Annotated in this window: 49 protein-coding genes (2 of these 49 cut by a window edge); 25 read left to right on the top strand and 24 right to left on the bottom strand. The window is 35.7% G+C overall.

Features of this window, described 5'->3' with window-relative positions; genetic code table 11:
• Positions 1 to 501, bottom strand: the beginning of a protein-coding gene (gene proS, locus JO950_RS02110; protein ID WP_202700849.1) for a proline--tRNA ligase. The gene continues 978 nt to the left of window position 1, outside the view; the window shows 501 of its 1,479 coding nt (coding positions 1-501); its start codon is at positions 499 to 501; its stop codon lies beyond the left edge, outside the window.
• A gap of 101 nt (positions 502 to 602) precedes the next feature.
• Here proS and JO950_RS02115 point away from each other — a divergent pair, with 101 nt between their 5' ends.
• From JO950_RS02115 to JO950_RS02135, 5 genes are all read left to right on the top strand, one after another.
• Positions 603 to 1,631: a hypothetical protein gene (locus JO950_RS02115; RefSeq protein ID WP_202700850.1), complete on the top strand. Its 1,029-nt coding sequence runs from the start codon at positions 603 to 605 to the stop codon at positions 1,629 to 1,631.
• A 44-nt stretch (positions 1,632 to 1,675) separates the two neighbouring features.
• A complete protein-coding gene (locus JO950_RS02120; RefSeq protein ID WP_202700851.1) occupies positions 1,676 to 3,265 on the top strand; it encodes an OmpP1/FadL family transporter in 1,590 nt (529 codons plus the stop codon).
• A 215-nt stretch (positions 3,266 to 3,480) separates the two neighbouring features.
• Positions 3,481 to 4,794 (top strand): 30S ribosomal protein S12 methylthiotransferase RimO, encoded by a 1,314-nt coding sequence (gene rimO / locus JO950_RS02125; protein ID WP_017495207.1) that lies wholly within the window; start codon positions 3,481 to 3,483, stop codon positions 4,792 to 4,794.
• 43 nt (positions 4,795 to 4,837) lie between these two features.
• Positions 4,838 to 5,401, top strand: coding sequence for a hypothetical protein (locus tag JO950_RS02130; RefSeq protein WP_202700852.1), 564 nt, complete (start codon positions 4,838 to 4,840; stop codon positions 5,399 to 5,401).
• A 36-nt stretch (positions 5,402 to 5,437) separates the two neighbouring features.
• Positions 5,438 to 6,343 (top strand): N-acetylmuramoyl-L-alanine amidase, encoded by a 906-nt coding sequence (locus JO950_RS02135; protein WP_202700853.1) that lies wholly within the window; start codon positions 5,438 to 5,440, stop codon positions 6,341 to 6,343.
• Between the two features lie 332 nt (positions 6,344 to 6,675).
• On the opposite strand, the gene JO950_RS02140 is transcribed toward JO950_RS02135, so the two are convergent.
• The gene (locus JO950_RS02140) at positions 6,676 to 7,749 is read right to left on the bottom strand and encodes an outer membrane beta-barrel protein (protein ID WP_202700854.1); all 1,074 of its coding nucleotides are present in this window, start codon (positions 7,747 to 7,749) and stop codon (positions 6,676 to 6,678) included.
• A gap of 878 nt (positions 7,750 to 8,627) precedes the next feature.
• Positions 8,628 to 9,584 carry an L-glyceraldehyde 3-phosphate reductase gene (gene mgrA, locus JO950_RS02145; RefSeq protein ID WP_202700855.1) on the bottom strand — a complete coding sequence of 319 codons (957 nt, stop codon included), beginning with the start codon at positions 9,582 to 9,584 and terminating at the stop codon, positions 8,628 to 8,630.
• A 104-nt stretch (positions 9,585 to 9,688) separates the two neighbouring features.
• Here mgrA and JO950_RS02150 point away from each other — a divergent pair, with 104 nt between their 5' ends.
• Together JO950_RS02150 and JO950_RS02155 are read left to right on the top strand one after the other, a co-directional pair.
• On the top strand, positions 9,689 to 9,919 hold the full coding sequence (locus JO950_RS02150; protein WP_017495201.1) for a DUF433 domain-containing protein: 231 nt from the start codon (positions 9,689 to 9,691) through the stop codon (positions 9,917 to 9,919).
• Positions 9,919 to 10,254 carry a DUF5615 family PIN-like protein gene (locus JO950_RS02155; RefSeq protein ID WP_202700856.1) on the top strand — a complete coding sequence of 112 codons (336 nt, stop codon included), beginning with the start codon at positions 9,919 to 9,921 and terminating at the stop codon, positions 10,252 to 10,254. Before JO950_RS02150 ends, JO950_RS02155 begins: the two co-directional genes overlap by 1 nt.
• Positions 10,255 to 10,353: 99 nt before the next feature.
• Here the strand turns inward: JO950_RS02155 and JO950_RS02160 are convergent, their stop codons facing one another.
• Positions 10,354 to 11,736, bottom strand: coding sequence for a sialate O-acetylesterase (locus tag JO950_RS02160; RefSeq protein ID WP_202700857.1), 1,383 nt, complete (start codon positions 11,734 to 11,736; stop codon positions 10,354 to 10,356).
• A 250-nt stretch (positions 11,737 to 11,986) separates the two neighbouring features.
• Entirely contained in the window at positions 11,987 to 12,403 is a 417-nt protein-coding gene (locus tag JO950_RS02165; protein ID WP_017495198.1) for a DUF1573 domain-containing protein, read from the bottom strand.
• A gap of 151 nt (positions 12,404 to 12,554) precedes the next feature.
• On the opposite strand from JO950_RS02165, the gene JO950_RS02170 reads away from it, so the two are divergent.
• Genes JO950_RS02170 through JO950_RS02180 form a run of 3 tightly spaced genes read left to right on the top strand, consistent with a single transcriptional unit; the run spans position 12,555 to position 15,316 of the window.
• Positions 12,555 to 13,817 carry a sensor histidine kinase KdpD gene (locus JO950_RS02170; RefSeq protein WP_202700858.1) on the top strand — a complete coding sequence of 421 codons (1,263 nt, stop codon included), beginning with the start codon at positions 12,555 to 12,557 and terminating at the stop codon, positions 13,815 to 13,817.
• On the top strand, positions 13,814 to 14,497 hold the full coding sequence (locus JO950_RS02175) for a response regulator transcription factor (RefSeq protein ID WP_202700859.1): 684 nt from the start codon (positions 13,814 to 13,816) through the stop codon (positions 14,495 to 14,497). The genes JO950_RS02170 and JO950_RS02175 overlap by 4 nt, the downstream gene beginning before the upstream one ends.
• A gap of 54 nt (positions 14,498 to 14,551) precedes the next feature.
• Positions 14,552 to 15,316 (top strand): MBL fold metallo-hydrolase, encoded by a 765-nt coding sequence (locus JO950_RS02180; RefSeq protein ID WP_202700860.1) that lies wholly within the window; start codon positions 14,552 to 14,554, stop codon positions 15,314 to 15,316.
• Between the two features lie 24 nt (positions 15,317 to 15,340).
• Here the strand turns inward: JO950_RS02180 and JO950_RS02185 are convergent, their stop codons facing one another.
• Complete coding sequence (locus JO950_RS02185; RefSeq protein WP_202700861.1) at positions 15,341 to 17,575, bottom strand: radical SAM protein; 2,235 nt, start codon at positions 17,573 to 17,575, stop codon at positions 15,341 to 15,343.
• A gap of 255 nt (positions 17,576 to 17,830) precedes the next feature.
• Between JO950_RS02185 and JO950_RS02190 the strand changes: the two genes are divergently transcribed.
• Positions 17,831 to 24,310: a T9SS type B sorting domain-containing protein gene (locus JO950_RS02190; protein WP_202700862.1), complete on the top strand. Its 6,480-nt coding sequence runs from the start codon at positions 17,831 to 17,833 to the stop codon at positions 24,308 to 24,310.
• A 55-nt stretch (positions 24,311 to 24,365) separates the two neighbouring features.
• Here JO950_RS02190 and JO950_RS02195 read toward each other — a convergent pair whose 3' ends face one another.
• A complete protein-coding gene (locus JO950_RS02195) occupies positions 24,366 to 25,643 on the bottom strand; it encodes an MFS transporter (protein WP_202700863.1) in 1,278 nt (425 codons plus the stop codon).
• A 343-nt stretch (positions 25,644 to 25,986) separates the two neighbouring features.
• On the opposite strand from JO950_RS02195, the gene bshC reads away from it, so the two are divergent.
• From bshC to JO950_RS02210, 3 genes are all read left to right on the top strand, one after another.
• Positions 25,987 to 27,576 (top strand): bacillithiol biosynthesis cysteine-adding enzyme BshC, encoded by a 1,590-nt coding sequence (gene bshC, locus JO950_RS02200; RefSeq protein ID WP_202700864.1) that lies wholly within the window; start codon positions 25,987 to 25,989, stop codon positions 27,574 to 27,576.
• A gap of 110 nt (positions 27,577 to 27,686) precedes the next feature.
• Positions 27,687 to 28,958 carry an acyltransferase family protein gene (locus JO950_RS02205; protein ID WP_202700865.1) on the top strand — a complete coding sequence of 424 codons (1,272 nt, stop codon included), beginning with the start codon at positions 27,687 to 27,689 and terminating at the stop codon, positions 28,956 to 28,958.
• A gap of 210 nt (positions 28,959 to 29,168) precedes the next feature.
• Positions 29,169 to 29,588, top strand: coding sequence for a nucleoside-diphosphate kinase (locus JO950_RS02210; RefSeq protein WP_017495185.1), 420 nt, complete (start codon positions 29,169 to 29,171; stop codon positions 29,586 to 29,588).
• Positions 29,589 to 29,757: 169 nt separating this feature from the next.
• Here the strand turns inward: JO950_RS02210 and JO950_RS02215 are convergent, their stop codons facing one another.
• Complete coding sequence (locus JO950_RS02215) at positions 29,758 to 30,054, bottom strand: DUF721 domain-containing protein (RefSeq protein ID WP_017495184.1); 297 nt, start codon at positions 30,052 to 30,054, stop codon at positions 29,758 to 29,760.
• Positions 30,035 to 30,475, bottom strand: a complete 441-nt coding sequence (locus tag JO950_RS02220) for a hypothetical protein (protein ID WP_202700866.1) — start codon at positions 30,473 to 30,475, stop codon at positions 30,035 to 30,037. The genes JO950_RS02215 and JO950_RS02220 overlap by 20 nt, the downstream gene beginning before the upstream one ends.
• A 263-nt stretch (positions 30,476 to 30,738) precedes the next feature.
• Between JO950_RS02220 and JO950_RS02225 the strand changes: the two genes are divergently transcribed.
• Entirely contained in the window at positions 30,739 to 31,809 is a 1,071-nt protein-coding gene (locus tag JO950_RS02225; RefSeq protein ID WP_202700867.1) for a serine hydrolase, read from the top strand.
• Between the two features lie 271 nt (positions 31,810 to 32,080).
• On the opposite strand, the gene ftsY is transcribed toward JO950_RS02225, so the two are convergent.
• The 10 genes from ftsY to JO950_RS02275 all read right to left on the bottom strand — a co-directional run bounded on the left by ftsY (position 32,081) and on the right by JO950_RS02275 (position 39,896).
• Positions 32,081 to 33,034, bottom strand: a complete 954-nt coding sequence (gene ftsY, locus JO950_RS02230; RefSeq protein ID WP_017495180.1) for a signal recognition particle-docking protein FtsY — start codon at positions 33,032 to 33,034, stop codon at positions 32,081 to 32,083.
• A 168-nt stretch (positions 33,035 to 33,202) separates the two neighbouring features.
• Positions 33,203 to 33,355 carry a DUF4295 domain-containing protein gene (locus tag JO950_RS02235; RefSeq protein ID WP_008468081.1) on the bottom strand — a complete coding sequence of 51 codons (153 nt, stop codon included), beginning with the start codon at positions 33,353 to 33,355 and terminating at the stop codon, positions 33,203 to 33,205.
• Between the two features lie 50 nt (positions 33,356 to 33,405).
• Positions 33,406 to 33,588 carry a 50S ribosomal protein L33 gene (gene rpmG / locus JO950_RS02240; protein WP_017495179.1) on the bottom strand — a complete coding sequence of 61 codons (183 nt, stop codon included), beginning with the start codon at positions 33,586 to 33,588 and terminating at the stop codon, positions 33,406 to 33,408.
• Between the two features lie 27 nt (positions 33,589 to 33,615).
• Positions 33,616 to 33,852, bottom strand: a complete 237-nt coding sequence (gene rpmB / locus JO950_RS02245) for a 50S ribosomal protein L28 (RefSeq protein ID WP_008468080.1) — start codon at positions 33,850 to 33,852, stop codon at positions 33,616 to 33,618.
• 71 nt (positions 33,853 to 33,923) lie between these two features.
• A complete protein-coding gene (locus tag JO950_RS02250; RefSeq protein WP_202700868.1) occupies positions 33,924 to 35,177 on the bottom strand; it encodes a CinA family nicotinamide mononucleotide deamidase-related protein in 1,254 nt (417 codons plus the stop codon).
• 123 nt (positions 35,178 to 35,300) lie between these two features.
• Complete coding sequence (locus tag JO950_RS02255; protein WP_140505522.1) at positions 35,301 to 35,645, bottom strand: Hpt domain-containing protein; 345 nt, start codon at positions 35,643 to 35,645, stop codon at positions 35,301 to 35,303.
• Positions 35,645 to 36,256 (bottom strand): fumarylacetoacetate hydrolase family protein, encoded by a 612-nt coding sequence (locus JO950_RS02260; RefSeq protein WP_202700869.1) that lies wholly within the window; start codon positions 36,254 to 36,256, stop codon positions 35,645 to 35,647. The genes JO950_RS02255 and JO950_RS02260 overlap by 1 nt, the downstream gene beginning before the upstream one ends.
• A gap of 90 nt (positions 36,257 to 36,346) precedes the next feature.
• Positions 36,347 to 37,117 carry a 3'-5' exonuclease gene (locus tag JO950_RS02265; protein WP_202700870.1) on the bottom strand — a complete coding sequence of 257 codons (771 nt, stop codon included), beginning with the start codon at positions 37,115 to 37,117 and terminating at the stop codon, positions 36,347 to 36,349.
• 217 nt (positions 37,118 to 37,334) lie between these two features.
• On the bottom strand, positions 37,335 to 38,648 hold the full coding sequence (locus JO950_RS02270; RefSeq protein WP_202700871.1) for a dihydrolipoamide acetyltransferase family protein: 1,314 nt from the start codon (positions 38,646 to 38,648) through the stop codon (positions 37,335 to 37,337).
• Positions 38,649 to 38,732: 84 nt separating this feature from the next.
• Entirely contained in the window at positions 38,733 to 39,896 is a 1,164-nt protein-coding gene (locus JO950_RS02275; RefSeq protein ID WP_202700872.1) for a glycosyltransferase family 2 protein, read from the bottom strand.
• Between JO950_RS02275 and JO950_RS22425 the strand changes: the two genes are divergently transcribed.
• From JO950_RS22425 to JO950_RS02285, 3 genes are all read left to right on the top strand, one after another.
• Positions 39,895 to 40,017: a hypothetical protein gene (locus JO950_RS22425; RefSeq protein WP_255567602.1), complete on the top strand. Its 123-nt coding sequence runs from the start codon at positions 39,895 to 39,897 to the stop codon at positions 40,015 to 40,017. The genes JO950_RS02275 and JO950_RS22425 overlap by 2 nt on opposite strands.
• Before the next feature lie 98 nt (positions 40,018 to 40,115).
• The gene (locus JO950_RS02280) at positions 40,116 to 40,697 is read left to right on the top strand and encodes a hypothetical protein (protein WP_202700873.1); all 582 of its coding nucleotides are present in this window, start codon (positions 40,116 to 40,118) and stop codon (positions 40,695 to 40,697) included.
• 12 nt (positions 40,698 to 40,709) lie between these two features.
• Entirely contained in the window at positions 40,710 to 41,099 is a 390-nt protein-coding gene (locus tag JO950_RS02285) for a hypothetical protein (RefSeq protein WP_202700874.1), read from the top strand.
• 92 nt (positions 41,100 to 41,191) lie between these two features.
• Here the strand turns inward: JO950_RS02285 and JO950_RS02290 are convergent, their stop codons facing one another.
• Positions 41,192 to 42,376: a DUF5009 domain-containing protein gene (locus tag JO950_RS02290; protein ID WP_202700875.1), complete on the bottom strand. Its 1,185-nt coding sequence runs from the start codon at positions 42,374 to 42,376 to the stop codon at positions 41,192 to 41,194.
• Between the two features lie 115 nt (positions 42,377 to 42,491).
• On the opposite strand from JO950_RS02290, the gene JO950_RS02295 reads away from it, so the two are divergent.
• Entirely contained in the window at positions 42,492 to 43,229 is a 738-nt protein-coding gene (locus tag JO950_RS02295) for a tyrosine-protein phosphatase (protein ID WP_202700876.1), read from the top strand.
• A gap of 6 nt (positions 43,230 to 43,235) precedes the next feature.
• Here JO950_RS02295 and JO950_RS02300 read toward each other — a convergent pair whose 3' ends face one another.
• A complete protein-coding gene (locus tag JO950_RS02300) occupies positions 43,236 to 44,654 on the bottom strand; it encodes an undecaprenyl-phosphate glucose phosphotransferase (protein ID WP_202700877.1) in 1,419 nt (472 codons plus the stop codon).
• Between the two features lie 160 nt (positions 44,655 to 44,814).
• Between JO950_RS02300 and JO950_RS02305 the strand changes: the two genes are divergently transcribed.
• Positions 44,815 to 45,780 carry a T9SS C-terminal target domain-containing protein gene (locus tag JO950_RS02305; protein WP_202700878.1) on the top strand — a complete coding sequence of 322 codons (966 nt, stop codon included), beginning with the start codon at positions 44,815 to 44,817 and terminating at the stop codon, positions 45,778 to 45,780.
• Positions 45,781 to 45,842: 62 nt separating this feature from the next.
• On the opposite strand, the gene JO950_RS02310 is transcribed toward JO950_RS02305, so the two are convergent.
• Positions 45,843 to 46,832, bottom strand: a complete 990-nt coding sequence (locus JO950_RS02310) for a PorP/SprF family type IX secretion system membrane protein (RefSeq protein ID WP_202700879.1) — start codon at positions 46,830 to 46,832, stop codon at positions 45,843 to 45,845.
• Positions 46,833 to 46,840: 8 nt separating this feature from the next.
• Complete coding sequence (locus JO950_RS02315; RefSeq protein WP_237732261.1) at positions 46,841 to 51,181, bottom strand: PKD domain-containing protein; 4,341 nt, start codon at positions 51,179 to 51,181, stop codon at positions 46,841 to 46,843.
• Positions 51,182 to 51,701: 520 nt separating this feature from the next.
• Between JO950_RS02315 and JO950_RS02320 the strand changes: the two genes are divergently transcribed.
• The 4 genes from JO950_RS02320 (at position 51,702) to JO950_RS02335 (ending at position 56,036) form a co-directional block, all read left to right on the top strand.
• Positions 51,702 to 53,564: an ABC-F family ATP-binding cassette domain-containing protein gene (locus JO950_RS02320; RefSeq protein ID WP_017495162.1), complete on the top strand. Its 1,863-nt coding sequence runs from the start codon at positions 51,702 to 51,704 to the stop codon at positions 53,562 to 53,564.
• Positions 53,565 to 53,722: 158 nt separating this feature from the next.
• A complete protein-coding gene (locus tag JO950_RS02325) occupies positions 53,723 to 54,181 on the top strand; it encodes an FKBP-type peptidyl-prolyl cis-trans isomerase (protein WP_202700880.1) in 459 nt (152 codons plus the stop codon).
• A 158-nt stretch (positions 54,182 to 54,339) separates the two neighbouring features.
• Entirely contained in the window at positions 54,340 to 55,131 is a 792-nt protein-coding gene (locus JO950_RS02330) for an O-methyltransferase (protein WP_202700881.1), read from the top strand.
• Between the two features lie 50 nt (positions 55,132 to 55,181).
• Positions 55,182 to 56,036: an alpha/beta fold hydrolase gene (locus JO950_RS02335; RefSeq protein WP_202700882.1), complete on the top strand. Its 855-nt coding sequence runs from the start codon at positions 55,182 to 55,184 to the stop codon at positions 56,034 to 56,036.
• 75 nt (positions 56,037 to 56,111) lie between these two features.
• Here JO950_RS02335 and JO950_RS02340 read toward each other — a convergent pair whose 3' ends face one another.
• On the bottom strand, positions 56,112 to 56,771 hold the full coding sequence (locus tag JO950_RS02340) for a DUF6565 domain-containing protein (protein WP_202700883.1): 660 nt from the start codon (positions 56,769 to 56,771) through the stop codon (positions 56,112 to 56,114).
• Between the two features lie 302 nt (positions 56,772 to 57,073).
• Between JO950_RS02340 and JO950_RS02345 the strand changes: the two genes are divergently transcribed.
• Positions 57,074 to 57,671, top strand: partial view of an ABC transporter ATP-binding protein gene (locus JO950_RS02345; protein ID WP_017495157.1) — the 5' portion only. The gene runs 107 nt beyond the window's last position; only the first 598 of its 705 coding nucleotides appear in the window; the start codon lies at positions 57,074 to 57,076; its stop codon lies beyond the right edge, outside the window.

Genomic DNA, 57,671 nt, shown 5'->3' on the forward strand with positions numbered 1-57,671 from the left:
AGCAGTTCTTAAAAACAAACGTGTACGCATTTCCCAACGCACCACATTTGCCCATTGATTAATTAACAAAGGTAAATCTCTGTAAGACTGCACCCAGCCTTTATAAGTAGACCAAATAATAGCCTCACTTGTTGGACGAACAATAAGCTCCTCCTCCAATTTAGCATTTGGGTCTACAATAAGCTTTCCGGGTTTATCCGGATCATTCTTTAATCTATAATGCGTTACAACAGCGCACTCTTTTGCAAATCCTTCTGCATTTTTCTCTTCCACTTCAAACATGCTCTTAGGCACAAATAAAGGAAAATATGCATTCTGATGTCCTGTTTCTTTAAACATTCGATCCAATTCCGCCTGCATTTTTTCCCAGATAGCGTATCCGTAAGGTTTAATAACCATACATCCTCTAACTCCTGAATTTTCAGCTAGATCCGCTTTTACAACCAGCTCGTTATACCATTTTGAATAATCTTCTGATCTTGTAGTGAGGTTCTTACTCATATCGAATAGTTTGGCACAAATTTTGTTTTAATAATTTTAACTAAATAGTTTGACAAAACTAACTATTTTTGTAATGTGCAACAATAAAAAACACCACAGATATGAAAACTTCTATTTCTTTCCGCCAAAACTCAAGTCATTTTTACTTAATTGGATTATTGAGTTTTCTATTAGCATCGTGTGGTTCTTACCAAAACACTTCCTACCATGACAACGATGGAATTTACGGAGGTTCACCAAGAACGTATGCTCAAGCAAATACCACAAATAATCAATATAAAGATTACTTTAGATCCTTACAAGACGACAATCAGCCAACGGAAATTTTTACAGATGTTGACAGCTATGGCAATTATGCTGTAAATGACAGCACAAAAACCGTAAGCAACTACCCTGCCTGGGGAAGCGCAACCACTGATGTTTCTGTAAATGTATATTCTAACCCTTCATGGTCGTTAGGATTTGGCTTTGGCTACGGATACCCTTACTATGGTTGGGGTTACGGAGGATACTGGGACAACTATTGGGGATACCCTGGCTACTGGGGAGGCGGATGGGGATATCCAGGATGGGGATACCCGGGATGGGGTTACCCTGGTTATTGGGGATCTGGTCACCGATATGGATACAACAACTACTCTTATAACTATGGAAGAAGAGGTTCTGCCGCTTATTATGGAGGAAGAAACTATTCTTCTGGAAGCTATGCCACAAACAGAAGCTACAACACCAACAGAACTTACAACTCTAACAGAGACTACACCAGTACTAACCGCAGCTATAACAGCAATAGAACCTACAGCACAAACAGAAGTGATTTCTCTGATTCAAGAAGAAATGCGTCTACAAACGGAAGAACCTACAACAACTCCTCACCAAACTTTACAAACAGAGGAAACTCAACTCAATACAATAGTACTGATTACAGCAACAGAAGATCATCAAGTAACTACAACACTAACAGAAGTTACAACTACAACAATAACAATTCTGCACCAACAAGAAGCTACTCTCCTAGCCCATCCCGTTCTATGAATAGCAGCGGTGGCGGTGGAGGAAGATCATATAGCGGCGGCGGTGGCGGCGGTGGAGGAAGATCATACAGTGGCGGAGGAGGCGGAAGAAGATAATCGCCTCTTTCGTTAATCACAAAATCAAACTAAAAACTATCCAAATGAAAAAAATATTATTCCTACTTATTACAGGACTAACTGCCAGCGTCTCACATTCTCAGGAAGTATCAGATGCTGTACGTTATGCACAAGACAATTTAACCGGAACTGCAAGATTCAGAGCCATGAGTGGTGCTTTTGGAGCCGTTGGAGGAGATTTCTCCGCTATTTCCGTAAACCCTGCAGGATCGGCAATATTCTCTAATAATCAGGTTGGAGTAAGTTTTAGCAATCAAAACATCAAAAACAACTCCAACTATTTTGAAACAGGAATTAGCGAAAGCAAAAATTCTTTTACACTCAATCAGGCAGGCGCTGTTTTTGTTTTTCACGATCACAACCCAAACAACAACTGGAAAAAAATTACGATTGGAGCCTCTTACGAAAACACCAATAATTTTGACAACAGAATTGTTTCAGTAGGAACAAACCCAACAAATTCTATTGACGGTTATTTTTTATCTTATGCCAATAACGGAAACGGAGGCGCACCAGTGCCACAAGAATTTGTAAACCTGGCAAATAACGAATCAATCAGTGACCTTTATCGCTATTTAGGTTCGAACTTACCAAATGGTCAATACCGAAATTTATCCGGATTCTCTGCACAACAAGCCATGCTAGGCTACCAGGGATTCGTCATAAACGCTTCTGACCCGAATAACCCGAACAGCACTTACACCACAAATGTACCTGCAGGAAATACCCCGGGGAAAGGAAATTATTACCAAGAAAATGAAATTTTCACGACTGGCTACAATAGTAAATTGAGTTTCAACATTGCAACTTCTTACAAAGACAGACTTTATTTAGGTGCTAATCTAAATGTACATATCACAGATTACAGAAGATCTAGTAGTTTCTACGAAGACAATGATAACCCAACACAAGCAACCCCAACGATATCAAGTTTACGCTTCAACAACAACCTTTATACCTACGGAAATGGCTTCTCTTTTCAACTTGGAGCCATCGCCAAAGTCACTAAAGAATTCCGACTTGGACTAGCTTACGAATCCAACACTTGGTACGAACTTTACGATGAACTTTCACAAAGTTTATACACAACATTACAAGCAACCGGTGGACAACCTATTAATAAAGCAGTTAATCCTGATGTCGTAAATATTTACGAACGCTACACCTTACAAACACCAGGAAAAACCACTTTTAGTGCCGCTTATGTATTTGGAAAATCTGGATTAATCAGTATTGATTATGCAATTAAAGACTATAGCAATACCAAATACAAACCTGGCCGTGATTTTACAGGAATCAACAATCAACTAAGTAATCAACTGACCAATGCTGGTGAATTAAGAATAGGCGCCGAATACAAAATAAAACAATTGAGTTTACGTGGGGGATATCGTTTTGAAGAGAGTCCATACAAAGACGGAACTACGATTGGAGACTTAAGCAGTTACTCAGGTGGTTTAGGTTATAATTTTGGAGGCACTAAAGTAGATTTAGCCTATTCTTATTTAGAAAGAAAATCGAATCAGGGATTTTTTGCAACCGGATTCACAAACGGAGCAAACGTTACCTCGAAACTAAACAACGTTACGCTTACTTTATTATTTGAATTGTAATTAAAAATAAATAGAATGAATTAAAATCTCCGTCAGGCTCTTACTTGACGGATTTTTTTTGCCCAGATAGAAGCGACATCCTTTTGTGTCCACCGCTGCGAACACAAAAGATATAGTAAACAGCAGGATAAGCTTCATAAAAATCACCTAAAAGAAAAGGAAACAAGCGGTGTTTGAATAAAAAAGTGTAATTTTGCACTCCAATTTATAAAAGTATGAGAACCAAGTCTTTAAAAAAGAACAAAATTAACGTAATCACTCTTGGGTGTTCGAAAAATGTATATGACAGTGAAGTGCTAATGGGACAACTTCGCGCTAATGGCAAAGAAGTACAACATGAGGCACCTGCTAAGGAAGAAGGAAACATTATTGTGATCAACACTTGCGGTTTTATTGACAACGCCAAAGCAGAGTCGGTAAACATGATTTTGGAATATGCTGATAAAAAAGACAAAGGATTAGTAGATAAAGTTTTCGTTACCGGATGTTTGTCTGAACGTTACAGACCGGATTTAGAAAAGGAAATCCCAAATGTCGATCAATATTTTGGTACAACTGAATTGCCTCAGCTGCTTAAAGCTCTTGGTGCTGACTATAAACACGAGCTACTGGGAGAGCGTTTGACTACAACTCCAAAGAATTATGCTTATTTAAAAATTGCGGAAGGCTGCGACAGACCTTGCAGTTTTTGTGCCATTCCGTTAATGAGAGGTTCGCATGTTTCGCAACCGATCGAAAAACTAGTTAAAGAGGCTCAAGGTTTAGCCAAAAATGGTGTAAAAGAATTAATTCTAATTGCTCAGGATTTAACGTATTACGGCCTAGATCTTTATAAAAAACGAAATCTTGCCGAACTTCTGGAAGCATTAGCCAATGTTGAAGGTATCGAATGGATTCGTCTTCATTATGCTTACCCAACAGGTTTCCCAATGGATGTTTTAGAATTAATGAAACGTGAGCCAAAAATCTGTAATTACATCGATATTCCGCTGCAACATATTTCTGATTCCATTTTAAAATCGATGCGTCGTGGTACTACTCAGGCGAAAACGACACAATTATTAAAAGATTTCCGTGCAGCAGTTCCGGGAATGGCGATCAGAACGACTTTAATTGTTGGATATCCGGGCGAAACTCAGGAAGATTTTGAGATTCTGAAAGATTTTGTTCAGGAAATGAAATTTGACAGAATGGGATGTTTTGCCTATTCTCACGAAGAAAACACACATGCTTATTTATTGGAAGATAATGTTCCGGACGATGTAAAACAGGCCCGTGCGAACGAGATCATGGAATTACAATCGCAAATTTCATGGGACTTAAATCAGGAAAAAGTAGGACAGGTTTTCAAATGTATTATTGATCGAAAAGAAGGGGCTCATTTTGTAGGACGAACTGAATTTGACAGTCCGGATGTTGATAACGAAGTTTTGATTGACGCTTCTAAGCATTATGTAAAAACAGGAGAATTTGTTAATATAAGGATAATAGAAGCGACAGAATTTGATTTATACGGAGAACCTGCTTAAATTTACGCTAAACAAGTATCAATTTTAGATAAAATACACTTTTATGAAACCAATACAATCTTTATTTATTTTGTTTTTCACCTTATTGTGTTTTAACTCTGTTTCAGCTCAATACGGAAATGGATACAATAACGGTTACGGTGGTGGCGGTTATGGTAATGGCTACGGAAGAGGAGGCGGAATGGGAATGGACAGAAGCATGATGGGTGGACCACAACCCAATACCAGTAAACCAAAAGAGGTACCTGTAGAGGAAACTGTCGGTAAAATTGTAGAACAAATGAAACCTGAAGTAAATCTCGACGAACTGCAAGTTATCGCTATTTCAAATGTTTTAGTAGACAGTATGAGAGAACAAGGGATTTTACTAAAAAATGAGAGCAGTAGCCAGGATCAAAAGATCGAACAAATTAAAGCATTAAGAGAAAGCACCACAAAAAAGATTACCGCTTTCTTAAATCCAGATCAGATCCCCAAGTACACTGCATTTATGGATAATTTTAAAGAGATCAAAAAGACCTCTAAATCAAAAAAGAAAAAAGATTCAAAAGATAGAGATTCAAAAGAAGTAAAAGAAGACTCTGAAACGATCAAAACTCAGGATTAGTTTTTTTCAACCTCACCTCAAAATACAAATACCACCATGGCAAAAAAACTTTTTTTTTACCTGATCTTAGCAATTATTATTACTTCTTGCTCTACAAATCCATATAAAAACACTGAAAAAGTTTACGATCAGCAGCTTAAAACTTTAGAAGGCCAAATTACCAGTAAAGAAGCTCAGCCAATTCCTGTAGTACCACGTATCGTTATTGATACGACTTATGCACAGCAGCTTGGCATTATAAAAGATACTTTATCAAAAACCGGCTCTACTTCTTTATTAAACGGCATACAGACAGAATGGATCGGAACAGTAAACTTTAACTTAAGAAAACCAAGTTTTATTATTATTCACCATACGGCTCAGGATTCACTTCAACAGACGATTAATACTTTTACCAAAACAAGAACTCAGGTAAGTGCTCACTATATCATATCTGAAAACGGAAAAGTAGTTCAAATGCTGAACGATTACTTGAGAGCATGGCATGCAGGAGCATCTACCTGGGGGAAAAATACAGATTTAAATTCTTCTTCTATCGGAGTAGAGCTTGACAACAACGGTTTTAAACCTTTTACCGAGGCTCAGATCAGCAGTTTAGTGGCGCTATTAACGAAACTAAAGAAAGATTACAATATTCCAACTCAAAACATATTAGGACATTCTGATATTGCTCCGGGAAGGAAACAGGACCCAAGTGCCTTATTCCCTTGGAAAACTCTGGCCGAAAAAGGATTTGGAATCTGGTCAGACGAAATTCTCGAGGAAGCTCCTTTTGATTTTAAGATTGAACAGGCGCTAAGGATTATTGGATACAATACCAAGAATCTTTCAGCAGCTATTATGGCATTCAAATTACATTACATTCAAACTGATGTAACACCAACTTTGGATCGAAAAACAATAGATACCATTTATTCGATTTATAAAAAACAGCTTCAGTAATTTACACCTGAAGGTTAACCGCAATGAACGCTAAGATTTAAGGCAAGATTCGTAAAGTTTTTTCTCATTTTATATCATTTCGACCGAAGGAAGAAATCGCACGCGGGATTCGACAAAGATTGGCAACATTCTGTGTCGAGTTTCTAATGCGATTTCTCCCTTCGGTCGAAATGACAAGCTTTTTGGTTATTTAATCTCAAAAGTATAAGCAAAACTCACACACAGAAAGCTTACCCATAACTCACATCTCCTCTAAAAAAATAAAAAAGCTGCCAAAACACAAGTATGTTTCGACAGCTCCAAAAAAAAAAAAAAAATATCAATCTTTATCTCTAGAAAGAGTATGTTGTAGCTATCAATCCGTAGAATGATCCTCCGGTTGGGGCAGCATCTTTATCTAAAAAAATATCCTCAGAGGCAGCGTCGTATCTTAACTCCGGAATAATAGTCAATTTCCCTACTTTATAATTCAAAGAAACGGTGTTTGCAAAAACATTTGATCCTGTTAATGTTCCTAAACTTGCCGCTGCTTTTTTTGCATCGAAATACTCCATTCTATAGGCCAGACTCAAATTTGGTTTGAAAGTATAATTGGCATACCCTACCAAAGCAAACCAATCACCATCGAGCGCACTGTCAATATCATTATTCGTTTTAGCGTACGTGGCATTAAACCCTAAAGAAAAGACATCCGTTATTGTTTTAGACGCTACAAAATCAATCTGTGTTTTATTTTCATCAGAAACCGGATTAGTACTTCCCGAAGTAAAATTCAAATAAGCACTACCGGTCTCTCCTATATACCCTACTTGTGCTATGTATGTTTTTTGACTTGAACCTGCATCCATTGCTGATTTAAAGTCGGTCGGATTGGTAATACCAAGCATAGCTGTGAACTTACCTGATGTGTATTGTGCTTTCAGACCTGTATTGAAAAACGGACCATAAGAAAAAGCATAAGACATGCTGTAATTTTTATTTCCGACAGCATCTAATACCTCATAACCTATATGTGTTCCGAAACTACCCGCTACAAACTTAAATTTATCAGTAACCTGATAGGTAAAGAATAATTGTTTAATCAAAAATTTTGCATTTATGTCTTTATCTGTAGTTTCGTTATAGGAGAACTCTCCTGCTCTTTTTCCAAAGCCCAGATCAACAAAGACAGCCGCTTTTCCAAAGCTATGTCCTGCCTGAACAGAAGCCATTCCTAATTCGAATGAATCCTGAGAATTGGTAAAACTCGTCAATCCGTTCATTTGTTTTGAAAAATCATATTTATAATAAGCATCTGCCGATCCTCCCCAAGTGGTCGCCGGTGAAGTCGCAGCTTCCTTTTCATCTTGAGCAAAAGCAAAAGAACTGGTTAACATCACGGCTAAAATGTGTACTACTTTTTTCATGTTTTAATTGGTTTTGGTTATTAATTGATTTTGGTTAGTTAATCTTTTATATAGGCAATTGAATACTATAAGTCACTTTTAAAACCTCTTATTCCCTCTAAAACCTCTTCATTTTCAGTAGCGAATTTATTAACTTTTGCATGAGTAAAAGAATTCAAATCTACTTTTTTGGCATTTTTAAGCAAGAATTACGGATTACAAAAATTAACCTCTTCATAATCGTTATTTGATATTATTAGCTGTTCATTTTTAAAAAATACATAACACATAAATAACAACAAACTACACAAAATAATAGGTTTACATAAAAAATCAAATAAAAAATAATACAAAAACATCAAAAACCAATTCAACAAAAAAACACACCCCCTTAAAAAATACCACCTAATTCAAAACAACAAAAAATACAACAAAAACCACTCACCACTAAAAAGGTAAAAAAAATCGATATCAAAAAAGATAAAATTCTTACAAGTTTAAATTCTGAAAAATAAAAATTCAACGGTTAACGCTCATTGCCAAAAACAACAAAGCCCATTCTAATTTGAACGGGCTTTACAAAAAAAAAGCAAACCATAACAACTCCATAAAAAGTATGTTTCCGGTCAAATAAAAGTAAATATGAAAATACTTTTTGGGTAATGAGAGACTGCACAAAATTTATCAAACAAAAAAAAATGCTGTCTTAAACCATTTACGTTTCGCTCCGCTGGAACTTTTCTACTATCGGAAAATTACATTTGCAACAAACCTTTTGCTTTGCTGGAGCAGTTTCGAAAAAAACTGGAATAGTTACTTCCGAAAAAATCTAATTTAAAAAAACAGGGCTGACTCATTTTTGAGACAGCCCTTATTTTTTAAAGTATCTAAAATTTGATCTATGCTAAAATTTTCTCAATTGCATTTATTTCGTCTTCCGCGAAATCAAGATTTTGCAAACATTCGATATTATTATTCAATTGCTTTACAGAGCTTGCTCCGATCAAAACTGAAGTAATTCGTTTGTCCTTTTGGAGCCATGACAAAGCCATTTGAGCCAAAGACTGATTTCTGTTTCGGGCAATTTCGTTCAACTGAACTAATTTCTGTATCCGTTCCTGTGTCACCTCATCTTCTTTCAAATGTCCGTTTGGATTATGTGCCCTTGAGTTTTCAGGGATTCCGTTTAGATATTTATCCGTCAGAAGTCCCTGTGCCAAAGGAGAAAAAGCAATACAACCTACTCCCTTTTCTTCGAGAACATCTAATAAGCCGTTTTCTACCCAACGCTCCAGCATAGAATACTTGGCCTGGTGGATCAAACATGGCGTCCCCAATTGCTTCAAAACATCTACAGCCACTCTGGTTTGTTCTGCCGAATAGTTACTTATTCCCACATACAAAGCTTTTCCACTTCTCACAGCATAATCTAAAGCCATCATCGTTTCCTCAATTGGAGTCTCAGGATCTGGACGATGTGAATAAAAAATATCCACATAATCTACCTTCATTCTTTTTAAGCTCTGATCCAGACTTGACAGTAAATATTTACGAGAACCCCAATCTCCATAAGGGCCATCCCACATGGTGTAACCAGCTTTGGTCGAGATAATGATTTCGTCTCTTAAATTTCCCTGAAAGTTATGCCAGAGTATTTTTCCAAAATTAGTTTCTGCAGATCCGGGAACCGGCCCATAATTATTGGCCAGATCATAATGTGTAATTCCTTTATCAAAAGCTTCAACGGCAATACATTCCGCAGCATCAAAATTATCTACCGATCCGAAGTTATGCCACAATCCTAAAGAAATCTGAGGCAGTAACAATCCGCTTTTTCCACATCTGTTATATTTCATTGTTGTAATTATAAGTTTTATAGCATTTAAAGGTAGAAACAAACCCTATTATTTTAAAAGCAAATAGTGCTTTATTTTTGTAAATTTGTTTAAACAATAAATTTATGGAAAATAACTGGCAAAACTTAATTTCAATCGATCCGGACATTCGGTTTGGTAAACCTGTGATTGCAGGAACCCGAATTTGCGTCTCAGACATTCTTTCCTGGCTATCTACAGCTATGACTTTCGAAGAAATTATAGCTGATTTTCCCGAACTAAAAAAAGAGCATATTTTAGCGGCTTTAGCCTTTGCTGCAAACAGGGAAAATATAACCAAAATAATCGCAGCCTAATGAAATTACTTTTGGATGCAAATATCTCATGGAGGGTAATTAAGAGCATTGAAAATGAATTTTCAAATTGTTTGCATTGCAAAGATATTCGAATAAACCAGCCTGCAAAAGATATTGAGATTTGGAATTTCGCCAAACAAAACAATTTCACCATACTTACTCACGATGATGATTTTGAAAAACTATTGCTTTTAAAGGGAGCGCCGCCAAAAGTAATAATTCTAAAGACTTTCAACAAAAATACGAACCAAATTGCTGAGCTTTTAATCTCAAAAAGGGAAGCTATTATTTCTTTTATTTCAAATGATGACTTACTGATCTTAGAGATTTATTAATTGTGTTGCTTCAAGACCGGTTTTATGAACAAATAAAATTTTGTTATCAAGACATGAATACTTGGCTTTTTTGATTACAAATCAAATTTTATAACTGTTTCATTCCGTACTAAAACAAGAAGCTGGCAAATTCACTTTATTAAACAGATCAGATTGAATTGTATTTCCCCAGGCAAAACGAACCTTAACCGGATTTTTAACTTTTTTACTGCTTACTACAACCTGATCGTTTCTAATTAAAGCTTCGGCCGTATAGAAAATACCATCTGCTCCTGCAATTTCAAACTGGTTGGACAGCTTATTTTTAAAATACAAACCATCGGCATAGTCAAAAGAAAGAGTTATTACCTCTTTATCGATTTTAAAACTCTTAAAAAGAGGTCCATTGACCAGCCCAACAGTAATTTTATAAGTATTTTCCATAGCCAGATTGGCTAAACGGACTCCTACTGTCTTTTTATCTTTGGGATGAATTTCTTTTACATCTGAAATATCACTGGTTACAGTCATTCCGGTATTTGAAACCTCTTTGAGTAATTTTCTTTGTGAATTTCTTACGATGACATTATGAAAATTATTACTTCCCGTTTTAAAAGGGGCAATTTGTGCATAATAAAACGGAAAATCATCGCTCCAGGCTTTCCGCCATGAGGTAATCAAAGCCGATAATGTTTTGTCATATACTAAAGAACCAACATTCGATTCTCCCTGATACCAAATTGTTCCGGCAATCTTGTATCCAACAAAAGGATAGATCATCGCATTGTACGCACGTCCCGGCTGTCGGGGTCCATACTCCTGCTCATTTAATTTTCTTGCATTTTCTAACAAAACAGGATCCTTCTGAACGACTTCTTCGGGCATCCAGACTTCTGCGGGAGTACCTCCCCAGTTGGAAGATATTAACCCAATTGGAACATTCTTTAGTTCTTCTCTTAAACGTTTGGCAAAAAAATAACCAACAGCACTAAAGTATTTCATGGTTTCGGGAGTCGATTCTGTCCAGTTACCAAGCAGATTGTTCTGTTGTGTTGTAGCTGTTAATTTCGGAACGTTAAAAAATCGAATATTAGGATTTGCTGCATTTTTAGTTTCTTCCTCCCCATTGTCTATCCCCCAGCTTGATGACATTTCCATATTCGATTGCCCCGAACAGACCCAAACTTCGCCAATCAAAATGTTTTTAAGAATAATTTCGTTGTACCCTTTGATAGAAATTACATAAGGACCACCGGCTTCGGGTGTTTTTATTTTCAGCTCCCATTGCGCCAGATTGTTTGCTTTAACTTTATACTCGATGTTGCTCCAGTCAACCACTAATCTGATTTCTTCCTGTGGATTGGCCCAACCCCAAATCTTAACTTCAGCATTGCGCTGTAAAACCATATTATCACCAAAAATATTGGGTAGAGAGACATTTGCCATCATAAAACCGGGAATAATCAACAGAAAGAGAACAAACTTAAACATATTATTTTTCATCGTATTGCTTTTTTAAGAGAACCTGCTTAGTCTGACTATAGCCATCTTAATTTTTAAGTACCTATTGCATTTTAACAATTTCAGCTGTTTTAGTCCGGTGATATTGTAAAAAAACGCTCTACACTTTCCATAAAAAACATCGTTCTTAAAGATATTAATTTTTAAAAGGATAAAAAAACAACATAAAAAAAACTCCGGATACATTACATATCCGGAGCTTCTCGCTTTATAACTAATATATTTAAAACTCTTAGATCACTGTGCCTTTTAGTGTAAGGACTTTTGGAGTGCTTTCGGCACTTGTGGTTACTGTAACTGTTTTAGTAAAACCACCTTTATTGGCAGCATTATAAGTCGCAGTAACTTTTGCTGATTTTCCAGGCAAAATAGGTTCTTTGGTATAATCTGTTGCTGTACAACCGCAAGACCCCACTACATTTGTAATGACAACAGCAGTTTTACCGGTATTTTTAAATTCGTAAACAATTGCTTTTGGAGTTCCCTGAGGAATTTCTCCTACATCTATAGTTTCAGCTTTCCATACTACAGTTGAAGCTGCTGCTGCAGCAACTTTTGTTTCAGAATTTAATGACTTTAACGGTGCGATTGCCGAAAAAGACATTAAACCTAGTGCCAAAGCTAACATCGAAATTTTAATCATTTTCATAGCTAAATATTTTATTGGTTAATGATATTTCAAAAGTACTTCTGAACTGATCAAATCGCTGTTAACCGCTTTCAAATCTTTGTTAACGACTTGTTAATTGGCGTTTTTCACTATAAATTTGATTAATATTACACTTTAAAAAACTGTTTTCTTGAAACTCAACAAACTCAATAGCATCATTTTATTAGGCTTAGTGGCTATTATCAGTATACTGGTAACACAGCTGCTTTGGACCAAAGAAGCTTTTACTATAGAACAAAAAAAACTCAGTCAAAAAGCACATCTCGCTTTGCTTGAAGTCGCTAAAAAACTATACGAAGGAACCAATCATGAACTTCCGGCACAAAATCCTGTTCAAAAGATTGCCAACGATTATTATATCGTAAATATTGACAATGATTTTGAACCTGATATTCTTGAATTTTACCTGAAAAGTGAGTTCAAAAAAATGAACATTACGACTGATTTTGAATATGCGATGTACAATTGTCAGAGTGACGAAATGGTGTATGGGAATTATATTTCTCTATCTGAAAAAAAGACAATCAAGCAACCGGTTTATTTTCCAAAACACAAGAACCTGGTTTATTATTTCGCCATACGTTTTCCAAATGAGACGACCTATTTGTTTAGTTCGATGCGATTCTGGTTTATTCTTTCGATTGCTCTGATTCTTATTTTATTAATTTATGTGTACTCGATTTTCACCCTTTTACAACAAAAAAAATACTCCGAACTGCAGCGTGATTTCATCAACAATATGACGCATGAGTTTAAAACCCCTTTATCTTCCATTCTGATTGCCTCTAAATATCTGATCGAGCAGACACCTATTAAAGAAGACAAAAAACTGTATACGTACACTGACATCATTATCAACCAAAGCAACAAACTGAATGGTCATATTGAAAAGATTTTAAATGTGGCTAAATCAGATTATGCACCACTGGAATTAAAGAAGGAGGCGGTTTTAGTTGTTCCGATTATTGAAGAAGTAATTCAAAACATCCTTTTAAAATATCCGGAGGCAAATATCAAAATTGAAACTCTTTCCAAGGAGCACAAGATCGAAACGGACGTTTTTCATTTCTCGAATTTAGTTTATAATTTACTTGATAATGCCGTTAAATATTGTTCCGGAGAATGTCTCATTCTAATTGGAATAACGGCCGAAAATTCGGTTTTAAAACTGGCTTTCAAAGACAATGGAGTTGGAATTTCATCTAAAAACCTTTCTTTTATTTTTGATAAGTTCTACCGCGCTCAAAACGAAAAAAGCAATGAGGTAACCGGTTTTGGACTAGGTTTGTATTATGTAAAAGAAATTTGCAACTTGCATAACTGGAAAATAAAAGCGGAGAACAATTCCGAAAAAGGCATCACTATAACTTTATCAATTCCATATAAAAAATGAAACAGTTCAAAATACTTTATACTGAAGACGATGAAACCCTGGCATTTCTGACCAAAGACAATCTGGAACAGAACAACTATGAAGTGAATCATTGCCGTGACGGACAAATGGGTCTCGAAAACTTTAAAAAAGAAAATTTTGACATTTGTATTCTTGATATCATGATGCCTAAGATGGATGGCTTTGAACTGGCCGCTCAAATCAGAAAATGCAACAGCGACATTCCGATTATCTTTCTTTCCGCCAAAACATTAAAGGAAGACCGTATTAAAGGACTGCGTTTGGGTGCCGATGATTATCTCGTAAAACCTTTTAGCATTGAGGAACTTCTTTTGAAAATTGAAATTTTTCTGAAGCGTTCGCAGAAAAACATTCTGATTGAAAAACCAGTTTATGAGATTGGCAAATATCAATTTGACACGAGCAACTTTGTTCTTTTCAACGAAAATGAAAAAATCAGCCTTACGCAGCGCGAAGCCGAATTATTGAAATTATTCCTTGACAATAAAAACTCCGTTTTAAAAAGAGAACAAATCCTTACCTCTCTTTGGGGAACCGATGATTATTTTATGGGACGTAGTCTGGACGTTTTTATTTCACGTCTTCGTAAGATTCTAAGCAACGAAAAAGGCATTTCTATTGAGAACCTTCACGGAATTGGTTTTCGATTTACCATGTAATTTATAGGCTTAAATTCTTCCTTTTTTTGTATTTTAGTACTTATTTTCTCCAATATGAAATTACATCATTTACGCAACGCCACTTTAGTTATAGAAACTGAAACCGATGTTATATTGGTTGATCCGATGTTGGGAAAAAAGAAAACGATTGCACCTTTTACTATTTTCCGTTACAAACCCAAAAGAAACCCACTTATCGCTTTACCCAAAAACAGTAGAGATATTTTGAGTAAAGTAACCGTATGCCTTATTACTCACTTACATCCTGACCATATCGATAAAGCGGGCGAGATTTTTTTAAGACGCAAAAGTATTCCGGTCATTTGCAGCAGCAAAGATCAAAGTGTTTTATCGAAAAGAGGTTTAAGCATCGTACAAACCTTAAACTATTGGGAACCTCAGGAATTTCTGGGAGGTAAAATAACAGGAATTCCCGCCGTTCATGGTTATGGGTTTGTTGCCAAACTTATGGGAAACGTTATGGGCTTTCATATCGAATTACCCCATCAAAAATCTATTTATATCAGTTCTGATACTATTTTTACGGAACATGTACAAAAAGTCCTGATTGAGTTTAAACCCGACATTTCGGTTGTCGCCTGCGGAACTGCCAGATTAGATTTCGGTCAACCCTTATTGATGCGAATGAACGACATTCTAAAATTTGCCGCACTTGCTCCTGGAAAAGTATTTGCCAATCATCTGGAAGCTTTAAATCACTGTCCGACCACAAGAACAGCATTAAAACAAGCACTTCTGGACAATAATCTTTTGGATAAAGTTTCGATTCCAAATGACGGTACCTGTGTAGCATACTAACCCTTCATTTAGCACAAAGAAAAACTACAAAACCAATAATCCGAACTCACGCAAAGTATTGACGGGTTTGGAATACCAGAATAGCTCGAAATCGTCTAAATTGGTCTCAAAATCATTCTTCACTTCCTGAAAAGTGTAATTTTTAGTATTTGAAATAGCCATTTTACTTAAAATTTGAACCAGCCATTCTCCTTCTTCTTTATTCGTCTGAATGTTGAAACTTTCTTTTTTATCATGGAAAGTAAAACTCATCATTTCCCAGCTTCTTCCTTTTTTAGATTTTGTGAAATGCTCCACAAATGGTTTCCCACCTAACCAGACAACTTTTGCATTCGGTTTGGTATTGAAATCATTTCCTTCTTCAAGGGCATTAAAAATAAAGTCCGGGTCTATTTTGGTCTTCGGTATTTTAAAATCAAACCAATCCTGCAATTCGTAATCAAAACAGATTCCGTGCATAAAATTAAAAAGTGATTTCTTCAATCCAAAACTAAACTTATCGTGATTGATTCCTGTAGAATCGGTATAATCAATATCATTATTGGCAAAAGTTCCGATAGCTTCCGTTGCTTTTGTGACACCAAATTTTTCCGGATACAATCCAACCGGACTGTGAGCTGTCATCGCAAACTGGTGCCAAAATCCCGACTGCAGAATCCCTGCCTCGAATAACTGACGAACCATTTCGAGACTATCCACCGTTTCCTGAATGGTCTGAGTAGGATAACCGTACATCAAATAAGCATGAACCATAATTCCGGCTTCGGTAAAATTTCGGGTTACTCTAGCAACCTGTTCTACTGTTACACCTTTGTCAATTAACTTTAATAATCGGTCTGAGGCAACTTCTAAACCACCTGACACTGCAATACAGCCCGAAGCTTTAAGTAATAAACACAAATCTTTCGAAAAACTTTTTTCAAATCGAATATTGGTCCACCACGTTACTGCTAATTTCCGACGCAAAATTTCTAAAGCCAAAGCACGCATCAATGCCGGCGGTGCTGCTTCATCTACAAAATGAAATCCATTCTGCCCTGTTTGCAGCATCATTTCCTCCATTCGATCGCACAATAAATTAGCCGCTACCGGTTCGTAAACTTTTATATAATCTAATGAGATATCACAAAAGGTACATTTTCCCCAATAACAACCGTGCGCCATAGTGAGTTTGTTCCAACGTCCGTCACTCCACATCCGGTGCATGGGATTCACAATTTCGATTACCGAAATGTACTTATCCAAAGGCAGATCCGAATAATCGGGAGTTCCAACCTGAGACTGTTTATAATCGTGTTTTAAGGAATTGTTTTTGTAGACTACTTCTCCGTTTTCCAGCAGAAAAGTTCTTTTGTATCGCTTCTCTTCCCTCGACTCCGCTCGGGACGACAAGCTTTCAATAAGTTCTTCAATAGGAACTTCTCCGTCATCCAGAGTAATAAAATCAAAAAACTCAAAAACTCGTTGATCCGAAAGTGAACGCAATTCAGTATTTGGGAAACCTCCGCCCATCGAAATTTTAATTTCCGGATGATGCTGTTTTACCCATTGTGCACATCTGAAAGCACTGTACAAATTCCCCGGAAAAGGAACGGATATCAAAAAAAATGTAGGCTGAACAATTTCTATTCTTTCTTTTAAAATCGAAATTAAAATGGCATCGATGTAGGTTGGTTCCTGCTGTAAAGCTTCGTACAATTCATCAAACGAATTGGCACTTCGTCCTAAACGTTCGGCATATCGGCTGAAACCAAAATTCTCATCGATACATTCCACAATAAAATCCGAAATATCCTCGAGATACAGGGTCGCGAGATGCTTGGCTTTATCCTGTGTTCCCATGGTTCCGAAAGCCCAATCCAATTCTTCCAACTGTGCAAAACGGGAGGCCTCGGGCAGAAAATCTTCCTGACAGATCTGTAAGGCCAAAGTTGGATTTTTCCCTTGCAGAAACTGAATTACTGCATCAATTGTTTTGATGTATTCGTCCTGCAATGCAAAAATACGTTTGGAATTATCTGAAATGTCTTCCCTTGACTCCGCTCGGGAGGACAAATCTTTAAAAAGATTTTCAGAATAAAGAAACAAATCAATTAAACCCTTCTTCGAAAACAATTCCAGAATTACATCAATACCCAAATCAGCCTGAACCGATTCGATATTTTTGGTATTCAGAAAACCTTTTATATACGCCGTCGCCGGATACGGGGTATTCAGTTGCGTAAAAGGTGGCGTAATTACAAAAAGTTTTGTTTTCAAAAGGAATTTATTTTTTTGCAAAAATACGGGATATTTATAATCATTTGACAAAAGAAATAAATCTAATTATTTCGTTAACGTCATCAAATGTTATAAGTTTTTATTTATTGAAATAAAACTTGCAAACATTTGTATTTCATAATCTACAGCATCGTTTTTTGGTTATATTTGCTTACAAATTTTCTCTAAATGATGCTAAGAACTTTACTCCTATTTATTGTTTTTATCAAATGTTCTTGTGTTTTTGCGCAAGAAATGAATACTAATTCATCTAATAGTATTTTATTAGAAGATAAACATGGTCATCTCATTCAAAATTTGGAAGAGCAAAAACAATTTTTGAAAATTAGAGAGGCAAAGATGAAAGCTGAAATCCTGAATTTAAAAAAAGTAATTTTGAATTCGAAAGGGAGAAATTCGACTTCAAAAACTGCCGCTACTCTTCAAGGAGTAGAAATATGTACAAATGGAGGTTTTGAGCAATATGAAACTATAAACGGAAGCAGTTATCTTAAGAATTTTCTTTATACAATAGGTGATCCTCCCGGTCCAACGCAGTGCCGATCGATTACCAATACTGCCGATTCATACATCAATCGCTATAACCCTAATAATATGAACATTATGGCGACCAGTGTTTCCTCCAATTTGGTTGACCCCTATATAGGAGACATTAAAGCATTTGATCAATATACTCTTAAAATTAATCATGAGAACTCCTCTACCTATGGTTCTATTGTTCAAGGTAAAAGGTTTAAAACAAACAATGAAAATTATCTGAAATTTAACTACAAAGCGGTATTACAAAGTGTGTACGACAATAGCCACACTGATAATCAGGCTTTTGTAAAAGCCCGAATTTTAGATAAAAATAAGACCGTTGTTAGCGAATTTTGTTTGGTAGGAGATGAAAAAAATTGCATTTTCAGTAAGGTTCCGAGTCAAAATTCCGGTTATGTTACTTTATACACTCCCAATTGGCAATCAGGAATACTGGACATTTCATCAATTCCTAATTACGAAGAATTTACCGTTGAGTTTATGGCTTCCAGATGTGGATTGGGAGGACATTTCGGATATATGTATGTTGATGATGTTTGTATCTTACAATCCGCAGAAAACTTACAAGGTTCTATAGAGCTTGATCCTTTAAATAAAGTTTGTCCAACTTTACCAATTTCAGTATGCGGTAGTTATACGATTCCTAATTCCGGAGGAATTTCTGCCTCAGTAAAAAAAATCACTTTAAATGTTTACAACAGTAATAATGTGTCAATTTATAACACATCAACTACTTCAAACCTGGACACAACAAACAAAAAATTTTGTTTTACATTAAAAAGCAGTGATCTTCCAAATATTACAAATGCTAATTATAATGTAGGTGTACAAATAGATTATGATATTTCCGGAACTTCTTGCTCAGGAACCACATTTGATTCTGCTATAGATCCCGATGCAAATCCTGGCTGGGATATTTCTTTTTTGAATTGTTCTTCAAGTTGTACCATTAATGTTACGACAGCCAAAATATCTCAATGTGACGCAAACCGTGATGGAAATGAAAATTTTGATTTATCTAGATTAAATTCTTTAATAGTTCCTTCTACAGCGGGCTTAAATTTCAGTTATTTCAAAAATTACAATGAGGCGGAGTCCAATTTGAATGCTATTACCAATTTTACAAGTTACCCAAGTTCAAGTGCTTCTATTTTTGTTAGAGTCAGCAAGGATGCTACTTGCTACAAAATAATTTCTGCCAATTTAGAGGTAAGAAATCCCACAGCAAATATTACAGGTATCCTAAATGTTTGCTCTGGAAGCACTGTATTAACCGCTTCTCCAGGGGCTTCGTATTTATGGAATACCGGTGGAACTACGCAAAGTATTACCGTAACTTCGTTAGGAAATTACTCTGTTACTGTTACAGATTCTTTTGGATGCTCCAGCAATGCCAATGTTACTATCGAACCAAGTCAAACTGCCGTTTCTCCTACTTTACAGATTACGCAGCCCTCTTGTTTTTCCACTACAGGAACAATAAAAGTAACTTCGACGGCATCACAATATAGTTTTGATGATGGCGTAACCTGGAGCGCAAGCGATACGAAGAGTAATTTATATCCCGGAACCTATTTAGTAAAAATAAAGACCGTGAATGGATGTACTTCTTATTCTCAAAGTGTAATTATTACAGCTGCTTCTACTCTGTATCCAAATTACACTTATATCAATCCTTTATTTTGCGGAGATAAGGGAAGTATTACCATTACAACTCCTGCTGCATACTATAGCTTTGACGATGGTGCAACTTGGGTAAATAATTCTACTGCTAACAATCTTTCACCGGCAAATTATAAAATTCGTACCAAAGATTTACAAGGTTGTATTTCGTCGGCAAACAATGTACTCATCAGCAGCAATACGCTGGAAACTCCCACGTATACAATCGTATTACCCGCTTGTAGTACAAAAGGAAGTATTACCATCAATACTCTTTCTGATTTTTACACTTTTGATGGAGGAACTACATGGGTTACCAATAATACAATGAGTAATTTAAATGCGGGAAGCTATTCTTTAGGAATTAAAAATGCCTTAGGCTGTACTTCCTATTATACTTATGCGTATTTAAATAATTTTAAAGATTCCTATCCTCAATATACAACTGAACAACCTATTTGCGGAGTAGACGGAAGTATTACAATTACTACACCAGCAGATTTGTACAGTTTTGATAATGGAGTAACCTGGACAAGCAATAATGTTAAAATTTTACCTTTTGGAAACTATCAAATAAAAATAAAAAACAGTGCGGGATGTATCAGCTCCGCTAATTATGCTTCTTTAAATCAACCTTATATAAGTTCCCCAATTACTTCCATAGAACACCCAACTTGTGGTGTAAACGGAAAAATTACTATTAACTCATTATCCGATTTTTATAGTTTTGACAATGGTGCGACCTGGACAACTCTTAATTCTAAGTCATTACCTCCTGGTGTTTATACCGTAATTACAAAAAATAATCTTGGCTGTACCTCATATCCAACTGGCGTTTATTTAAACAATCCCAATATAGATCTACCTGATTATACTGTTGTTCAACCTACTTGTACGTCGTCGGGCAGCATTACAATAAATACAGCTGCCAGTTTCTATAGTTTTGATGGAGGTTATACCTGGGGAACTTCTTCTTCCTTATCAAATCTTAATTCTTACAAATTTTACAACCTTACAATAAAAAACAGTTTAGGATGTGTTTCTAACTCCGTAGGTGTTTCAATTAACACCCCAAAGCTCCCTGTTCCGGATTATACAGTTACGAATCCAAGTTGTGGAAATATTGGTAATATTACATTCAACACTACTGCAGATTATTATAGTATCGATGGTGGTGCAAACTGGAGTACCAGTAATGTTTTTAATAATTTAAGCCAGGGGTCTTACAATTTAATTATAAAAAAGAGTAACTGTACATCCAATTCCATTTACATTTATTTGGATCCCTCTAAGCTGGCACAACCTAATTTAACCATCACACAGCCAGGATGCGGTACAAAAGGCAGTATTAAAATTAATACGACTGCCAGCTTTTACAGTATTGACGGGGTAAATTGGGGGACAAATCCTATTTTTTCTGATCTTCCGGCAGGATATTATTTCCCAGCGATTAAAAATGCCGTAGGTTGTATTTCCAGCTCAAACGGGGTATCACTTCAAGAGTTTTTTCTCCCGGCACCCACCTTTAAAACAACACAGCCTACTTGTGGAGTTGGAGGAAGCATAACCTTTACTTCAACTGAAGCACAATACAGCATAGATGGAGGCAGAAACTGGAGTACTAGTCCTGTATTTACTAATCTAAGTCCAAACACTTATTATTTATTAGTAAAAAATGCTACCGGATGCACATCATCGTCTTACGGTGTATATGCCAACTTGCAGCAATATTATTTACCCAATCCAGATTTTACATTAATTCAGCCAACGTGCGGCATTGATGGAAGTATTACTATTGCAACAGTTGCAAGTTCTTATAGTTTTGACAATGGTAATACCTGGACAACTAACCCAACTCTTTCAGGACTTACTTCTGGTTATTACAACATCATGATAAAAAATGCAGCGGGTTGTAAATCTTATGGTTTATCAATAAGTATTGCTCCTTATTATCTTCCTAATCCCAATATAAAAGTAGCACAACCAAGCTGCGGAAATGGAGGAAGCATTACCGTTACAACTCCTGCTGACAATTATAGTTTTGATGGAGGCAGCACTTGGACTACAAATCCAATTTTATTAAATCCTGCAAGCTCGTATTATACTATTCTTATTAAAAATGCAAAAGGTTGTAAATCAAATTCACAATATGTCAACATAAACAAATTTTATCTATCCTCACCAAATATATCTGCTATTCAACCCAACTGTAGTACTACTACGGGAACTATAATAGTAAATACTACTGCAGACCAATATAGCTTTGATGGAGGAATAACCTGGACTACAAGTCCTGTAAAGAAAAATTTAGCAGGCGGCCCCTACAATGTATTAATAAAAAACACTCTAGGCTGTACCTCTAGCCGCAGCTATATCCATATAAATACACCTCCTGCAATTCCTGCTGCACCTGCTGTAACCAAAGTTCAACCTTCTTCCTGCGATGCTACTGATGGCAGCATCACCATAACTACACCAGCTATAAGTTATAGTTTCAATGATGGAAACAGTTGGACAACAAGTCCTACGAAAATAAATGTGGGGGCTGGTACCTATATTATTAAAATCAAAACAAATTCATATAGTTGCGAGTCATCAACAGCTGTTGTCAATTTAAGTGCTGGTCCTGCAATTGCAGCTCCGGTTTTTACTACCACACAGCCAAACTGCAGCTCATCAAAAGGCTCTATTACCATTACAACAAATGCTGCTACTTATAGCTTTGACAACGGATTAACCTATGTTTTTTCTAATACAAAAACAGATCTTCCTCCGGGTATTTATTTCATAAAAATTAAAAATTCAGCAGGTTGTATTTCAGATGCTGCTCCGGTCACGATCTCGCCATTATTACCGCTTGCTGCTCCTGACTTTACAGCAGTTCAACCTACTTGCACCAATTTTACAGGATCAATTACAATTAATACCGTAGCCGATTTTTATAGTTTTGATAACGGAATCACGTTTGGGACCTCCAATACAAAATCTAATCTGTCTGCAGGAACCTATAATTTGATCGTTAAATATAATTCGGGTTGTATTTCTCTTGCCACTGCCATTACTATACAAGCCGCACCTGCAATTCCTGAAGCACCACAAGTTGTAGTCACAAACCCAACTGGCTGTAATCCTACAGGCACTATTACGGTTTCAACGGTTGCAAATCTGTATAGTTTTGACGATGGCCTTACCTGGAACAACAGCAATACTGCCAGTTTATCTCCCGGAAATTATTCTGTTCGAATAAAATACACAAATGGCTGTGAATCTATTCCATATAGAACCACCATCAATGCAGCACCAAATGCTCCCGCAGCTCCAATTTTTACTATTACACAACCTATCACTTGCAGCAATCCATTTGGCTCAATTTTAATTACAAACCCTGCTGATCAATATAGTTTTGACAATGGTAAAACGTATTCAGCCAGTCCAAATTCAGGAAATTTAATCGTCGGAACCTATATGGTTCGTGTTAAAAATAGCATCGGCTGTGAATCTGCTCCAATATCTGCAACCATTAACCGTCCAACAGATTATCCGAACGAACCTGCATTTACAACTATCCAGCCTGATTGCAGTAATCCTAATGGTGCTATTACAATTACCGATGCTGCATCTGAATATAGTTTCGATAATGGTGTTAGCTGGACTACCACTGCAATGAAATCGAATCTTGCTCCCGACACCTATTTTATTAAGGTAAAAAATAATAAGGGCTGTTCTTCAAATGCAACCACAGTTACTATAATTCCTTTTACAAATTTCACTCAAAATCCAGCTTTATCCGGTCCCCAAACATTCTGTATTGAACAAAATGCCACGTTAAATTCAATTACGATCACAGGACAAAATATTAAATGGTATGATGCACCAGTAAACGGAAACACTTTACCAAAAACAACTTTATTAGACAGCAGAATTTATTACGCTACGCAAACATTAAACAATTGCGAAAGCCTAAGATTTCCTGTACCAGTAAAAGTTCAAAACACACCTATACCTAATGCCGATTCTCCTCAACAATTCTGTATTCAGAAAAATGCAAGAATTAGGGATATTAAAATAACAGGGCAAAATATTAAATGGTACGAAACTGCTTCATCTACTATAAGCTTATCTGAAATAACTGAACTTGTAGACGGAATCACGTACTATGCTTCTCAGTCTTTTAGTGGTTGCGAGAGTGACAAAACCCCCGTTACAATCAATATTCTTGGAGCGACAATAGGAGAATGTATCTATTTTGTAGATGAACTTCCTTATCCTAAATTCTTTACCCCAAATAATGATGGCTATAACGATACATGGACTATTGATTTTATCTATTTAGCCCCAAATACCGGAATTAAAATTTTTGACCGTTACGGAAAGTTTATCAAAGAAATACGACCAGACAATCCCTGGGATGGGACATATCTTGGACAACAAGAACCATCTTCAGATTATTGGTTTACTGTTACAAGAATAAATGGAAAAGAAGTTAGAGGACATTTTAGTCTGAAACGATAAAATATGCCATCGCAAAGCTTTATCAATACTAAACTTTGCGATGTTTCTGTTACACTTAAAACTTATGTTCGTCTTTACTAATCATTAAAAAAGAAACCAACGAAATTAGCGCGGCACCAGTCAGATAAAATCCAACATAATTTAAACCGTAAGTACTTGCCAACCAAATGGCGATCATAGGCGCAAACGCCGCACCCAGAATTCCGGCCAAATTAAACGTTAAGGAAGCTCCGGAATAACGGACATTTGTTGGAAATAATTCCGACAGGAAAGTTCCCAAAGGTCCATAAGTGAATCCCATCAGAGCCATTCCCGTACAGGCAAAAGTGGTAATGAGAATGATATTTCCTTTGCTTAAAAAAGAAGAAAACAAAAACCCGAAAAGCGCTATGGCTGTGGTTGCAATAAGTAACATTTTGCGTCGTCCGATCTTATCGGCAACAACTGCCGAAACCGGAATAAAAAGAGCAAAAAACAAAACAGAGAACAGCTGAACCAATAATGCATCTCTTTTGGTAATCCCCAAATCTGAAGTGATCCAGCTTAAAGTAAAAACGGTCATCAGGTAAAAAACCAAAAAGGTGGTAACAGCCGACAATGTTCCAAAAATCAATTGATTTCGATACGACTTAATCAAAGTTAAAAAAGGAACTTTAACTTCTTCCTTTTCTTTTTTAGCGCTTTCAAATGAAGGCGTTTCGGTAATTTTTGTTCGGATATAAAACCCCACAACAACCAAAAACGAACTTGCTATAAATGGAATTCTCCAGCCATAATCCATAAAGTTTTCATTGGTCATCGTGTCTGTAAGAATTAGAAAAGTTCCACCCGAAAGCAGCAATCCAATAGGAGCGCCCAATTGCGGAAACATTCCGTACCACGCACGTTTATCCGGAGGTGCATTTTCGATTGCCAATAAAACAGCACCACCCCATTCGCCTCCTAAACCTACACCTTGCCCAAATCGACACAGCATTAACAATAAAGGAGCAGCAACACCAATACTGGCATAACCGGGTAAAAATCCTATCGTAACCGTTGAAATACCCATCGTTAATAATGCTGCCACCAAAGTAAATTTACGCCCGATTTTATCTCCATAATGTCCAAAAAAAGCGGAACCTAACGGGCGTGATAAAAAAGCAATCGAAAAGGTAGCTAAAGATTCCAGAGTTGCCATAGTCGGGTCTGAACCGGGGAAAAATAGTTGCGGAAAAACCAATACGGCAGCATTGGCATAAATATAGAAATCAAAAAATTCTATGGTGGTACCAATCAAGGAACCAAAGAGAACATGTTTTAAGGAGTTCTTCTGTTTCGGGTTATTTTCCATTCGGCTTTACTATTGTTTTCTTTTAACTATTACTGCAAAAAATAAATCAGCTTCTTCTGCACAACAAATATTTGTTTGCAAAAATAGAATTTCATTATTAATAACACCCATAACCAAACAATACTTTTAAATTACTCTCAGAATTTTAACAAAAACAACAAATCAAACACCCTAATCATTCACAAAACATTTCTTACAATAAAAAAAGAGACAACAAAATCAAAACACTGATTTACAACAACTTAATTCAAAGCGTAAAAATCAAATCTTAAGCATTCGTTAAAAAAGGATTTAAGTACATATTTTGATTAAATTTACAGCTATCAAAAATAAACCTAAAACTATGCCTACCGACTGTATCAGCTATCAAAACTCAGGATATTTCTCTAAATTGATACAAGATTATTTAGATCAAAAACCCGAATTACAATCACTGTACAATCACTTTCCTACGCTTGAAAACTTTGAGAAACAAATCCTTGACAAGCAGGCTAATTTCGACCATGCAAACCGTGTCCCCCTTGTTGAAACGCTAAAAAAGCAATACGAAAACATCAAAATTTCAGATTCGACCAAAGAGAATATCGAGCTTTTAGCACTCCCAAATACTTTTACAATTACAACCGGACACCAGCTAAACCTGTTTAGCGGTCCTTTGTATTTTTTATACAAAATCATTTCGACGATTAATCTCACTACGGAACTGAAATCAAAATATCCTGCTCATAATTTTGTTCCGGTTTATTGGATGGCAACTGAAGATCACGATTTTGAAGAGATTAATTATTTTAATTTTAAAGGAAAAAAATTCCGTTGGAACAAAGAAAGCACCGGTCCGGTTGGAAGACTATCGACAGAAGGTTTAGAAGATTTTTTTGAAATCTACTCCAAAGATTTGGGTTCGAGTACAAATGCCAACTTCTTAAAAAAACTCTTTGAAGAAGCCTATCTGAAGCATGAAAACCTTGCCGATGCCACACGTTTTTTGGCAAACCGCTTGTTCGAATCGTACGGTTTAGTGATTTTAGACGCAGATTCAGCAGATTTAAAACGCGCTTTCATTCCGTATATTAAAGAAGAATTGGAGCAGCAAACGGCTTTCAAAGCGGTTCAGGAAACAATCTCAAAATTTAATGATTACACCATTCAGGTAAATCCTCGTGAAATCAATCTGTTTTACATTGAAGACCAACTCCGTGAGCGAATTATAGTAGAAAAAGACCGATACGTTGTCAACCATACTAAAATATCATTTTCGAAAGAAGAAATTTTCAATCTACTCGAAAGCAATCCCGAAAAATTCAGTCCGAATGTAATCATGCGTCCGTTGTATCAGGAAATTATTCTTCCAAATTTATGCTACATTGGCGGAGGAGGAGAAATTGCTTACTGGCTGGAATTAAAATCTTTTTTTGATGCTGTGAACATTACTTTCCCAATGTTATTGGTTCGTAATTCAGTACTTTTAAGTACCGAAAAACAAGCTAAAAAAGCAGATACACTTGGACTTCACTGGAAAGATTTATTTACTAAACCCACAGATTTAGTAAATGCTATTACACATAAATTATCTGGTTTTCCAATTGATTTAACGCCACAAAAAGAAATGCTGGTCAAACAATTTGAATATCTTTACGAATTAGCACAACAAACTGATAAATCCTTTACGGGAGCTGTAAAAGCTCAGGAAGTAAAGCAAAAGAAAGGCTTAGACAATCTCGAGAAAAGATTATTGAAAGCACAAAAACGAAAACTGGATTCAGAAATACAACGCGTTGTTGATTTACAATGTGAATTGTTTCCCAATCAGAGTTTACAGGAGCGTCAAACCAATTTTTCTGAATTTTATCTGGAAAAAGGAGAAGAATTGATTCCTCTTTTAATACAAAATTTAAAACCTTTAGAAACGAATTTTAATATTATCACGATCTAAAAATAAAAAAGTAATAGTCATCAGAATAAATAACCGCCTCTTCTGAAATTATTGCGGCTCTAACCAAATAGTAACCTTTTAAAAAAAAAATTAACCTATTTACCAAAATTATGACCAGAGAGCGCCTGATATCATTAGATGTCTTTAGAGGATTGACTATTTTATTAATGACTATTGTAAACAACCCGGGAGATTGGGGAAATGTCTACGCCCCGTTACTACACTCCGAATGGCATGGCTGTACGCCAACCGACTTAGTGTTTCCGTTTTTTATTTTCATCATGGGAGTTGCGGTACCCCTGGCAATGCCAACCAAAACCTGGGACAGTACTACCTTCAACAAAATTCTGGTTCGTTCGCTACGCATGCTCGGCCTTGGAATTTTCTTTAATTATTTTGGAAAAATACAGCTTTTTGGCCTTGAAGGAATTCCGCTTCTTATCGGCCGATTGATTATCACTGTAGCAGTTGGCTATGCTTTGATGGGCAATTTCAGTTCGAAAATCAAAAACATACTGGCATTTTCAATTTTGTTTGTTTATCTGTTTCTGGCTTACAGCGGGATCGAAGCCTACCACGATGTGCGATTACCGGGTGTTTTACAACGAATTGCGATTGTATATTTTGTCGTTTCTCTATTGTACTTAAAAACAACTCAAAAAACACAGATCATAACCGGTATTACTTTATTACTGGGCTATTGGGCCATAATGACTTTAATTCCCGTTCCCGGAATCGGAGCGCCTAATTTAGAAAAAGAAACCAACTTAGCTTCCTGGCTCGATGGTGTATTACTGGAAGGACATATGTATCGCGGAACCATAACCTGGGATCCTGAAGGAGTTCTAAGTACCATTCCGTCAATCGTGAACGGAATCATTGGTTTATTGATTGGTCAGATTTTACAGCGTGAAATTACACCAAAACAGAAAGCCGTTAAAATGATAGCTGCAGGTGTTGCCTTAATCATTGGAGGGCTAATCTGGAACGCCTTCTTCCCTATCAACAAATCGCTTTGGACCAGCAGTTATGTCTTATACACTACAGGACTGGCAACTGCTTGTTTAGCATTCCTATATTACATCATTGACATTGCAGCCTACAAAAAGGGTCTAAAATTGTTTTTAATCTGGGGAGTCAATCCAATGATTGTATTTTTCTTCTCTCAGATTATCCCTCAGGCTTTAGTGATGGTTCAGTTTAAGAACCCGCAACATCCAGAAGAACAGATCAATCTTTTAAGTTATTTGTACCAATTCGGTATTGCTCCTTTCTTTAGCAATCCAATGACAGCCTCGTTAGCAGGAGCATTAACTTATGTTGGAATCTGGACTTTTATACTATGGATTTTCTACAAAAACAAACTGATTTTTAAAGTTTAAAAATAAGCTATATCCACTTCGATTACAAGAGACGCAAAAACGCGTCTCTTTTTTTCTTCCTCACATTAAAACAAATTGACAACTCCTATGAGTACTATTTTTCATTTTTCTTTACCAAAACATCATTTGTTAGAGTTTTAATTATGAATTTATTAAAATCAATTCATAAAAAAAGTATACTTTTGCACGAAATTAAAAATAAGCAATAAAATGGCAACAAATAGAACTTTTACAATGATTAAGCCGGATGCAGTTCAAAACGGACACATCGGAAATATCTTAGCAATGATTACTAATGGAGGTTTCAAAATCGTTTCATTAAAATTAACTCAACTTACTGTAGCTGATGCTCAAGCATTCTACGCAGTTCACGCAGAAAGACCTTTCTACGGAGAATTAGTTGAATTCATGTCTCGCGGACCAATTGTTGCTGCAATTTTAGAAAAAGACAATGCAGTAGAAGATTTCAGAACTTTAATTGGAGCTACAAATCCAGCTGAAGCTGCTGAAGGAACTATCCGTAAAGCATACGCTACTTCAATCGGAGAAAACGCAGTACACGGTTCTGACAGCGACGAAAATGCAGCTATCGAAGGTGCATTCCACTTCGCAGGAAGAGAGCAATTCTAATATTTTTAGACTTTCTTAGATTGTTAGATGTTAGACTTCTTAGATCTTAGAAAAGACATAAAAGAAAACCCGTTTCAAATGAAACGGGTTTTCTTTTATAACATCCCAGCCAAAATCAAACATTTAAAAATCTAAGGAGTCTAAGTTAGTCTAAGCCAGTCTAAAAAATCTAACGTAAAACAACTTCTTTCACCACTTCACGGCCTAACTCCTCGTTGATCATTTTTACAATCTTGCTTTTACCATGACTTAATTCTTCACGCAAAACTGCCGATCCTAGCTCGACATACAATGTACTTCCTTTCAGAACAACATTTTTGGTATACGTATTCACGCCATTCCCCATCAACTGCCTCCAGGCCTCTTTTACATCAATCTGGTCCATTCCGGCACCTAACTTATTCACTTGGATAATCTGCTGCAAAACAGCTCCAATCGTGCTTTCACTATTTAGTCTTTTTGCCATCGTTTAATAAATTTACAGGTCCGGTTTTTTTATAATGATATTCTTTATTCTGATCGTTCTTTACTACAAAAGTCTCGTCAGAAATAGAAATCAGTTCTTCGCTCCACTTTGCATAATCTGTTTTATAATCCAGGAAAACCTGATCTCCCTTAAATCGAACCGATACATCTTCAAAAGTATCTGTTGTTAAAAAAGTTCCATCCAGCTGCGCCATCACCTTGGTACGCGTTCCTTTAGTTCCTTTGATATTGAAATAATCGAAATTTTCGTTCATTCCGTAATCTTTGTCCTCACCTTTATCAAAAACTACTTTCTCAATTTCCCAATAACCATTCAGTTTTGCAATATCAGCAGGTTTAATTTCTTGTTTACAGCTTATCAACAAAAGCGATAAAACCAAAATCATAAAAGTGTTTCTCATACTATAATTTTTAAAATTCTACTCTTCTCTTTTCTCCTTGAAAAATCCCGGTCCAAAAAAACAATTAACCGCTATATACCTTCATTTTTACAGTAAATAGTACAAAAAAAACACCGTTTTCCTGTGGACTAAAATTTCTCTTTTCAAAAGAAAGATGAACCTGCAAAGTTAAACTTAAAAACCTCATAAGAAGCAAAAAATCACAAAACCATTTAAACTATTTTATATCTTTCTGGTCAAACCTCAAACCAAAATAAAAAAACATGACCAAAGCTATTTACACCATACTGATTGCTATCCTCTTAACAGGCTGCAGCAAAGATTCGTCTGAGTCAGAACCAATTACAGTTCCCACAGAAAACATGTATTTCCCTCCAGTAACCGGAACAAACTGGGAAACAAAGTCAATCGCTGATCTTAAATGGAATCAGGCTGCTGTTCAGCCACTTTTAGATTATTTGGAACTAAAACATTCCAAATCGTTCATTATACTGGTTAACGGGCGAATTGTTTTAGAGAACTATTTTAACGGGCATTCAGCAACTACCAATTGGTATTGGGCCAGCGCCGGAAAAACATTAACCTCTACTATTACAGGAATTGCCCAACAAGAAAATTTACTGAATATCAATAATAAAGTTTCCCAGTATTTGGGAGAAGGATGGACAAGTGAAACTTTACCCAAAGAAAATTTAATTACCTGTAAACATTTATTGACTATGACCTCAGGGCTCGATGACAGCACAGACGATGTAAATCCTGCTAATCTAGTCTATAAAGCCGACGCCGGAACAAGATGGGCCTATCATAATGTTTATGTAAAACTACAAGATGTTGTTGCAAAAGCAAGCGGACAAAGCTGGGAAAATTATTTCAACACCAAATTAAGAGACAAAATCGGAATGAATGGAAATTGGGTACAAATTGGTGCCAATAGCGTTTACACCAGCACCTCCAGAAGTATGGCGCGTTTTGGACTTTTAATACTGAACAAAGGAAAATGGGAAAATAACACAATACTCAACGAGGCCTATTTCAATGAAGCAACTACAACTTCTCAGAACATCAATTTAGGATACGGTTATTTATGGTGGCTGAACGGAAAAAGTTCTTATCACTTACCACAATCACAACTTACTTTTCAGGGAAGCATAATCCCAAGCGGACCAACCGATATGTTTATGGCTTTAGGTAAAAATGACCAAAAAATATATGTCATACCCGGTAAAAAAATGGTAGTCATCAGAATGGGAGATGCTGCGGACAGTGTTAATCTGGCCTTATCCGATTTTGACAAAACTTTATGGGAGAAGATCAATGCTTTGTATCAGTAACAGAAAAGCTTTAAATAGAAATGCTTTCGAAAACATTACTATTTAAAGCTTGTTATTTTTTTGAAATAATATCTGTGTGCTGCTATTAACGATTAGTTCGCATTCTTTTAAAAACTCCTAAAAAGAATAAAACTATTCCGATTACCAGCAAAGCATAATAAACGGAAAGATTACTATCTTTCAATACATTTGCTAAAACAAAACATATCACACTGGCAAAATAAAAAGCTATCGCTGATATATTTTTTAAAGATTCGAAACCCATTATAAATTATTTAAAAAAACTATCCACAAATTCATATTTATTAAAGACCTGAAGATCTTCAATTCCTTCTCCAACTCCAATGTATTTTACAGGAATCTGAAACTGATCTGAAATACCAATTACCACACCGCCTTTAGCTGTTCCGTCAAGTTTAGTTACAGCAAGAGAAGTCACTTCGGTGGCAGCAGTAAATTGCTTAGCCTGCTCGAAAGCATTTTGCCCTGTAGAACCGTCTAAAACTAAAAGCACATCATGCGGAGCATCTTCTACAACCTTTTGCATGACACGTTTTACTTTTGTAAGCTCATTCATCAAATTGATTTTATTGTGCAAACGTCCGGCTGTATCTATAATCACCACATCGGCATTTTGTGCTACGGCAGATTGCAGTGTGTCAAAAGCAACAGAAGCAGGATCACTACCCATATTTTGTCTCACAATTGGAACATCTACGCGATCTGCCCAAACCTGCAATTGATCGATAGCAGCAGCACGAAAAGTATCGGCAGCTCCTAAAACGACTTTATAACCGGATTTTTTAAACTGATACGCTAATTTACCAATTGTAGTAGTCTTACCTACTCCATTAACACCTACAACCATTAAAACGTATGGTTTTTTATTTTTTGGAATCTCAAATTCCGTTGCTTCGCCTGTATTGGTTTCAGACAATAAAGCACCTATTTCCTCGCGAAGAATCTGATTCAGTTCGTCCGTTCCTAAATATTTATCCGCGGCAACACGTTTCTCGATTCTGGAGATTACTTTCAGCGTTGTGTTTACTCCAACATCAGAAGCTACTAAAATCTCTTCCAGATCATCCAGAACATCATCGTCGACTTTAGATTTTCCCGCGACAGCTTTGCTTAACTTGGAGAAAAAACTAGTTTTTGATTTTTCAAGACCTTTGTCTAAAGTCTCTTTCTTATCAGTAGAGAATAATTTTTTAAAAAAACTCATTTTTTATAGGTTGTTAGTTTTTTAGATTATGGGATAATAAAACCCAAATAATCTTTAATCTTTAAGGAAACTTAAAATTAGTCATGTTTCTTTAAATTTTAGACAAATATAAAAAATAAAAAAGCTACTTCCGAATGAAAGTAGCTTTTCTATATACTGTGATTGTTATTATTTCTTTTTCAAGAACTCATCAACTTCTTCAGGAGCCATAATAGATTCTACGAATGTATATGCACCAGTTTTAGGAGATTTTACCATTTTGATGGCTTTTGATAATCTCTTAGAAGATGTTTGTAACGATGCTACGGTTTTCTTTGCCATGATTCAAATGTTATTTGAAATTTTTAATTTAAATAAAAATCTCTAATTAATTACTTAATTTCTTTATGAACAGTTACACGTTTCAAGATTGGATTAAATTTTTTAATCTCTAATCTGTCCGGAGTATTTTTCTTGTTCTTAGTTGTTATGTATCTTGAAGTACCTGCAACACCAGAAGTCTTGTGTTCAGTACATTCTAAAATCACCTGGATTCTATTACCTTTCTTTGCCATCTTGCTATATATTTATTTAGGAAAAGATTATTTGATAAATCCTTCTGACTGTGCTTTTTTCAAAACAGCAGTGATTCCATTTTTATTAATTGTTTTTATCGTAGATGCTGCTACTCTAAGAGTAATCCATCTATCTTCTTCTGGAAGATAAAAACGCTTTTTAACTAAGTTTACAGAAAACTTTCTCTTAGTTTTGTTCATAGCGTGAGAAACGTTATTTCCTACCATCGCTCTTTTACCTGTAAGGTCACAAACTCTTGACATTATACTTTACTTTTATCGTTATTCAAAATCAGGGTGCAAAGAAAAGAAAAATAAACCATTGTAGCAAAAAATTATTGCACAATTTTTAAAATTTCTTTCTTCAAAATTTCTAAACTCTTATTCACTGCTCTATCTATCACTTTTTCACGGGGTTGACCAAAGTTGAATTCTTCTACGATTATACCCTCCGGAGTTGCTAAAGCGATAAAAACAGCTCCAATTTCAGCTTCAGAGTCTCCTTTTGTCGGTCCGGCGTTTCCGGTTGTCGCAATTGCATAATCTGTTTTCAGCATCTCCTTCACATTCAAAGCCATAGCCGACGCAACCTCAGCACTTACTACCGAAAACTTGTCAATCAAATCCTGTGAAACCCCAAGAACATTGACCTTCGCCTCTGTTGCATAGGAAACCACACTACCCTTAAAATAAGCAGAAGCTCCCGGAATTGCCGACAAAATGGAGGCAATTTTTCCTCCGGTAAAACTTTCGGCAGTTGAGATCGTTTTATTTTGTTTGGTTAAGATCTTACCCACTACCGTTTCAATAGTTTCGTTATCCTCATATCCCACTATAATATCATGAATTATAGCATCTAAAGATTTTACATTTTCTTCAATTGCAGCTTCAAGCTCTTCTTTATTGGTTCCTCTGGCCGACAAACGCAAACGCACTCGCCCGGGATTGGGCAGATAGGCCAACTTGATAAATTCCGGCAGATTATTCTCCCAATCTTCAATACGTTCTGCAACTAAACTCTCGCCCTGACCATAAGTCAAAATTGTCTTATGAATGATATACGGACGTTTGTACTCGCGAATTATTTTAGGAATTATTTCTTCTTCGACTAAATACTTCATTTCATACGGAACTCCCGGAAGCGAAACAAAAACAGTATTTTCTTTCTTCATCCACATGCCCGGAGCCGTACCCACTTTGTTGTGCAAAACGGTACATTTGGAAGGAACCAGAGCCTGATCTTTATTCAACTGCGAAATTGGGCGTTTGTAAAAACCTTCAATTAACTCCGTCACGTGAGCCAAAACTTTAGCATCCACCACCAGCTCATCCTCAAAATACTCGCAAAATGTTTTTCTTGTGACGTCGTCTTTTGTAGGCCCCAAACCACCGGTTACAATAACCAGATCAACTTTGTTCTGCAATTGGGCAAATGTGTCTAAAATATGTTTTTTATCGTCACTTATCGAAATCATTTCATGAACTTCGACACCAATGCGATCCAGTGATTTTGCAATAAAACCCGAGTTAGTATCTACAATCTGACCTATTAAAATTTCATCTCCAATAGTAATAATGCTTGCTTTCATAGCTGTGAATTATTTTTACTTATCGTAAGTCCAATTATTATAATAAAGAATATTGTTGTCGTGATTTTATACGAATGCCAGACATGGCTTGCTTTTGCAAAAAAAAAGAATCAGATCAAAGATTTACAGATCAAAGTCTTTTTTAATCTCTTTGATAGCTTCTTTTACCTGTAACTTAATACTCTTAAAAGTTTCGATAATTTCTTTTTTCTTGCCTTCGGCTTTGGTCCATGCTTCTACCTGAAGAATTTCCTCAAAAGCAACATTCAACCCCATTAAGTCCAATGTAGGTTTTATTTTATGTGCATAAGAATAGGCATACTTATGATCCTTCTTTTTAATCCCTTCCTTGATTTGTTTTAAATCTTCAGGAACTTCAGTAACAAACAATTTAAGAATTTCATTTACAAATTCCGGATCATTGTCTGAAAGTGCATATACTTTCGAAAGGTTGTATTTTAAAGCCATTACTTTACTTGTATTCTGAATAATTTTTTATCTTCTAAAAAGCCTTCTAAAACGTCATTCGGCTTAACCGCAGCAACACCTTCCGGTGTTCCTGTAAAAATAATATCTCCAATTTTTAATGTAAAAAACTGCGATACATACGAAACAAGCTCATCAATTTTCCAAAGCATGAAACTCGTATTTCCTTTTTGAACGGTTTCAGAATTTTTCGTCAGCTCAAATGTAAGATTTTCCATCGAAACAAAATCACTCTTTGGTAAAAACTCTCCAATAACCGCAGAGCCATCAAAAGCTTTTGCTTTTTCCCAAGGCAATCCTTTCGCCTTTAATTTTTCCTGTAAATCTCTGGCTGTAAAGTCAATCCCAACACTAATTTCGTCATAGTACTTGTGTGCAAATTTAGGTTCGATGTATTTTCCAACCTTACTAATTTTAACAATTACTTCTAATTCGTGATGAATTTCTTCAGAAAATTCGGGGATTACGAACGGATGCTGTTTCAATAAAACTGCCGAATCCGGTTTCATAAAGACTACCGGTTCTGCAGGACGCTCGTTTTTTAGCTCTTCAATGTGATTGGTATAATTTCTACCGATACAGATGATTTTCATTTTTCTATAGATTCTAAGACTCTAAGCCACTAAGACTCTAAGAAACTATGCAAAAAACTTAGCACCTCAGAACCTTAGCGACTCAGAACCTTATTTCGTATTTAATTTTCTTAATTTTATAGCCGTAAGTACTTTTTTGGTATACAAAGGAAAATCGGCATTTTGAATCCAGCTGAAATAGCCAGGTTCACTTTCTAAGACTTTATCTACTTTAGCACCTTTGTGTTTTCCGAAAGTAAAAATTTCTTCGTTGTCTTTATCAAAAGCAATCATTCCGGCAAAATCGGCGATTTTTTTACGGGTGGTAAATTCAGACAACGATTTCATATCGTTTTCCAATTCCGGATAACGGTCTAATTGTGCTTTTAGGATTTCATAGGTCGCCATTGTATCGGCTTCTGCAGAATGTGCATTCTCCAGACTCTTTCCGCAATAGAATTTCAATGCAGCACTTAAAGTACGCTCTTCCATTTTATGAAAAATCGTTTGTACATCTACCGAAACTTTGTTCTTCATATCAAAATCAACTCCGGCACGCAGCAATTCTTCTGCTAACAACGGAATATCGAACCGATCTGAATTAAAACCACCCAAATCACTGTCTTTAATCATATTGTAAACCTGTGGTGCCAATTCTGAAAAAGTAGGTTCATTTGCTACTTTCTCATCCGTGATACCGTGAACAGCAGTTGTTTGCGGCGGAATTGGAATCGTAGGATTCACTAACCAGGTTTTACTTTCTTTATTTCCGTTTGGAAAAACTTTGAATATCGAAATTTCTACAATTCGATCTTTACCGATATCAATTCCGGTTGTTTCAAGATCAAAAAAGCAAATTGGTTTGTTGAGTTTGAGTTCCATTTTTAATTTTTATAAGATTACAAATGTAATTTTTAAAGCCGAAATTCCTCTTCTATTCCCGACTTTTTTAAACAAAAAGGGGCGTAATTCCGCGATTTTAACTTTTAAATAGGTTCGCAAAGTCGGCTAATGTTTGTTTTCTTAACCTTTTCTTACAAAACAAAAAACCCGGGAATTTATACAAATTCCCGGGTTTAACTTATTTTTAAAACAGAATTTAAAAATCTCTGTTCACATCAAAAGCTTCTAAATATTCAGCAACTCTTTTCACAAAACTTCCTCCCAGAGCACCGTCTACTACTCTATGGTCGTAAGAATGTGATAAGAACATTTTTTGACGGATTCCGATAAAATCTCCTTCCGGAGTTTCGATAACCGCAGGCACTTTACGAATAGCTCCCAAAGCCAGGATTCCAACTTGTGGCTGATTGATAATTGGAGTTCCGAAAACACTTCCGAAAGTTCCAACATTAGTCACCGTATAAGTTCCGCCTTGTGTATCGTCCGGTTTCAATTTTCCGGCTTTTGCACGGTTACCTAAATCGTTCACCGCTTTAGCCATTCCAACCAAATTCAGCTGATCGGCATTTTTAATTACCGGAACAATTAAGTTTCCGTTTGGTAAAGCTGCCGCCATACCTAAATTTATATTTTTCTTTTTGATGATGTATTCGCCATCAACAGAAATATTCATACCAGGGAAATCTTTTAAAGCTTTAGCCACTGCTTCCATCATAATTGGAGTAAACGTAAGCTTCTCGCCTTCTCTCTTCTCAAAAGCGCTTTTTACTTTATCTCTCCATTTTACAATGTTAGTTACGTCTACTTCAATAAACGATTGTACGTGTGCCGAAGTTTGTACCGAAGCTACCATGTAACCTGAAATCAGCTTACGCATTCTGTCCATTTCAACAATTTCATCACCTCCGTTTACAGATACCGGAACGGCTTGCTGGCTTTTTTGAACCGGAGCTGCAGGCTGAACTGCTTTTGGAGCTTCGACAACTGCTTGCGGAGCCTGAGCACCCGATTTACGAGCTTCAATATATTTTAAAATATCTTCTTTTGTTACGCGGCCGTCTTTGCCTGAACCTGCAATACGCTCTAATTCAGCTACAGAAACACCCTCTTCTTTAGCAATATTTTTTACTAATGGAGAAAAGAATTTATCCGATCCTGAAAAATCCTGCGGTGCAGCTACAGCATCTTTAGCAACTTCGATAGTTTTTTCGATTTCAGTAACTTCTGCCGGAGCAGCAGTCTCTACTGCCTTAACAGCCGGTGCATCACCTTCTGTTTCAATAATTGCAATAGTTTGTCCTACCTGAACCAAATCGTCTTTACCGAACAATTGCTCAATCAAAACTCCTGATACCTCGCTTGGTACTTCACTGTCAACCTTATCCGTTGCAATTTCCAGTACTGCTTCATCAGCTTCAATTTTGTCTCCAACTTCTTTCAACCAGTTTGTAATAGTTGCTTCAGCGACACTTTCTCCCATTTTAGGAAGTTTCAATTCAAATCTTGCCATATTGTTAATCTAAAAGGTGATTTTGATTTTCAGATTGCGAAATTACTGAATATTTTGAATATAAATTACACTTAATATAATTTTTTACTCGATTTTTACGATTTGCCCCCTGTCATTCCGTGAATTACTCCCAATAATAAAATTTGTATTTTTGGGGAAAATCTTAAAAGTAATGTTCTTATCTTTAAGAGTTTCTATGATTTTGATACATTTTTTGAATGAAACATACTGATTATCCAAAATAATCTCAACTCTTTTACCCTCAAAAAGCTGGCACGAATTTACCATTTTTTCTTTTTTGAAATCTAAAAAGCGGACTTTATTTTTTAGAATTTCAGGTAATTTTTCAGACAAAATTCGATTTGAAGAGTAAAAAAGGACTCTTTCAGGTAAGGGTTTTGATTTTGTTTTTCCCTCAAACATTTTTACAAATGAAAAGAACCAAATACCAATTTGAATGAAAAATTCAAAAAACCATGATTTTCTGAAATGCTTCTGATAGAAAAAATTCATCGCCTCCTGGAAACGTTTCATGTATTTTTCGTCTTTTACCGTACTTTCTCCTTTATAATGCAAAACGGTCGTTTCGTGAAAATAGTAATTGGATTTCTTTTTTTGCAGTGCACGATACGACAAGTCAATATCATCTGCATACATGAAACATTTTTCGTCAAAACCTTCTAATTCAATGTACAAATCACGCGTCATTAACATGAAGGCTCCCACTAAAACATCAACTGTCCCGCTTTCATTTGTTCCTAAATGCTGGGCATAATACTGATTAAACAATTTCCAATTTGGAAAGATCTTATACAGTCCGAAAATTTTGGTAAAAGCTACCCAGGGAGTTGGAATTCCGCGTTTGCTTTCGGGCAAAAAAGCTCCGGTACCATCGATTAGTTTACAACCTACAATCCCTAAATTGACTTGTCTGTCAGCGAAATTCAAAATTTTCTTAAACGTATTTTCAGCAACAACCGTATCGGGATTCAGAATGCAAACGTACTTTCCACGAGCCTCCGCCACTCCAATATTGTTCCCTTTTGGAAAACCATAGTTGGTATCATTCTGAATTAGTTTTACTCCCGGAAACTTCGTTTTCATCATCAAACAACTCTCGTCTGATGAATTATTATCAACCACAATGATTTCAGCATCAAGTGACGAAATAGCTTCCTGAACACTTAAAACACATTGTTCCAGAAAGTAACGTACATTATAATTGAGAATAATAACCGATAATTGCATGAAAAATAACGAAATAGATTTTTTGGAAAGTTATAAATTTTCAGCCAATCCTGATGATAATGATCAGTCGTTTTTTACGAACATCAAAATAGGCTATCAAACTTCTAACTCGAAAAACTAAAAACAGGGTGAAAAAGTAATCTGAAATATTCCCACTGAATCCGAAAGAAAAACAGCAACGCAATTCAAAAAAGTATATTTTTGATTAAAAACTTCTGTATGGAAATCAAAACTCCAATTAAAGTTCCTTCTTTACTCGTGCTAACAAGTATCGTTTTTCTATTAACTGCCTTTACCCTTTTTAAAAGTCCAAAAGCAAATTTAGTTCAAACTTCTACTTGGTATATTGCCGGCCCTGCTGTTGAGAGTCAGGAAACCATAAACCAGGTTCGGCAAGAAAAAAGGATTGTAAAAGTCACGGCAAAAGACAATCCATCGGGTGAAATTGAACTGAACGTCCTGATTACTCCTTCTGATTCTAATGACGGTGCTCCGACCAATTTATCAGATGCTTCTAAATTTGTGAGCATTACGTATAAATCTTCTCAGCTCATCAAACTTCAGGCGCGTGAAGGAAACGAAGAAGGAACCGGCTGTATACATGGCGGTTCTCACCCTAGAGTTGATTTACCTGCTTCTCCTAATAAATTCAAAACAATCAAAATTAAATGGACAGCTTTCAGACAGGATGGTCTTCCAAACGGAAAACTTCTGAACATTCATAATTTATGCAAATTCAATTTTGTGAATTACCATCCGGTTTCAGGAGCTTTTTTAGAAATAAAATCAGTTACTCTTTAATTTAAAAAAAATATGAAAACAAAGCTTTGTCTTTTACTTTTTACTGCTCTATTCTTTTCAAATAACAGCTATAGCCAATCGAAAAAAATCGATATTAACGGCGTTTGGGAAGACATTAATCCGGGCGTACAAAACGCTGTCGCAATTGTATCGGAACAAAACGGAAAAGTAATTTTCTCCCATTACCTGGAATGGAAAGGGCAAAAATTTGTGGAAAGCGGCACGGGGAAAAGAACCGGAAACACCATTGTTTATACCGTGGATATCACCTTACCTATTGAGGGCTGGGCAACTCAGGGAACACATACGCTGATTTTGTCTGAAGATGGAAATACACTGGAAGGCACTTTTATCGACAACAAGAACAGAACGGGGCCGATTTCGTTTAAAAGGGTACGCTGAGCGTTTGTTCTTGTTGAAAAGTTTCAAGTTTCAGGTTTCAAGTTCAAACTGCACCTGAAACCTGAAACTTGAAACCTGAAAATCCTTTCCCTCTACAAATGCAGCTGAATTTTGTATTTGTTACAGATTTTCATCACATAAAGCATGATCGTCGAAAAAACTAAAGACCAGATGATCCCCGGAACTCCTTCACGAAAATAACCCGGAATAATATGAATATTCAAAGCTTTGCAGAAATAATAAATAGCCCCCGGTAAAATGTAAATCAGTAACGGATTTGCAGCAGCGGGCATAAAGAAATTACTCCATTGGGTTTGTTTTTTAACTTCCATCAGCCAAAACAGAAAATAGAACAAAACCGTACAAATTCCGGCTGACAGCAATGTCCAGGCAGGAGTACCCTGTATTTTTGAAATTCCATAATATTGACGAAGAAAAAATCCGAATGAGAAAAACAATGCAATGAACCCAATAACAGGCCAGTTGATTTTCTTTTCGATTTTTTGATCAAAAAACAATAATGAGATTATTATTCCAGCCGTTACCAAGGTGGCATGTGTTAAATGTCCGGCAATAAAACGCAGCCACTCCGGTAAATGTAAACTTTGGGTCAAATTAGCAGAGTTTAAAGAAACACATAGTATTAAAAAGACAATCATTGCCCACAACTTACCCGAAACCAGCCAATAATAAATTACTGAAATAAGATAAGCCCAGCCAATTAGCCCCAGGATCCCCCACCATTGAGGCGTCATCCCAATAGTACCATCAGTCTGAACATATAAAAAGTAAAGTGTGATCAGAACTGCTATTCCGCCATACTGAAGTGTATTTTTTAACCAAACAGGAAAGTCTTTCGCATATTTGTTCCAAATTGGTATTGGCATTGCAAAAGCTAAAAATCCCCAAAATGCGGGTGAAATAACCATTTTTGCAGCATCGTAACCATCTGATGCATTGACCATAAAAACACCGATAATAATCAGAGCCAAAGCTCTTTTCAAAGTATGTGTCCAAATTGTTCTTACGCTATCTCCTTTAATCAATCGGGCATTAAAAGCAAACGGAACTGACATTCCGACAATAAACAAGAAAGCCGGAAAAACCAAATCTACAAAAGTCATCGCATCAGCATCTGCCGGCATGTGTTTCATCCATTGAGGGACATTTACAACACTGGCCAATTCATTTACAAAAATCATAACAAAAATTGTGATTCCGCGCAAAGCGTCTATCGAAATGATCCTTTGATGGTATAAATTTTCTTTTACTTTCATAAATGATTAGATTTTTAGGAATCTCAAATATAATATTTTTATGAAATGACCAATTGTATTAGTTTCATTAAAATTAATCCATCACAAATTCTTCTTATTTGCATACTTTTGCAACATGTTATCCTTTTTTAAATCAAAACCTCTTTTAAAAGATCTGCTGTCTGATCCTTACGTTGATATTCACTCACATCTGTTACCCGGAATTGACGATGGCGCGAAAACCATAACCGATACCATAAAGCTTGTCCGTGCGTTTCAGGAAATGGGAGTTTCACAATTTACCACCACTCCACATATCAATCATTATGTATGGAATAATTCGGCTCAGATTATTACCGCAAAACAGCAAGAAACTAAGCTTTTATTGGAAGAAAACCACATTCAAATTCCTTTTCAGGCTGCTGCAGAATATTTTATCGATGATTGGTTTGAAAATCATTTTAAAAACGAAAAACTTCTCACTTTAAAAGACAATTATGTACTGGTAGAGCTCTCCTATCAAAACGCTCCTATTCACTTGTATAAAACTCTTTTTGAACTACAGGTCGCAGGATATATTCCGGTTCTGGCACATCCGGAACGTTATGTATACTATCGAAAAGATTTTAATGAATATGAGAAACTGAAGAAAGTAGGATGTTTATTTCAATTAAATTTATTGGCTGTCGTAGGGTATTATGGAGAGCATATTTGTAAAACTGCTGAAGAACTTCTTAGAAAAGGAATGTATGATTTCACCGGAACTGATGTCCATCACATGAATCACATCAGAGCTTTTGACCAGAAAATAAAAAACGGCAATATTGTTAACTTAAAAGAAGTCATTGCCAACAATCAGTTTTTTAAATTCTAGAGCATACTAATAGGCGTTTTCTTCTCCATTTACGATGTTGATGATCGTTTTTATAATGATTTTAATATCCAGCATCAGGCTCCAGTTCTCGATATACCAAATGTCATATTCCACTCTGTTTTCCATATCGACTAACTCTTTGGTTTCGCCACGATAGCCATTGACCTGTGCCCAGCCAGTAATTCCGGGTTTGGCATACTGACGCACTAAGTAATTATTAATCAAATCGCTGTATTCTTTAGCGAGATTCACCATATGAGGTCTCGGCCCTACGACCGACATATCTCCTAAGAAAACATTGAAAAACTGTGGCAGCTCATCAATACTTGTTTTGCGAATAAAAGAACCAAATTTTGTAACACGGCTATCTCCTTTCTCAGCTTGTTTTTTATGGGCCAAACGATTAACACGCATACTCCTGAATTTATAACACATAAACGACCGGTTGTCGCGCCCCGATCTTTCCTGCTTGAAAAACACAGGTCCCGGCGATTCAATTTTAATGATCAGCATAATAACAGGAAAGAGCCACGGAAATACCAGCAAGATTACGGAAAGTGAAAAAACAACATCAAAAACTTTTTTTATCAGTCGGTTCACAGCAAACTCCAAAGGCTCCGTTCGGAACATCAAAACCGGTGTGTTTTCATAAAACGTCACTTCTACCTTACTGGACTTTGTATACTGCTGAAAATCGGGAATAAACTTAATACGCACCATGTTTTGCTCACAAATCTGTGTCAATTTATTAATAACCTCAATTTGATCAATATGCAGTGCCACGTACATTTCGTCGACCTTTCTTCCGACTACAAATTTATGAATGGCACTAAAATCGCCTAACACTGAAGTAGCATCAATAATTGAGTGACTTCTGCTCTCATCAAAAAAACCTAAAAATTTATAACCGTACGTCAGATCTTTTGCGAGTATCTTACGCATTCTTTCTCCTGCCTCGTTTGCTCCTACAATAATAAATGTTTTAAAATTATACCCACGACTTCTGATGTACTTTAAAAGTTTCATGGACAAATAGCGGGAGATCATCAGTAATCCAAAAAAAATCAAATAAAAAGAAAGCAGTCTGAGTCTTGAGATCTCATTGTATTTGAGATACACCACAAAAATGGAAATCAAAGCAGCGTGAATCACTAACTTCTTAACAGTTCTGACCAATATTGATTCGATAGGTTCTACTCTTACGCTTCTATTGGAATCATTTTGAAACAATAAGGCTACCCAAATTAAAATTGCCAGCAATGAAACTGTACGTTCTTCTTTTAATAAAAGCTTGTCTAAACTGCCAAATCTTGTCAGTGCAGAAAGTACTGTTGCCAGATTTAACAACACAACATCAACGCAAACAAATAAAAGCTTGAAATAGCGCGAAAAACGATAATGCGACAGTTTCTGTAAAATTTCCATATCGGGGATATATACTTACTCTAAGCGAAATAAAAACTGATTAAAAATCAGTTAAAAAATTAATAGTGCAAAATAGTATTTTAATTATATTTTTCAGCATTATTTAAAATCTATCTTTAAAAGTTTACTTTTATATTATGCAAATTTAATATTGCAGACCATGATTAAGACTTTTTTACTCTTTTGCCTGACTGTCTCTTTTGCTAATGCTCAAGTTTTAAGCTGTACCGACCCGCTTTCTAAAAATTACAATACCGCTGCGACAGTTAACGACGGAAGCTGCAACTATAAAAAAATCCACCTCAGCCCCCTATATTCTAAACTCCTGAGCGATTCGATTAAAGAAACCTCTGGATTGATTGCTTTCGATAATTTACTCTGGACGCACAATGACGATCATGACACCACAATTTACGGATTGGATTCAGTGGGTAAAATTCGAAAAAAAGTTGTTCTGAAACAGGTTATCAATCACGACTGGGAAGAGATTTCACAAGACAGTTCTTTTATATACCTTGGAGATTTCGGGAACAACTACTTCGGTAACAGAACCGATCTGAACATTCTAAAAATAGCGAAAAAATCGTTCTTGGAAGGAAATCCTGCAATTGAAAAAATCTCCTTTCAATACGCCGACCAAACTGATTTTTCTGCAAAAAAACCAAACACTGCTAATTTTGACTGCGAAGCATTCATCGTGTCCAAAGACAGCATTTATTTATTTACCAAACAATGGAAAACATCTAAAACCAACATTTACGTTTTGTCTAACCAAGCGGGTTCTCACGTTGCACGACTAAAACACACCTTAAACACAAAAGGCCTGGTGACCGGCGCGACTTATTTAGCGTCTAAAAAAACAATTGTTCTTTGTGGGTACTCTAAACTTGGCAAACCCTTTTTGTATCTTTTGTACGATTTCAAAAACACTGATTTTCTGTCGGGAAATAAACGAAGGATTAAGCTGAAGCTACCCTTCCATCAAATAGAAGGAATTGCAACTCATGACGGTCTGCATTATTATTTAACCAATGAATCCCTCATTCGAAAACCGATCCTTTATGTACCCCAGCAGCTTCATTATTTCGATTTGAGTTCTGTACTAAGTTTCTACCTTCATAATTAATTCACAAATAATATCTCTTTCAGTTTCACAATCAATGAAAATTGAAACGATTGCTTCTCTGTTTAATGCGGGCAACCGAAACATTTTGCATAAGAATCAAATTGATAGGTTAATAAAACTTCATAAACACCCCCTGTCCTTCCAATATTAGAGGTATTCATATCATAAGAAACACCTAATTTCAAATTTTCGTACTGTAGTCCTGTAAAAAAATTTATCGAAGTCAGTAATTGATTCCCAATATCGTTTTTTGACGGGTTAGTAGTTACTGTTGCTCCAAAATATATATTTTCGAATAGGACTGATGTACCTATATCAAATCGATTATAACGCCCTTGTTGCATATAGTTTGATGTAACAAGCATCTTGGCTTCATACGGCAAAAATACGACATCGACATAATCCGCCAATAGAAATTTGTAACCTGAGCTTAAAGAAAAGAAAGAATCTAAACGTGCATTTCCGTTTGTTGTAAAAGATATATCGGGTCTGTTAAGATGTTTCATAGACAAACTAATCCATAGACTTTCGGTATTGAAAACCATTCCCGCTGATACATCAAAGAAATTGATTTTATCATTTTTTAGTATTGGATCAATTGAAGTGGGGTTAATTGTACCTGTTTTTATGTTTATCTGATCTTCAAGCAATAGATTTTGAAAACCGAATGACTTTACCCCAAAACCTACTTCAATTGCCGGTCGAAAAACCCAGGTATCATTATACTCTACTTTATAGGCATAGTTCCCATTAATTTGTGTATAACTATAATGGTTTACATTCTGTCTTTGATTTAAAACACTCAATCCATAACCGCTGTTCATATTTTCATTCCAAGTATTAATAAAGGCATAATCGGTATCCATTTTTAGATCTAAATCCGGCCATTGTTCTCTATGAATAATACCTGCGTAAGTAGTTTCTCTAAACCCACTGAAACCGGGATTAAGTGTTTCCGGAATTAAGAAATACTGTGTAAAAATGGGATCCTGAGCTCTTGTTTCTGAAAAAAAACAACATGCCAGGATTATGATAAAAAGATTTAATTTCATACAGTACTTTATTTAATTAGTGTAAATGCTCCTTTTTCGGTTACCGTATGATTGTAAAAAGTTTTTCCGGTGAGCATAAAATAATAATTCCCGCTCTGAGCATCCACATCTTTTATCTTCCCGTTCCATCCACTAATATTTTTTCCTGTTTCAGTATAGACAACACCTCCCCAGTTATCAAAAATAATCAGACTAATATCCTCTAAGCCAGTAAATACGGGTGTAAATACATCATTGTAACCGTCATTGTTTGGAGTAAAGGAATTCGGCATCATTATACTATATCCTTTTGTGATGATCAATGTGGATGTATATTTGTACTGACATCCAAAAGAATAAGTAACTGTCTGTGTAACAGCACGCGTCCCTTCTCTTGTATAAATGTGTTTTGGATTTACTTCATTAGAAAAATTACCATCCCCAAACTCCCAAGATGTATTTATAAAATCTCCCGTAGCTAAATTTGTGAATAAAATTGGGTCATAAACAGAATATGTATCATAAACATCTTTAGTATATGAACCAGTAGTATAATTGGCTATACCCAAAACAGTTTTTTTAACATTGTAAGGAATAGTAGCTGTACAACCAAAACTGTCAGTCACACTAAACGTAATCAGTCCTTCTTTATTTGTATTCATTATTTCATTGTTATCTCCTGTGACAATTCCATCAGACCAACTTAATCTATATGGAGGAACCCCTCCTTTTACATGTCCGATATAGGTTTGATTTATATACTTGGTTTCGCAATTAAGATCTGTTTTAACTTCGATAGTAGGTGTTAGCTCTTCAAATCGGGTAATTTTCCACTCGCCGGATTTTTTACAGCCATTCACATCAGTAACGGTTACCTGATAGGTTCCCGGCGGAATTTTATTTAAATCTTCGGTTTTGGCACCATTGGACCACTCGTATGTAAATGGAGCTTTCCCTCCCGTTACAATTAAATTAATAATGCCTGTATTGGCATCTGCACAATCTAACGGGTTCGAAACATCTGCATTTAGTTTCAATAATGAAGGTTCCGAAATAGTAAAGGTTTCTTTTATTACACATGATTTAGAATCTGTAATTGTCACGCTATATTTTCCCGGTCCAATATTATTCCGTTCTATTCCGGCCGATGGATTATCATCCCAAACTAAAGTAATTGGCGCTTTACCTCCTAAAAGATTTAAGTGGATATAACCATCCTTTGCACCAAAACAGGAAATGTCTTTAATATCTGGTTTTATACTAAAAACAGGGGCATTTTCTATGATCAATGATGATTCTTTTGAACAGCCCAATGAATCTGTAATTGTAATGGTATAAGATCCTGCTGATAAATTATTTTGTGTAAGTCCGGTACCCAAATTACTCCATTTTACACTGTAGGGATCTCCGGTAGTGAAAGGAACTCCTCCTTTTATATTGTCAATACTAACAGAAGCATTTGCAGAATTAAAACACGATATTTCGGATTTAGTGTAATTAAAAACGATTTCTGCATTTTGGGTTAATATGACTTGCAAATGATCTGTACAACCTGATTTATCTGTAACAATCAAATTATAAGTCCCTACAGCTAAATTTTTCAAATTTTGAAGATTACTTGTAAAGCCATTTGGACCCGTCCAGCTATAATTGTAATCAAAGACTCCCGAAGATGTTTCGATAGGTATTCCTCCAACTGTATTTATTTCGATTTCACCTGTAGAATATCCATAACAAAAAATATTCATTTGTTTGGTCAGATTTACTTTTAATACTGGAGGCTCTTCGATTGTATAAGTTCCTTTAAGTAGGTTACAATTGTTTACTTCTGTAATTATCACATCATATGTTCCAGGTTTGAGATTATCTATATATTCAACAGTTTCTGGATAAGGATTTCCGTTTTTTTTCCACTCATAGGTGTAAGGTTGTGTTCCTCCTTTAACCGATAGCCTGATATTTCCATCATTTAAACCAAAACAGCTTATATCATTTTTAATTGCCGAAAATTGAAATAATTCCGGCTCAGCAACGTTGTAAGTCTTTGTGAAGGGGCAATTACCATTGTCAGTTACGTTTAAAACATAGTCACCGGGTTTTAAACCCGAAATATCTTCATTAGTACTTGTAAAACCATCAGGGCCTGTCCATAGAAATGCATACGGATTTACGTTTATAAAAGGAATACCTGCGTCTACAATCAGATCAATAGAACCGTTATTTGCCCCAAAACAGGTACTATTTTTTACCGTTTCGATTACTTCTATTAATGGATCGACTGTAACTGTTATTGTAAAATTTGCTCCGGTACAGGCCTTTGACATAGGTGTTACTGTATAGGTCACTGTTGCCGGACTGTCAATATTACTTACTAAAGTCTGACTAATATTGTCTTTTGGCGAGGATTGTGCACTTGCACCACTTACAGATCCGGCAGGAGAAATTATAGGTTCAGACCATACATAAGTAGTCCCTATTGGTACATTCTCTGTTGTGTTGGTGACGGGTGTAACCTGAAAGGTGTTTTTGCTGCATACCTTTACTGTCTTTGAACTTATAATAGGCTTAAGGGTTAAAGCTACCGAAAAAGGAACTGTTTTTGTAGTAGTCCCACAACTGTTGGTTACACTAAATGTAACGGTATAATTACCACTGTTGGCATAATTTACTGCCCCGGGATTAAGTGAGGTAGATGAAGAAGGTGTGGCTCCGGGGAAACTCCAGAGATAGCTGATTTCTGAACCCGGAGAACAATTTTGATCTACAGTCGCAACGGGATTAATAGATATAGAGTTACAGTAATCAGGAATAGGATTCAGCGTAATGACAGGAGTTTTTTTTACTTGTATCATTTCTGTTACAGACTGGAAAATTCCACATGCGTTCCTAGTAGTTAGCTTTACATAGTATGTTCCCGGATTTGCAAAATTAAAAACCGGATTCTTAGACGAAGCATTGGTTCCGTTTACAAAATTCCATGCTGCTGATCCCCCACAAAATTCTTCACTATATTTGACAACTTCCCAATTATAACTTTCAATACTACATCCCTGACTTGCATCTGTATTATTTGTAATAATAACATCTTTTAAAACACATGCATTACTGTAAGTAAATTGAGGTTGCAGTACCGGTTCAACACAAACTGTTTTTGTAACTTCCTTAGCGGCACCGCAAGGTGTTTTTGCTGTTAATTTAATGGTATAAGTGCCCGGTGTCGAATATATATGTTCTGGACTACCTTCATTTGATATGTTTCCGTCTCCAAAATCCCAGGTGTAAACACCTGCAGCACCGCAATTATTACCATATCCTGCACTAGATTTATTGATAAATATTATAGGTGTATTAGAACATAAGATAGCATTAATGGCAAAGTCTACTTTAGGAACATCTAATATAATAACAGGACCTACTGTAAAAGTACTGCGTCCGCATGTTGTTATTATATTTAAGTTGATCGTATTTCCTAAGGGGCAATTTGCCTTTGTGAATTGATGTAATACAGGAAAGTTTAGAGAAGCCGAAGGATTCGCAGAATTATACTGTATGGAACTTTCCATGTCTTTTTGACTGTACTTCTCAATGGTACCGTCCCCAAAATTAATTTCATATTGTGTATCTGATGGATTAGAACCCCATGAAACTATTTCGAATTCCATTGTATCAACCGGAAGACATAAATTAGTAGTATTACCCGGAGTTATAAGAGCTCCCTTTGGACTGGTCGAATTATTGACTATATAAGTAACAGAATTATTACAGCCATTAGCTCCCACTCCGGTAATCACCATCTTATAAGATCCTAATTTTAAATAGGCATGCGTTTTAGGAAAAGTAATATTGTTTTCTAAACTTCCGTCCCCCCAATCCACAACATAGGATTTAATGCATGATACTGAATTAGATATATTGCCAACATTAATAGTGTATTTGGGATTCTGGCTATCTCCACATTTTTCAAAAGATGTTCCTGAGTTATCTAAGTTTATGAATCTTAGATTTGGTTTCTGTTTTACTGTAATCGTTTTTGCAATAGTGCTTGCTTCACCATTGACATCAGTAACAGTCAATTTTATGGTAAAATTTTGAGTCCCGCAACCTAGCGCTTCAAAAGTATGAGAGGGATTACTACTGCTTGAAGTTTTTCCATCTCCAAAATTCCAAGAATATTGAAAAGGACCATTACCGTTAACAGCTGAAATAAATGTAATAAGGGTACCTGAACAAGAGTTGTCATTGGCGAAGCTAAAATCGACGCCGGGAGGTACTGAAAGAGTAGTATTAGTAGCAATACTATTCGTAAAACTATAACCAAAAGAAGTAATAGCTAATGAAAAATATAGCATTAAAAAATAAAGTTTTTTCATTATTTTTTTGATTATTTGATTAAAGAAATAAATTAAGCTCATAATTAGCATTTTATCTTGTCATTAAAAAAACCAAAGCAGCCATTCATAAAATCAAAATTAACAAGAGTACACTTATTTATTTTTTTAGATGCAATAACCGGTCTTTGAGTGTAATAATCGACATCTTTTAAGACATAACTGGATAAATAGAAGTCTTAAAAAAACCGTTGGATATAAAAGAGTAAAGGGTATTTTTCAACTGAACCAGAATACGGTAATTCCACTTTATTCAATACCAGCGACTAACAATTGTCTATCGTATTTCTAACAAAGAGAATCTATTCAAAAGCTTTGACATTTAAAGTTGCTGCATCTTTTATGTTCGAACACTATTTTTAAGCTATTTTTTTGTTTGATCCAAAAAGGTATCTTTGCACCGTCAAAATTAAATTCCTATTAAAAATTTAGAGATCTAATTAGAGACCTCGTTAAAATTTTTAATAAATTAAAAAAGCCTTGTTTTAGGCACTTTTACAACATGAATTACCTATCTGTAGAAAACATATCCAAATCATTTGGCGAAAAAACCTTATTCGAAAACATCTCTTTTGGAATCAATAAAGATCAAAAAATTGCCTTCATCGCAAAAAATGGTTCCGGAAAAACGACCATTATGAGCATTATCAATGGTTTGGACGAACCGGATACAGGGCAGGTCGTTCTGAGAAAAGGCATTCGAATGGCTTTTCTTTCTCAGGACAATAACCTACAGGACGAATTAACTATCGAAGAAAGCATTTTTGCTTCCGATAATGAGACGCTTAAGATTATTGAAGCTTATGAAAAAGCATTAGAGAACCCAAATGACGAAGAAGCTTACCAAAAAGCTTTTGACGGAATGGATCAGCACAATGCCTGGGATTTTGAAACACAATACAAGCAGATTTTATTCAAACTAAAACTGGAGGATTTTAAACTGAAAGTAAAAAATCTTTCAGGAGGACAAAAGAAACGTCTTTCATTGGCGATCATTTTGATCAATCGCCCTGATTTATTGATTCTGGATGAACCAACCAACCACCTTGATTTAGAAATGATCGAATGGCTGGAAAGTTATTTTGCCAAAGAAAACATTACCCTTTTTATGGTAACGCACGACCGTTTCTTTTTAGAGCGTGTTTGTAACGAAATTATCGAACTTGATAACGGGAAATTATACCAATACAAAGGAAATTACTCTTACTATTTAGAGAAAAAAGAGGAGCGAATTACTTCTGAAAATGCGAGTGTTGACAAGGCCAAAAACTTATTCGTTAAAGAATTGGAATGGATGCGCCGTCAGCCTAAGGCAAGAACTACAAAGTCGAAATCCCGTCAGGATGACTTTTACGTGATCAAAGAAAAGGCACAAAGCCGTCGTAAAGAAAATAAAGTAGAACTTGAAATTAATATGGAACGTATGGGAAGCAAAATTATTGAGCTTCACAAACTTTCTAAAAAATTCAAAGACAAAGTTATACTCGATCATTTTAGTTTTGATTTTCAGCGTGGCGAGAGAATTGGAATTATTGGTAAAAACGGAACCGGAAAATCTACTTTTCTAAACCTTCTTACGGGAACGATCCCACCGGACAGTGGACGAGTTGTAAAAGGCGACACCATCAAAATTGGTTATTACACGCAAAGCGGAATCAATCCGAAACCGGGACAAAGAGTTATCGATATTATTAAAGAATACGGAGAGTATATTCCGTTAGCCAAAGGCAAAATTATATCGGCTTCACAATTATTGGAGCGTTTTCTTTTTGACGCCAAAAAACAATATGATTACGTTGACAAATTAAGTGGTGGAGAATTAAAACGTTTGTATTTATGTACGGTTCTGATTCAGAATCCTAACTTTTTAATTTTAGATGAGCCTACAAACGATTTAGATATTGTAACGCTAAACGTTTTAGAAAGTTTCCTTTTAGATTATCCGGGATGTTTACTGGTAGTTTCGCACGACCGTTATTTCATGGATAAAATTGTCGATCATTTATTTGTTTTCAGAGGACAGGGCGAAATCGAAAATTTCCCCGGAAACTACTCTGATTTCAGAGCCTACGAAGACAGTGCCGATGTGGCTCAGAAAGAAGAGAACAAGGCCGAAAAGAAAGACTGGAAGCAAAACAATCCAACCGGAAATCTAAGTTTCAACGAGCAGAAAGAATATCAGAAACTGGAAAGAGAAATCAAAGATTTAGAAATCGAAAAGACTAAAATCGAACAATTATTCTCTGACGGAAAAGTTGCCGATGCTGATATCGAGAAAAAGGCAAACGAATTACAAAACATCATCAACAAAATAGATCAGAAAGAAGAACGTTGGTTCGAGCTTTCAGCTAAGATTGAGGGATAGTTATTCCGCAAAGATTCACAAAGAAGAAACGCAGAGCTGCACCAAGCTTTATTTTTCTTTTGTGAATCTTTGTTTTTCTTTGCGAATCTCTGTGCAACAAAAAACATAGTATTTTTTATATTAGCACTTTTATTAACCCCATATTACATTATTTTCCTATGAAATACCTTTTAGCTTCACTATTTGCTGTAATGCTTTTTATTTCTTGTTCAAAAGATGAAAAAGAAAAGGATTACACCGCTCAAAACGAAAAAGAAATTACGGATTATATTGCAAAAAATAAACTAACTGCACAAAGAACCAGCACAGGACTTTACTATGTTATTGATGTTCCGGGAACAGGAATTCAGCCAACGGCAAAATCTAATGTAACTGTAGCTTACAGAGGCTCTTTTACCAATGGAACGGTATTCGATCAAAGTAATTCAGATGGAATTTCGTTCTATTTAGATGAAGTGGTAAAAGGATGGACAGAAGGCATTCCTTATTTTAAAACCGGTGGAAGTGGGATTCTTCTTGTTCCTTCGCATTTGGGCTATGGCAGCAAAGGAAATAATAAAATCCCCGGAGGCTCAGTACTTATTTTTGATGTTAAATTAATCAAAGTAAACAAATAAGCTTCAATTAACAAAATGATTCTACAAAGATCAATTAAGGGCTTTAATTTAGAATCAAATACTCAAACAATTACACAGAGATTCGCAAAAAAAGCGAGCTGCAGAAATTTTTTTTGCGAATCTTTGCATTTCTCTGTGAATCTCTGCGAAACAAAAAAATGCTACATACAATAAAATCATATCTCAAATTTCTTTGGAACTCTAAAAACGAGCATGCTGTTCATTCCCCGTTTGTATTCCATTTATTGACGAAATGTTTTTACGACAGGAAACCAAAACCGGAATATTTAATTCTAAAAAAATATCGAAAATCACTTTTAGAAAATAAAAACTTCATTGAAGTAACAGATTTTGGAGCGGGTTCGAAAGTTTTTAAATCCAACAGCAGGCAAATCTCAAAAATTGCTTCAACAGCCGGAATCTCTCCAAAACGAGCTGAATTGTTATTTCGCGTAACCAATTATTTTCAGCCTAAGAATGTTTTAGAAATTGGAACATCATTAGGTTCGGCAACTGCAGCTTTGGCTCTAGGGAATCCAAAAGCAAAAGTTATTACATTAGAAGGTTGTCCAAATACAGCAAATGTTGCCCAAAATCAATTTACGGAATTTGATTGTTTGAATGTAAATTCAATTGTAACAGAATTTGAAAACTATCTTCAGGATATTCAACGGAGACTGAATACGGAGGCTCAAAACTTCGATTTAATCTATTTCGACGGTAATCATTCTAAAAAAGCAACTCTGGAATATTTTGAGCTTTTATTACCAACAATCAACAACGATTCGGTTTGGATCTTTGACGACATTCATTGGTCAGAAGAAATGCAAGAAGCCTGGGGAATCATCCAAAATCATCCAAAAGTAAAAGTCACTATAGACACTTTTCAATGGGGATTTGTATTTTTCAGATACGAACAGGAAAAAGAACATTTTGTGATTCGCGTTTGACAAATTTCAGTATACAATTTTTATTACATTTGTTACTATACGAAGTTTATATGAATGCAATCAAAATTGATACCCCTTTAGAATACTCTATAGCCGTAACTGAATTCCTTTCAGACAATCCAAATGCCAATTGTGTTATTATTGCTTCTGCCACAGGAGTCAAGCAAAATTATTATCAAAATTTTTCAAAGTTTTTATCTAAAAACAATTACTCTGTTTTTACTTTTGACTATGGAGGAATTGGCGATTCTAAACTTCAACCTCTTTCTAAGTTTTCTACAACAGCTTCAAATTGGGCACAAAACGACTTTGAAAGTGTAGTTAAATATGTCAAAAATAAAACTCCAAACAGCAAATTATTCATCATAACACACAGTATTGGCGGTCAGCTTATTGGCTTAGTTCCTTCGAATAATTTATTTGATGGTATTATAATGGTGGCATCACAATCCGGAAGCTGGATACACTGGAAAGGATTTGACCGATTAAAAATGCAGTTTTTGTGGTATGCAATTATACCGTCTCTTACTAAATTCTTCAATTATCTCCCTTCCAGTCACTTCACCCGAATGGAAGATCTACCAAAAGGAATGGCGATTGAATGGGCCAAATGGTGCAAGAAACCCAACTACCATTTTGACTGCATCGAAAATGCAAAAGAACATTACGATAAAATAAACTGCAGCATTAAATCCTATAGTATCGACAACGATTTTTATGCCACTGTATCGGCAATTGATTGGATTGCTTCCAAATTTAAAAAATCTGAAGTAAGCAGAATTCATTTAAAAGCAGAAGAATTTGGCGTAAAAGACATAGGTCATTTCGGTTTTTTCAGAAGTCAGTTTAAAGATACGATCTGGCCTATTTTTTTAGAAGATTTAAAAAGATTTCAATCTCAATAATTTACAAAATAGTAGATAAAAAAAATGGCAACCATTTCTGGCTGCCATTTTTTTACTAATTCAAAATTTTAAAACTTACTTCTTAGCCGCTGCCGTTTCTTCAGACTTCGCCCCCATTCTGTTTAAAGTATACATTGGCGCAAATTTTAATTTCAAACCGGCAATTTTACGATTGTCTTCGCCTGTTAAGCCTTCTTTTTCTACTGTATTTTTTCGGCTGTCAAGTGCTTCATACATCAATTTAATTTCGTCCCAGTCTTCACGGGAGTAACTGTCTTTATTTTTTTCTACCGTATGCACAAACTGTTGGTAGACACTATGAATGTTTTTAGCATTCACCCAGGCAAAACTCATATCTTCTCCAATTTTTCCTTCACCAAATAAAGCATTACGCAATTGCTGTTTTGGACTTGGGGCCGGAGGAGCAAGAATAGTCACCATATTATTTCTAAATTCTTCGTATTTGATCTTACTCGTATTTATTTTCTCTGTCGCGGCATTATTTTCTTTAATATCAGCAAGTGCCAGTTGAGCATTCGCAGCTCTTTTTTCATACTCGGCTTCAACCGCTTTCCAATCAGTCTTTAAATCATCAGCCTTAACATTTTTAACAGAATCGACATAGGCAACATAAGAATCGATTGTTTTTTCGGCCTGTTCTTGTTTTTCATCTTTACAGGATACAAAACCTAATGCGATTACCGCAATTCCGGATAATAATGATATACTTTTCATAATCTTAGTTGTTTTAGTTACCATCTTAACAAATCTACCTAAAACCTAACCTAAAAAATTACACAATTATCATCTTTTAAACATTAAAAATATATTAAAACTATAAAATACAAAATTTGATGTTAATTATGTAAAATTTACCAAAAACAACATAACGCTCTTCTGTCGAAAAAAGATAAGTTTTTTGATTATTTTCAGATGAATAAAAACAAAAGACAATTTGTAACAAAAACCAAATCTCGACTACTCATACTTTTATTGAAAAGTCTTTTGTACATTTAAATCCAAAATTGTAAATCGAAATGGCAAATCCATTAATTAAAATAACCAACATCAAACGAGATTTCGTTCTGGGTAATGAAATTGTTTATGTTTTAAAAGGAATCGACCTGCAAATCAACAAAGGGGAATATGTGGCTTTAATGGGCCCATCCGGATCCGGAAAATCAACTTTAATGAATTTACTGGGTTGTTTGGATACGCCAACTTCCGGACAATACGTATTGAATGGAAAAGATGTCAGTCAAATGCGTGATGATGAACTGGCTGAAATTCGAAACAAAGAAATTGGTTTTGTATTTCAGACCTTCAATCTGCTGCCTAGAACTACAGCCTTAGACAATGTTGCCTTGCCTATGATTTATGCCGGTTACTCCAAAACAGAACGTGTTAAAAGAGCCGAAGAAGTTTTAAAGCAGGTAAATCTTGCCGACCGAATGGACCATCAGCCCAACCAGCTATCAGGAGGACAGCGTCAGCGTGTTGCCATTGCACGAGCTTTGGTCAATAAACCCTCTATTATTCTTGCCGATGAGCCAACCGGAAACTTAGACAGTAAAACTTCTGTGGAGATCATGAAACTCTTTGGTGACATTCACGAACAGGGAAACACCGTAATTC

The sequence above is a fragment of the Flavobacterium sp. UGB4466 genome (assembly GCF_903469665.1).
In the GTDB taxonomy this organism is placed as follows: Bacteria; Bacteroidota; Bacteroidia; order Flavobacteriales; family Flavobacteriaceae; genus Flavobacterium; species Flavobacterium lipolyticum.

Excerpts from the sequence above, each read along its gene's own strand:
- JO950_RS02180 (WP_202700860.1), top strand. The coding sequence starts at position 14,552 with ATGAAATTACATCATTTACGCAACGCCACTTTAGTTATAGAAACTGAA.
- JO950_RS02115 (WP_202700850.1), top strand. The coding sequence starts at position 603 with ATGAAAACTTCTATTTCTTTCCGCCAAAACTCAAGTCATTTTTACTTA.
- JO950_RS02235 (WP_008468081.1), bottom strand. The coding sequence starts at position 33,355 with ATGGCAAAGAAAACCGTAGCATCGTTACAAACATCTTCTAAGAGATTA.
- JO950_RS02270 (WP_202700871.1), bottom strand. The coding sequence starts at position 38,648 with ATGGCAAGATTTGAATTGAAACTTCCTAAAATGGGAGAAAGTGTCGCT.
- JO950_RS02165 (WP_017495198.1), bottom strand. The coding sequence starts at position 12,403 with ATGAAAATGATTAAAATTTCGATGTTAGCTTTGGCACTAGGTTTAATG.
- JO950_RS02335 (WP_202700882.1), top strand. The coding sequence starts at position 55,182 with ATGAATGCAATCAAAATTGATACCCCTTTAGAATACTCTATAGCCGTA.
- rpmG (WP_017495179.1), bottom strand. The coding sequence starts at position 33,588 with ATGGCAAAGAAAGGTAATAGAATCCAGGTGATTTTAGAATGTACTGAA.
- JO950_RS02305 (WP_202700878.1), top strand. The coding sequence starts at position 44,815 with ATGATTAAGACTTTTTTACTCTTTTGCCTGACTGTCTCTTTTGCTAAT.
- JO950_RS02120 (WP_202700851.1), top strand. The coding sequence starts at position 1,676 with ATGAAAAAAATATTATTCCTACTTATTACAGGACTAACTGCCAGCGTC.
- JO950_RS02255 (WP_140505522.1), bottom strand. The coding sequence starts at position 35,645 with ATGGCTTTAAAATACAACCTTTCGAAAGTATATGCACTTTCAGACAAT.
- JO950_RS02135 (WP_202700853.1), top strand. The coding sequence starts at position 5,438 with ATGGCAAAAAAACTTTTTTTTTACCTGATCTTAGCAATTATTATTACT.
- JO950_RS02225 (WP_202700867.1), top strand. The coding sequence starts at position 30,739 with ATGACCAAAGCTATTTACACCATACTGATTGCTATCCTCTTAACAGGC.
- JO950_RS02150 (WP_017495201.1), top strand. The coding sequence starts at position 9,689 with ATGGAAAATAACTGGCAAAACTTAATTTCAATCGATCCGGACATTCGG.
- JO950_RS02315 (WP_237732261.1), bottom strand. The coding sequence starts at position 51,181 with ATGAAAAAACTTTATTTTTTAATGCTATATTTTTCATTAGCTATTACT.
- JO950_RS02275 (WP_202700872.1), bottom strand. The coding sequence starts at position 39,896 with ATGCAATTATCGGTTATTATTCTCAATTATAATGTACGTTACTTTCTG.
- JO950_RS02320 (WP_017495162.1), top strand. The coding sequence starts at position 51,702 with ATGAATTACCTATCTGTAGAAAACATATCCAAATCATTTGGCGAAAAA.
- JO950_RS02260 (WP_202700869.1), bottom strand. The coding sequence starts at position 36,256 with ATGAAAATCATCTGTATCGGTAGAAATTATACCAATCACATTGAAGAG.
- JO950_RS02295 (WP_202700876.1), top strand. The coding sequence starts at position 42,492 with ATGTTATCCTTTTTTAAATCAAAACCTCTTTTAAAAGATCTGCTGTCT.
- JO950_RS02250 (WP_202700868.1), bottom strand. The coding sequence starts at position 35,177 with ATGAAAGCAAGCATTATTACTATTGGAGATGAAATTTTAATAGGTCAG.
- mgrA (WP_202700855.1), bottom strand. The coding sequence starts at position 9,584 with ATGAAATATAACAGATGTGGAAAAAGCGGATTGTTACTGCCTCAGATT.
- JO950_RS02210 (WP_017495185.1), top strand. The coding sequence starts at position 29,169 with ATGGCAACAAATAGAACTTTTACAATGATTAAGCCGGATGCAGTTCAA.
- JO950_RS02340 (WP_202700883.1), bottom strand. The coding sequence starts at position 56,771 with ATGAAAAGTATATCATTATTATCCGGAATTGCGGTAATCGCATTAGGT.
- JO950_RS02300 (WP_202700877.1), bottom strand. The coding sequence starts at position 44,654 with ATGGAAATTTTACAGAAACTGTCGCATTATCGTTTTTCGCGCTATTTC.
- JO950_RS02330 (WP_202700881.1), top strand. The coding sequence starts at position 54,340 with ATGCTACATACAATAAAATCATATCTCAAATTTCTTTGGAACTCTAAA.
- rimO (WP_017495207.1), top strand. The coding sequence starts at position 3,481 with ATGAGAACCAAGTCTTTAAAAAAGAACAAAATTAACGTAATCACTCTT.
- JO950_RS02280 (WP_202700873.1), top strand. The coding sequence starts at position 40,116 with ATGGAAATCAAAACTCCAATTAAAGTTCCTTCTTTACTCGTGCTAACA.
- JO950_RS02190 (WP_202700862.1), top strand. The coding sequence starts at position 17,831 with ATGAATACTAATTCATCTAATAGTATTTTATTAGAAGATAAACATGGT.
- JO950_RS02290 (WP_202700875.1), bottom strand. The coding sequence starts at position 42,376 with ATGAAAGTAAAAGAAAATTTATACCATCAAAGGATCATTTCGATAGAC.
- JO950_RS02285 (WP_202700874.1), top strand. The coding sequence starts at position 40,710 with ATGAAAACAAAGCTTTGTCTTTTACTTTTTACTGCTCTATTCTTTTCA.
- JO950_RS02205 (WP_202700865.1), top strand. The coding sequence starts at position 27,687 with ATGACCAGAGAGCGCCTGATATCATTAGATGTCTTTAGAGGATTGACT.
- JO950_RS02160 (WP_202700857.1), bottom strand. The coding sequence starts at position 11,736 with ATGAAAAATAATATGTTTAAGTTTGTTCTCTTTCTGTTGATTATTCCC.
- JO950_RS02325 (WP_202700880.1), top strand. The coding sequence starts at position 53,723 with ATGAAATACCTTTTAGCTTCACTATTTGCTGTAATGCTTTTTATTTCT.
- JO950_RS02130 (WP_202700852.1), top strand. The coding sequence starts at position 4,838 with ATGAAACCAATACAATCTTTATTTATTTTGTTTTTCACCTTATTGTGT.
- JO950_RS02310 (WP_202700879.1), bottom strand. The coding sequence starts at position 46,832 with ATGAAATTAAATCTTTTTATCATAATCCTGGCATGTTGTTTTTTTTCA.
- JO950_RS02220 (WP_202700866.1), bottom strand. The coding sequence starts at position 30,475 with ATGAGAAACACTTTTATGATTTTGGTTTTATCGCTTTTGTTGATAAGC.
- JO950_RS02215 (WP_017495184.1), bottom strand. The coding sequence starts at position 30,054 with ATGGCAAAAAGACTAAATAGTGAAAGCACGATTGGAGCTGTTTTGCAG.
- JO950_RS02140 (WP_202700854.1), bottom strand. The coding sequence starts at position 7,749 with ATGAAAAAAGTAGTACACATTTTAGCCGTGATGTTAACCAGTTCTTTT.
- ftsY (WP_017495180.1), bottom strand. The coding sequence starts at position 33,034 with ATGAGTTTTTTTAAAAAATTATTCTCTACTGATAAGAAAGAGACTTTA.
- bshC (WP_202700864.1), top strand. The coding sequence starts at position 25,987 with ATGCCTACCGACTGTATCAGCTATCAAAACTCAGGATATTTCTCTAAA.
- JO950_RS22425 (WP_255567602.1), top strand. The coding sequence starts at position 39,895 with ATGAAAAATAACGAAATAGATTTTTTGGAAAGTTATAAATTTTCAGCC.
- JO950_RS02175 (WP_202700859.1), top strand. The coding sequence starts at position 13,814 with ATGAAACAGTTCAAAATACTTTATACTGAAGACGATGAAACCCTGGCA.
- JO950_RS02195 (WP_202700863.1), bottom strand. The coding sequence starts at position 25,643 with ATGGAAAATAACCCGAAACAGAAGAACTCCTTAAAACATGTTCTCTTT.
- JO950_RS02155 (WP_202700856.1), top strand. The coding sequence starts at position 9,919 with ATGAAATTACTTTTGGATGCAAATATCTCATGGAGGGTAATTAAGAGC.
- rpmB (WP_008468080.1), bottom strand. The coding sequence starts at position 33,852 with ATGTCAAGAGTTTGTGACCTTACAGGTAAAAGAGCGATGGTAGGAAAT.
- JO950_RS02265 (WP_202700870.1), bottom strand. The coding sequence starts at position 37,117 with ATGGAACTCAAACTCAACAAACCAATTTGCTTTTTTGATCTTGAAACA.